This window comes from Nonomuraea sp. LPB2021202275-12-8, assembly GCF_037044575.1.
GTDB lineage: Bacteria > Actinomycetota > Actinomycetes > Streptosporangiales > Streptosporangiaceae > Nonomuraea.
In genome coordinates, this window is the sequence record NZ_JBAHWD010000026.1 from 57672 (window position 1) to 115342 (window position 57671).

The following is a 57671-nucleotide window of genomic DNA, read 5'->3' on the forward strand; positions in this document are numbered from 1 at the left end:
GGCGGACGCAGATGCCGTCGGAGGTGCGGCCCGAACGGCCCTTGCGCTGGTTGGCGCTGGCCTGGGAGACGGCCTCGATGGGCAGGCGCTGCACCTTGGTGCGGTGGCTGTAGCGGGAGATGCGGGCGTAGCCGGGGTCGACGACGTACTTGATGCCGGGGACGGTCAGCGACGTCTCGGCCACGTTGGTGGCCAGCACGACGCGGCGGCCGGTGTGGCGCTGGAAGACGCGGTGCTGCTCGGCGGCGCTCAGCCGGGCGTACAGCGGGAGGATCTCGGTGTTGCGGAACTCGGCCTTGGCCAGCGCGTCGGCGGCGTCGCGGATCTCCCGCTCGCCGCTGAGGAAGACCAGGATGTCGCCGGGACCCTCGCTGATGAGCTCGCGGCAGGCGTCGATGATGCCCTGGGTCTGGTCGTCCTCGTCGTCGAGCGGCCGGTAGCGGACCTCGACGGGGTAGGTGCGGCCGGAGACCTCGATGATCGGGGCGTCGTCGAAGTGGCGGGAGAACCGCTCCGGGTCGATGGTGGCGCTGGTGATGACGACCTTGAGGTCGGGGCGCTTGGGCAGGAGCTGCTTGAGATAGCCGAGGATGAAGTCGATGTTGAGGCTGCGCTCGTGCGCCTCGTCGATGATCAGCGTGTCGTACTGCTCCAGCATCCGGTCGTTCTGCAGCTCGGCCAGCAGGATGCCGTCGGTCATCAGCTTGACCAGGGTGCGGTCGCTCGCCTGGTCGTTGAAGCGCACCTTGTAGCCGACGGCGTGGCCGAGCTCGGTGCCGAGCTCCTCGGCGATGCGCTCGGCGACGGTGCGGGCGGCGATGCGGCGGGGCTGGGTGTGGCCGATCAGGCCCCGGACGCCTCGGCCGAGCTCCAGGCAGATCTTGGGGATCTGGGTGGTCTTGCCGGACCCGGTCTCACCGGCGATGATCACGACCTGGTTGTCGCGGATCGCCTCCAGGATGTCGTCCCGGCGCTGGGAGACGGGCAGGTTCTCCGGATAGGTCACCGCGGGCATGGCTTCGCGGCGGCGGGCCAGCCGCCGCTCGGCACGCTCCACGTCGGCGAGGATCTCCGCGGTGATCTTCTCGCGCGCCTCGCGCGAGCGCACCCGGCGCACGCCGTCGAGCCTGCGCCGCAGCCGGCGCTCGTCGCGCGGCATCAGGTCGGGCAGGCGGGCTTGGAGGTCGGAGAGTGGAGAGGACAACGCAGGAGTTCCCATACTGCTTTCAGGATATTTCAGTCCCGCGTGCCGGGAACCAACGATCCATCGTGCCCGACGCCTCCGGCCTCGCGCATCCCAATATCCCACGCGACGGATGACCGTGGCCGCTCACGACGGGCCCACTCTCCCCAGAGTTGCGTCGTGGGCGGCCACGGTCACCTAATGAGACTCCTCACGGCGTCTCCGGGTTGCGTCCGATCCAGCGCATTTTTGATCACGTTTGGGCGGCCGCCTGGGCGGCGCCGACGATGCCCGCCTGGTTCTCCAGCCCGGCCGGGATGACCGGGGTCTCCAGGTGGACGTGCGGCAGGAACTTGTCGGCCTTCTTGCTCACCCCGCCGCCGATGATGATCAGTGACGGCGAGAAGAGCATCTCGACGTGCTTGAGGTACTCCTCCACCCGCTCGGCCCACTTCTCCCAGCTCAGCTCGTGCTCCTCGCGGGCCCGGTCGGAGGCGCGGTGCTCGGCGTCCTTGCCGTGCAGTTGCAGGTGCCCCAGCTCGGTGTTGGGCACCAGGGTGCCGTCGACGAACAGCGCGCTGCCGATCCCGGTGCCGAACGTCAGCATGAGCACGGTCCCGCGCTCGCCCCGCCCCTTGCCGAAGGTCATCTCCGCCGTGCCGGCGGCGTCGGCGTCGTTGAGCACGGTGGCGCCGCCGAACAGCTTGGCGGCATCGACGCCCTCCCAGGAGTCGTGCAGGTTGACGGCGGTCCGCACCACGCCGCCCACCACGACGCCGGGGAAGGTGACCCCGACGGGCCCCTTCCAGGCGAAGTGCTCGACGATCTGCGCCACCACCTCGGCCACCGGGTCGGGCTTGGCCGGTTGCGGCGTGACGATGCGCAGCCGGTCCTGCGTGAACTCACCGGTCTTGACATTCACCGGAGCGCCCTTGATCCCGGATCCGCCGATGTCGATGCCCAGAACTTCCATGTTTTCCCACTCCCCCGCCTGCGACAAAGAAACGCGTTTTCCGGACCTTACTGAACCGGCGTCACGGCTCTCGCGTATCTCGCGTCACAAGCGCTAACAAGGAGGCACGGATGCGGTTACGCATCATCACACTCTGCGCTGTCGCGGTCGTCATGGGAGCCCCTCTCACTGCCCCCGCACAGGCCACCACCAACACCAGGACCCGGTTCGACGTCGTCAACCTCGTGTCGGACGTCAGCGGAAAGGCAGCGGCCACCGATCCGAAACTGGTCAACCCCTGGGGGCTGGCCATGGGCAAGACCCTCTGGGTCTCCAACGCGGGCACGGGCAGCGCCACGGTCTACTCGGGCGAAGGCAAGAAGCAGCAGACGGAGGTCTGGATCCCCGGCGGCGCCCCCACCGGCCAGGTGTTCAACTCCGGCGACGGCTTCACGGTCAAGGGCAAGCCCGCCACGTTCCTGTTCGCCAGCCCGAGCGGCGCGATCACCGGCTGGAACGCCGAGGTGGACCCGAAGAACGCGATCATCGGCGCGTTCACCCGCGGCGCCGACTACAAGGGCCTGGCGCTCGCCGAGACCGACGACGGCGCCTTCCTGCTCGCCGCCGACTTCGCCGGCCGCCGCGTCCACGCTTTCGACGAGGACTTCAGGCGGGTACGGCTGTCGCGCTGGGCCTTCAGGGACCGGGCCGTTCCTAACACCTACTCGCCGTTCAACGTGGAGGTGCTGAACGGCAGCGTCTACGTCGCCTACGCCCTGCGTGACGCCCAGACCGGCAAGTCCGTGGCGGGCGCCGGCAAGGGCTTCGTCAGCCGCTTCAACCTGGAGGGCCGCCTGACCGGCCGCATCTCCCGCGTCGGGCTCAACGCTCCGTGGGCGATCGTCAAGGCTCCGCGCGGCCTCGGCCAGTACGCGGGCGCGCTGCTGGTCGGCAACTTCGGCGACGGCACCATCCACGCCTACCGCAACAACCGTCACCTCGGCGCGCTGACCGCCGCGAACGGACGCCCGATCGCGCTGGGCGGGCTGTGGGACCTGGAGCCGGGCACCGCCGAGAACGGCGGCGAGAACTCCCTGTGGTTCTCCGCCGGCCTTGAGGGCGGCACGCACGGAATGCTGGGCGTGATCCGGCCCGCGGGCTCGAAGGGCTCGTCGACGCCGTCGACCCACTCGCCCACCCACTCCGGCAAGCCCAGCAGCAAGCCCACCAAGTCCAGCCAGTCGCCGTACGGCGGTTACTGAGGCAGGGCCTGACGTTTCCGGCACGGCCGGCGCGAGCCGTGCCGGGAGCAGGGCCGGGCCCCGCAGCGGGGGCCGAGGGCCCTACAGTCGGGCATCGTGAGCGAGCAGAGATTCAGCGATTGGCTGCGAGAGCAGTGTGAGCCCGGGTGGACCGCGGTGGTGACGCACCCGTTCGCCACGGCGATCACCACGGGCGAGGCCGCCGACGACGACATGCGGCGCTATCTGGAGCAGGACTTCCAGTTCGTCGACTCCTTCACCGCCCTGCTCGGGGCGGCCGTGGCGAGCGCCGACAGCTTCGAGGCGCGGGTCCCGTACGGCCGCTTCCTCGGGCAGGTCGCGACCACCGAGGAGAAGACGTACTTCCACCGGGCGCTGGAGGCGCTCGGCGGGAGGACGGACGCGCCGCTCGAGCCGGTGACGGCGTCGTTCAGGCAGCTCATGGACCAGGCGCGCGTCTCCCAGGACTACCCGCTGATCGTCGCCGTGCTGTGCGTGGCCGAGTGGACCTATCTGGGCTGGGCGTCCAGGGCCGCCGAGCCGCTGCCGGAGCGTTTCGTGCACCGGGAGTGGATCGAGCTGCACGAGGGCCCGGAGTTCCGCGCCTGGGTCGGCTTCCTGAGAGGCGAGCTGGACCGGCTGGGCGCGGCGCTGGACGGCGAGGGCAGGCGGCGGGTGCTGGAGACGTTCGGCCAGGCCGTGGAGCTGGAGCGGCGCTTCTTCGACATGGCGCTCGGCTAGCTAACCGAGCGCCGCCGCCAGGTCCTCGACGCCTCGGTAGTGCACGCCGGTCATGCCGAGTTCTCTGGCGGCCGTGACGTTCTCCAGACGGTCGTCGACGAACAGGCAGCGCTCGGGAGCGGCACCGGCCAGCTCGGCGGCGATCTCGTAGATCCGCCTGTCGGGCTTGGCCACGCCCACCCGGGCGCTGCTGACCACGGCGTCGGCGAAGTAGGTGAGCCCGAGCTGGTCGAGGTGCCCTTCGAGGGTGTCCATGGCGTTGGTGACCAGCACCAGCGGCATCCGCTCCTGCGCCTTGGCCAGCAGGTCCCTGACCTCCTCGTCCACCCGGAAGGGCACCGCGGCGAACTCCGCGGCCGCGGCCCCGGCCCGCTCGTCGCCGCCCAGGGCCGCCACGATCGACTCCACCCACTGCGTCTCGGTGATGTGGCCGAGGGTGGCGGGCAGGATCAGGGCGGGGTCGAAGGCGATCTGCCTGAGGGGAAGGCCGTAGCGGGCCTCGATGTCGGCCTGGAGCGTGTGGTCGAAGTGGCGCAGCACGCCGTCGAGGTCGCAAAGGATCGCGTCGAAGGGGGTCACAGCCAACCATTGTGCCGGGCCAGCTGTGCGGCCTCGATCCGGTTGCGGGTGTGGGTCTTGCCGATGGCCGACGACAGGTGGTTGCGCACGGTGCTCTCCGACAGGTGCAGCCGGCCGGCCACGTCGGCGATCGTGGCGCCGTCGAGCGCGGCGGCCAGCACGTCGCGCTCGCGGTCGGTCAGCGGGCTCGGCCCCGCGTGCAGCGCGGCGGCGGCCAGCGCCGGGTCGATGATCCGCTCTCCGGCGACGGCCCTTCGCACGGCCGCCGCCAGCTCCTCCACCGGCCCGTCCTTGACCAGGAACCCGGCGGCCCCGGCCTCCATGGCCCGGCGCAGGTAGCCGGGCCTGGCGAACGTGGTCAGGATCAGCACCGCGCATCCCGGCAGCGCCTCGCGCAGCTCGGGCAGCACGTCGAGACCGGTGCGGCCGGGCAGCTCGATGTCGAGCAGCGCCACGTCGGGACGGTGGGCGGTCGCGGCGGCCATGATCTGGTCGCCGGAGGGCACCTGGGCGACGATCTCCAGGTCGTCCTCCAGCGCGAGGAGGAGGGCCAGGGCGTCGCGCATCATGCCCTGGTCCTCGGCGATCATGACCCTGATCACGGCGTCTCCGTCACTTCCAGAACCCGAGCCGGTGCCTGGCAGCGTAGTCGATGGTCCGCACGGCACCGGGCTCCAGAGCCAGGGTGCCGGAGGAGACCTGCGGCCAGGCCGGCAGGCCGCGCCCGTTCGGGTCGCCGCTGCGGGCGAAGTTCGTCCAGTAGTCGATCATCTGGCCGGACAGCTTCCGCTGTGCCGCCGACAGGGAGACCTCCTTCTCCTCGAAGACGTACGCCAGATCGGCGGCGTGGTAGGCGCCCCACGCGAAGTCGGTCTCCAGCGGCAGGAACATCGGCGCCTTCCGGTCGGCGAACTCGTAGCCGTACACGGGGACGTGCTCGGCCAGCAGCGTGTTCTGCTCGTGGGTGGCGCGGGCCCACATCCGATCGGTCAGTACGGCAGACCACGCCATACTTGGCGACTTATACCGACTTACCGGATATTTCCGGAGAATCTGGGGTGCTTTCGCGCCGAATGCTTCCCGTACCAGCTTGGGGTAGTCCGGGGTCTTGCCCTGCATGTCGTAGTTCATCGCGACGAACAGGCTCTGCTCGTCCCTGGTCGCCCCCGCCAGCACCGGGACCCGGTGGAACCGCCCCTCACGGATGGCCGTGGCGGGCGAGTCCGGCAGCACGCCGTTGCCGTAGGCGTAGACCTGGAAGGCGTTCATGATCTGCGGCACTTCGAGGATCTTCTTCACCGGCAACCGGCGCAGGCACTCGAGGTCCGGGCAGCCCAGCTGCTCGGCGAAGTGCTCACCCATGGCGATCACCTCCGCCTCCGGCCGCCACGCGAACGACGGGTAGGCGGGCAGGCCCGGCACCATGCTGCCGGCGGGCATGTCCATCATGGTCTCGCCGCTCTGCATGATCGCCCGGTCGAACAGCCCCTTCGCGGCCGGCGCGGTGAGCAGGCCGCCGATCGCCAGCGCGCCGTAGGAGACGCCGAAGACCGTCACGTTGCCCGCGTTTCCGCCGAAGGCCGCCGCGTTGCGCCGCACCCAGCGCAGCGCCTCCATCTGGTCCTGCAGCCCGTAGGTGCCGGAGTCGCGCAACCCCGGATGGCCGAAGCCGCTGAAGACGCCGAGCCGGTAGTTGATCGTGACGACCACCACGCCGCGTTCGGCGAGCTTGCGCGCGTCGGAGAAGTGCCCGGCGCCCAGCGCGCCGTCGCCGTGCAGCCACACCATCACCGGCCGCCCGGTTCCGGCCTTCGCCGGCGTGGTCACGTTCAGGAACAGGCAGTCCTCGGTGTCACTGCTGATGGGGGCATAGGCGGACCCGACCTGCGGGCACATGCCGCCCGGTTTGGTGGCGTCCTTGACGCCCCGCCAGGCCGGCGCGGGCCTGGGCGCGGCCCAGCGCTCCGCGGTGGCGTAGCGGATGCCCTGGAACAGGCGGTGCTCGCCGCTGATGGTGCCACGCACCGCCCCGGTGTCCGTCTTGACGACCGCGGGATCGGGCCGCGGGGCCGTCGCGGCGCCGGTGGTGGAGCACGCTGTGAGCAGTACGGCCATCGCCAGGAGTGTTCTCATACGTCAACCGTCCCCGATGCCCACAGGGGACCGGAAGGTTCATGTGTCCGGGATCGCCCAGGACAAAAGTCCTGAAGCCAGTGGCGGCATTACCATCTCCGAGACAGGATTCGGTATCGGAACGGTAGGGCATGAACGATCACCAGCTGCCGCGCGAGCTGTGCCAGCTGTTCGCCGACGGCGGCAAGGGGCGGTCCCTGTCGGTCGGCGTGCCCGAGGGCGAGGTGGTCTGGCCCGATCCCGGCTATACGGGGCACGACCAGCCACCGCGGCCGGCGTTCTGGATGAGCGACGAGCCCGTGAGCGTCGACGACTGGCGGCGCTTCCGTGCCGAGCATCGCCACAGCGGGCTCTGGCCGGTCCTGCTGGACGAGTCGGCCCAGCCGTGGTCGGTGGGGCAGGTGGTGCCCGACGAGCCGCTGCTGATCGACCACTTCACCGCCGAGGGGTTCATGACCGAGGTGTGGCAGGAGTGGGTGTCGCAGATGCCGCAGGAGGCGCTGGACGAGCTGGACCCCTTCGGCGCGCTCTGCCCGGGGCTCGCGCCGGCCGGCGTGCCGGTGGCGGATCCGGACGCCGTCGCCGACTGGTACGCCGGCGAGCTCGCGGCCCGGGGGATGCCGCTCGGGCTGGTCGCCGCCCCCAGGAGCGCCGACGCGCTGGCCGTGATGGGCTGGCAGGGGGCGCTGCACCACAACGAGTGGATGGTGCCGCTGGCGGCCGTGGTGCGCAGCTGGGAGGACCGGTTCGGGGTGCGGGTGGTGGGCGTCGGCTTCAACACCCTGGAGCTGAGTGTGGCGGCCCCGCCCGTCGAGCCGGAGCACGCGCTGCATGTCGCGGCCGAGCACTGGACGTTCTGTCCCGACAACGTGGTGCAGGGGCCGGGCGACCTGGAGGGTTACGCCGAGCAGATCCTCGGCGCGCACGCCTGGTCCTTCTGGTGGGACTGACGCCGCTCCACCTCCCGCCTTCGCGAGGTGGGCGGCTCAGGGCAGGCGGGCCACCGCCGCGTAGTTGCCCGAGGCGCCGGGCTGATCGGCGCATTCGCCGCCGGGAGCGTCGGGCCGCCACTCCGGGACCCACACCAGTCCGGGCTCCAGCAGCTCCAGGCCGTCGAGCAGGGCCTCCACCTCCGCGCGGGCGCGCACCGCGTGCCCGGGCAGCGTCATGGCCAGCAGGTCGTTGATCGCGGGCAGCAGCTCGGACGGGATGCCGTCGAACGTGGTCTGCAGGATGGCCAGGTAGCTCCCGGCGGGAACACTCTGGCGCAGGCGCTTGATGACGTGCCGGGCCTGCTCGTCGTCGCCGAGGCTGTGGGTGGAGACCAGCACCCACGCCATCGGCCTGCTCCAGTCCACGAACGTCCGCACGATGCGGTCCTCGAGAATCTCGTCGAACTCCCGCACGTCCCCCTCGACCACGCGCACCAGGTCGGTGATGGGCTCGATGGTGGCCTGCGCGTTGGCCAGCACCATCGGATCGCTCTCGATGTAGACGACCCGCGCGCAGGACTCGCTGGGCCGCTCGCGGGCGATGTCGTGCAACTGGCCCCCTGGCGGCAGGCCGGTCGGCACCCCACTGCCCACGATGAGGAACTGGTCGACGCCCTCCAGGGCCAGATGCCGTACGGCCCGCGACAGGTAGCCCTGGACGGCCCGCGCGGCGGCGGTGGTGACGGCGGCGGACACGTCGTAGCGGTGCACAGCGTCCCTGTCGGCGCGGAAATTGTTCTTGCCTCCGGTGGCGGCGTCGAGTATTCGCGTCACCCTCGCATGTGCCGTGTCGAGATTGGCCAGATTACGGATGGCACGTTGACGCATTGAGTCTCGCCCCTTTCCCCTCGCCACTTTCACGGGAAAGTTCCGGTCTCTGACCCCACTCGGACGACCAAAGTCAATAATGATCCATAAATCCCTATATTCAACTACATATGCCGAAGGGATTTGGGGAAATATGACTTTCCGACATTAGTGCCCGCGAATGATCTCATTCGCCGGCCTGCGCGAGAGCCGCTCGCGGTGGGAGTAGAGCAGGTCAAGGGTCTCGTCGCGGGTGGTCGTGGTCACCGACAGCTTGGCGAAAGCCTGGTGGTAGGCCTCCACGATGACCGCGTCGGTGATCAGCTCGTCCGCTTCGAGGGCGTGCGAGCAGGCGATGTCGGGCTCGAACGCCTCGGGGAAGCGCCACAGGGTGAACGGCCCGGTGCGGGGCACGTACGCCGGATCGTCCATGGGCACGATGTGCAGCGAGATGTTCGGCCGCTTGGCGTAGTCGATCAGCATGTCGAGCTGGTCGAGCAGCACCTGGGGGGTGGCGATCGAGCGGAGCAGGACGCCCTCGTCCATGACCGCCCACACGACCGGGCCGCCCTGGCTCGCGATCAGCCGCTGGCGGGCCACCAGGATGTCCACCGCGCCGTCGGCCGTGGTGTGCCGGAAGGACCCCATGTCCATCGCCGCGATCGCCGCCAGGGCGTACGCCTCGGTCTGCAGCAGCGGCGGGACGAAGTGGGTGTGGTAGGTGCGGATGACCGAGGCCCGGCGGTCGATGGCGCACGTCGTGGCCAGCCACACGGGGACCGAGCTCGCGTCGTACCATTCCAGCTCGCGTTCGCCGCGGGCCAGCGACAGCACGTACTCGCGGGCGGGCATCGCGGTGACGCCGTAGAGGGTGAGCAGGCGCTCTACCGTGGCGGGGGCGGGGGCGAGCCTGCCCTGCTCGATCGCCTCGACCGCCACCGAGCCCTTGCCGAGCGCGGCCTCCACCTTCTCCGGTGAAAGCTGCGCGGCCGAGCGCAGGGAGTGCAGCCGCTCGCCGAGCGCCTGGCGCATCGCCTCCTCGAGCGGCGCGGCCGCGTCCGGGATCTCCATCGCGGGCTCGGGGTGCTCGGGCAGGCCCTCGGCCTTGCGCGCGAGCTCGATCACCTCGCGCAGCACCGTCAGCGAGCTCTCGGAGAGCCCGGAAGCGGACAGCCCGATGCCGGCCGCGCGGAGCTGGAGGTCGTCGACCGTGCCGGACTCCACATAATCCTCACCGACCAGCCAGCCCACACTCACCTGAAGGCAGGCGGCCAGCGCCCTGAGCACCTGGAGCGTCGGGTTGGTCTGCTTGCCGGTGCGCAGCTGGCTGACGTACGCGCGGGTGATGGGGATGCCGGCCTCGGTGAGCGCGGCGGCGACTTGAGCGCCTGTGAACCCTCGCTTGTTCAGCGCGAGATCGAGCCGCTCGGCGAACTTCGCCACGCGTACCTCCTGCTACCCATGAACGCTCTTCAGCGTAGACCTGGTAAGGCGCGCCGTCGGCTGCCCGCAGAGGTCACTCTTGCCGTACCTGAAGCCTCACGCTATCCGAAAACTGAGAGTTGACACCACATCCCGCGTTTGGCCAGTATCGTACGACACGTGGAAACTGTTACCTGACAGCCGGACCCTCTTCGGGACTCCGGCAGGGAGGTGGCCAGACGTGACCGTTGATCACCAGGTCAGTCCCTGGTTCACCAGAAATACGGCTTCACCGGTGCACGAGCGGGTGGTCGAGCGCATCTGCGCCCGGGCCGCGCCCGACGGGACGCCGGTTCACGTCACGGATCTGCCGCTGGGCGGCGTCCAGATCTGGATCGACGGTGACGGGGACAGGTGGAGCCTGTACCACCGCATGGCGCACGAGCTCAGGCTCGTCGGCTGGCACACCGAGACGGGCACCGACCGCCTGCTCGTGCTCGGCTGGAGCGCCGACTGCCTGACGCACCGCGTCGTCGTGCTGCACGCCGCCCTGGCCGGGCGGCTGGCCGACTTCGACCTGACGTCCTTCACGGCGGTCACCATCGCCACCCGGCTGCGCCAGGAAGGGCTGCCGGCCGCGCGGATCGTCCCCGAGGTGGAAGCCCGCATCCGCGAGGAGCTGCGCTGGCCCGGCCGGCTGGCGGACCTCGACGGCCTGCAGCGCATCGCCACCCTGGAACCGCTGCGGCTCAGGCTGGCGCAGGTCGCCGGCCTGGAGGCCACGGTGCGGCGCCGCTGCGGCGAGCACCTGTCGCTGGCGGGCCGCGTCGCCACCACGGTCGCCGGAGGCAGGGTGCCACCGAAGATCTACTTCGCCCGGCTGACCACGGGCCTGTCGGAGCGGATGGTCGCGGCCAGCGTCCCCAACCGCCCCATGGACCTGCCCCTGGAACCCCTACCCGTCATCCCCGCGGACAGCTACGCCGCGTCGGCGTGACGACCGCCCGCTCCCTCCCGGCCACCCCACCGGTCCGGCCCGCACGGCGAACCGGCACTGACAGGAGTGATCATGCTCACCGACGAGGTCCGCGGCCCGCACCGGCAGCCTCACGAGGTCCCGGTGCGCGGAACCCGCCCGGCCGGACCCGGCCGGGCGGCCGAGCGCGAGCAGACGGCGGCGGGCGGTCCCGCACCGGCGGCCCACCGGCTGCGGCAGGCGTCCGACGAGCTGTACGCCCGGTCACCCGGGAGGCCGGGATGAGCCGGGGCAGAGTGGGGGTGATGGTGCCGCCGGGCAACCCCTCGGCGGAGCCCGAGCTGACCCGTCTGCTCGGTTCCCGCGCCGACATGCACGCGAGCCGCTTCCCCGTACGGCCCGGCCTGGCGCTGGCCGAGCGGCTGGAGAGCTACAACGAGGCGCTGCCCGCCATGGCCTGCTCCTTCGGTGACCTGCCGCTCGACGCGCTGGTCATGGCCTGCGACAGCCCCCGCTACCTGCTCGACCCGGACGAGGACCGCGACGGCTGCCTGCGGCTGACGCAGGAGTGCGGGGTGCCGTTCGCCTCGGCGACGGTGGCCGTGCTGGAGGCGATCGAGCATCTCGGGCTGGAGGAGATCCACCTGATCTCACCGTACCAGCCGTGGCTCACCGAGCTGGCGGAGCGGTTCTGGAAGGCGGCGGGGCTGCGGATCGCGGGCGTGCTGCCGGTGCGGGCACAGGGCGGCTACGCGCCGTACGCGGTGACCCCCACGGAGCTGGTGGACCAGGTCAAGCAGGCGGACCTGCCGTCGGACGCGGTGCTGCTGTTCACCGGCAGCGGCATGGCCACGCTCCCCGCGTTGGGCACCCTCGGCGCCGGCAACGACCGGGTCCTGCTGACGTCCAACCTGTGCAGTGCGTGGTGGGCGCTGTCGCGGGCGACCGGCAAGCCGGTCACCCTGAACCGGACGCCGCACCGCCTGCCCGTACACGGCAGGGCCGCCTCGTGAACGGCCGGCACCGGCCGCCCGGCCCGCGCCCCGAGACGGGGGTCGTGATGCGCGTCCGATCCAGGGAGCATCCTGCTCACCGACGGCTCCTGCCCACCGCCACCACCGCGGAGCCCGTCTAGCGGGCCGCACCCTCAGAGCAGGCCAGGGCGAGGCCGGGCGCGGTTGCCGCGCTGACGTGAGGAGTTGTCGATCAGATGTGGCGGACGCTGTCGGACCAGGCGCGCGAGGCCATCGGCGAGCTCTGCGACGAGCACGGGAAACACCTCTACGACTACTGCCGCACGGCCCTGGCCGGCTCCGACGCCGAGCTGGCCGTCGCCGGCGCGCTGCTGTCGGCGCACGCGCACGCGGGCCGGCTGGCGGAGCCCCGGCTGATGCGGCCCTGGCTCTACGCGCTGGCGCGCGCCCACCGCGCCGCCATCGCGGCCACCAGACCGGCGAGCACCGGCTCGTGGTCGCGGCCCGGCGCGGCGCCCGATCTGGTGCCCGAGGGCCTGATGGCCCTCGACGGGCCGCACCGGGAGCTGCTCGATCTGTCGGTACGGCATGGCCTGACGCACGCGGAGATCGCCATGATCTTCGACGCGGAGGCGTTCGAGGTGGAGGCCCTCGTCACCGAGGCGGCCGACACGCTCGAGGAGTGGTTCGCCGCCGTGCGCGCGGCCAGGACCCGCGAGGGGTGCCCGCGGCTGGCCACCCGCGTGACGAACTGGACGAAAGCGCCGGGCAGGCGGAACCGCACCCGGATCGCCCGGCACATCCTGTCCTGCACCGACTGCCGGTCGGCGCCGCGAACGGTGCGCGCCGGCACGCTGCTCGGCCGCCTGCCGCTGGCCACGATGCCCAGCACGCTGCGCGAGCAGCCCGCCTGGGGCCGGCCCCTGCCCGACGACGACGCGGCGTGGCGGCCGGACGGGTTCCCAGCGCAGGCCCGCGGCCTGGTGGAGCCCCCACCAGCACTGATCTCCCTGGTCCCCGGCCCCACGACGGAGACCAGGGAACCCTCCTGGCCGGTGGCGGGCGCGGCCGCCACCGGCCAGGAACCCTCCACCAGCGTCACCGCCCCGGCGAACGGCAACACCCTGCTGGGCACGGCGACCGGCGCCCCGGGAACGGCCCCCGGCGGCACTCCCCCAGGAGCCGGTGACGCGCTGCCGGGGGCGGCGCTCGATCGCCGGACCTCCGACACGCCTCGCGACGGCAGCGCCGTCGGTGTGGTGGATGACGCCCCCCCGGGGGCGGAGCGGAACCGGGATCCGGCCGGCCGGGCGCATCGCGGCAGGGATCCGCTCGCCGCGCCCGGCACGGCCCTGCTGCACGCCGCGCACCAGGCGGGCGAGCGCCACGCGGCCGGCCCGGCGGTGCCGGACCAGAGGCACGACCGGCTGGTCGCCACCGGCCCGGCCAGGACCCTTCCGGAGATCCCGTCCCAGAGGCCCACGCCCACCCGGCAGGCGCCCGGGAGCCACTCGCCTCAGGTGACCTCCGACCTCGGCCGGAGGCTTCTCCAGGCGCCCGCCGCCGAGGCCGGGTCTCCTGCCCTCGGCGCCCCGCGCAGGAGTGCCGAACCAGGGGACAAACTCGTCTTCGCGGGTGCGTACATCCCGCGGGAGCGTCCGGTGCGGGAAGAAGTGCGGGTCAGGGTACGGGAGCCGGAGCTCAACGCCGAGCGGGCGCGGGTGCGAGAGCAGCATGAGTGGGAGCCCTCGCCGGTGCGGGAGGAGACGGACGAGCAGTGGGAGGAGTTCTGGGAGGAGCGTCCCGACGAGGACGACCCGGAGGCGCGGTTCTCCTTGCAGTGGCTCGTCCGGGCCGCGCTGGTCATCGGTCTGGTGATGCTGTTCGGAGGCCTGGCCTGGTCCGGCATCCAGGACCGGAGCCCGGAGGCGGCCACCCCGGCCCCCGTCCCGACGGCTCAGGCCCCCACCGCCCCCGAGCCCGTGCCCACGGCCGAGGCGGCCGTGCCCACGGCTGAGGCGAGCGACCGTACGCCGCCCAGCCCCACCGCCACTCCCGAGCAGGTGAAGAAGACGCTGCCCGCGCCGCCCGCGCCGGTGGCCCGCCTGTCACCGGAGTCGGTGCAGCTCGGCACCCGCCGCACCGGGACGTTCACGCTGTCGTGCACCGGCGTCTGCCAGGTCACCTCGTTCGCCGGCACGAACGGCATCGTGATCTCCGGGAACTCGTTCACCGTCCGGGCTCCCGCCGAGCGGCCGGGCTGTTCGGGCCCGCCCGTCACCGAGTCGGGCGTCATCACCATCGGCTGGTCCGGCGCCGCGACCGGCGACGGCCGCAGCACGGAAGGCACCGCCGCCGGCGACGGCACCCTGACGATGATCGTCTCCTGGACGGTCACCAGCAACAGAGGCGCCTTCATCCCCGACACGAACGGAGGCGGCTATTGGAGCAATTGCCCTAAGAGCGAATGAAACCCAGGCACGATGCACACCTGCCACACAAGAAGGCCTTGGACGCGATCCGCGCCCAAGGCCTTCACAGCGACACCGCTCCTAGAAGAACGAGAACCCCGGCTCCGGCTCCGGCAGGTTCAGCTCCTGCGGACCCAGGAACCTCGCGCCGTCCTTCGGCACGTCCTGGATCGGCGTCCCGAGCACGAACGGCAGGACCACGCTGCTCTTGGACAGGTCCACCGTGACGTTCGCCGCGGTGCCGGCCTCGGAGCTGTAGGTCGCGTCGGTGCCCGCGATCACCAGACCGATCCGGTGGCCCTTCTTGAAGGTGTAGTCATGAGGCAGCGTCTCCCACTTGACCTTGCCGTACCTGCCCACGGGCAGCGGCGAGGGCCTGCTCAGCGAGTCGCGGTTCTGCACGTCGATCCAGCCGCGGGCGACGATCTCCAGCGGCCGGTTCACCACGTTGGTGACGACCTTCCGATAGCAGCCGTCGTCGGCCGCGGTGCTCTCGCCGTGGCAGTCCTCCTCGGCGAGCGTGGTGATGCCCTGGCCGCGCCGCCAGTCGAGGCGGGTGTCGTCGCCGAAGTCGACGAGCAGCGCGGTCAGGTTGGAGGTGGGCTTGTCCAGCTTGACCCGCAGGTCGGCGGTGGGCGTGCCGGACAGGCGCAGGCTCAGCGGGAGCGCGCCCGTGGTGAACGCGACCCGGCCCGGCTTGGCCGTGCCCACGTCGGACACCATGTCGGACTCCGTCATGGCCACATCGGTGAACGTCGCGGTCGCGTTCCTGTCGGGCCGCAACCCGAGGGTGCCGTCGCCGGCCGGGCGCAGCGCCAGCTTGGCTGCGAGCGGGGCCGGCCAGTCACGCTGCGTGATCCACTGCGTGGGGCCGACCTGCACGTCGGCGCGCGGCTGGCGGGTGATGTCGTTGCGCACGCCGTGCAGCCAGTAGTCGAACCACCCGTGCAACTGGTCGACCCAGATGCCTCTGCGGCCCTCGAAGTCGAACGGGTCGACGTGCTGATACTGGCCGACCCAGATCTTGCGCGGCACGTTCCGCTTGGCCAGCGCCTGCCACCAGGTGGAGAAGTTGTCCGGCTTGACGTTCAGGTCGTTGCTGGTGTGCACGACGAAGACGCTCGCCCTGACCTTGGAGACGTCGCCGAGCAGGCCGTCGATGTAGTCGCGCTCGGCCCAGAAGGCGTTGTAGTCGCCGGTGTCGTCACCGTCCTCGGCGTCCATCCGGTCCCGGACCGCCTGGCACTTGGCCTCGGGGTCGGTGTCGACGTAGTTGGCCAGCCAGGAGGCGTAGTCGTAGTTGTAGATCACGCCGTTGGAGCGCTGGTACTTGTACCAGGAGCTGATCGCCGAGATGGGCACGATGGTCTCAAGGCCCCGCACGCCGGTGGCGGCCACCGCGTTGGCCAGGGTGCCGTCGTACGACTTGCCGATCATCGCGGACTTGCCGGTGGTCCAGTCGGCCACCGCGGGGCTGCCGTCCGCCCGGTAGGCCTTGGCCCGGCCGTTCAGCCAGTCGATGACGGCCTTGCCGCCGAGTACGTCCGCCTTGCCGCCGATGTCGGGGCAGCCGTCGGAGCGCGTGGTGCCGAGCATGTCGACGTTCAGTACGGCGTAGCCGCGCGGCACGAAGTAGTTGTCGTAGTACAGGGGGAACTTCGTGACATTGTCAGCGGCGTCGTAGACCTTCCGCTCCCCCTCGTTGCCGCGCCCCGAGTTGTCGTAGTAGGGGCTCTCGTCGATGACCACCGGCACCCTGAGGTCCGGACCGGACTCCTTGGGCCTGATGATGTCGACGCGCACCCGGTCGAGCCGGCCGTCGGCGTCGCTGTCGACGCTCGACTCGACGTACACGTGCTCGCGGACGGCGTCCGCGTAGGAGAAGACCGGCTGCGTACGGCCGTTCTCGACGGTGATCGCGGGTCCGGCTTCCGCGACAGCGGGAGTCGCCGTGCCCAGGATGAGGGCGGCGGCGATGAGGGCCGGGCGTAATTGTGGCACGCGTGACCTCCGTGACAGTGGCAGAGTACGAGCAATCTCTCAGAACCCCGGAACCCTGACAAGATCTGTACACGGTGGCCGGGGGCGGCGTCCCGAGGTGGACGGCGACTCGAAGGAGGCACATGCGGAACGTGGCGCGGACCTCCCTCGTGGACGCCGCCATCCAGCAGCTACGCGACCAGATCACCAGTGGTGCGTGGCCGGTGGGCACCAAGTTGCCGTCAGAGGTCAAGCTGGCGCAGACGCTGGGCATGAGCAGGCTGTCGGTGCGCGAGGCGCTGCGCGTGCTGGCGCACGTCGGGCTGCTGAGCACCCGGCAGGGCGACGGCACCTACGTGACGGCCACCGAGGAGTCACAGGTCGCCTGGCGCAGGCGGCTCGACACGGCGGCGGCCATGGACATCATCGACGTGCGGCGCGGGCTCGACCTGGTCGCCGCCCGGCTGGCCGCCGCCAGGCGCCGCGCCGACGACCTGGCCGGGATGCGCGCGGCGCTGGAGCTCAGGGACGCAGCCGCGCGGGCCGGCGACCTGGACGGCTTCGCGGACGCCGACGTGGCCTTCCACCTGAAGGTGGCGGACGCCGCCCACAACCCGCTGCTCAGCGACCTCTACCGGAGCATGGGCGAGGCGCTGCGCGACAGCGTGCGCAGCATGGAGCAGGCCGCGCTGGAGCCGGACAGCTCACACCACGACCTGCTCCAGGCGATCGAGGACGGAGACGCCGCCGGCGCGGTGGCGGTGTCGGTCGGCATCCTGGACAAGCACGAACGCGATCTCTGAGGGCCTGTCAGCCGTTGATGACGATGGTGTCGGCCTTGCCGTCCCGCGAGCCGTCCGGAGACAGGTCCTCGGGCTCGTCCGCGGGGGGGTCCGGCTCACGCCTGAGACGCGGCAGCCGCACGGCGGCCAGGGCGAGCAGCGCCCCGCCGACGGCGGCGAGCAGCAGCGCGTACATCGGGAACCCGCCCGCCTCCGCGCTCGCGGCCGGCCGCTCGGCGGCCTCCACCGGGGCGAGGGGCGCGGTGGCCGGGGCGGAGACCTCGGCGGAGACCTGGGCGGGCGCCTCGGGCCCGCCCTTGCCCGCGGGGAATCCCGGCGGCCGGATCGCCCCCCAGTAGTCCTTGTTCGCGTCCGCCAAGCGGCCCACCATCTCCGGCGGCACCGGGTTGATCTTGATATCGCCGGGCACGGTGAGCGTGCCCACCTCGTACGGCTGGAACATGCCCTGGACGGCCTCGATCTCGTACGTCCCCTTCGGCAGGTTGACGGCGGTGGCGTAGTGCCCGGCCTCGGGCAACGGGGTGCCGTTGTAGGTCACCTGCGTCCCGTCGGCGCCGGTCAGCGTGAGCCCCGTCCTGCCGAGGTCGCCCTCGAACGGATGGGTCCCGTGCTGGAGCACCCAGAATCCGATCGTGTACGAGGCGCCGGGGGCGAACTTGCCCGGCGCCGGGTCGAGATACGTCACCGCCCATCCGCCGGACGCCGATGCGGGCAGCCCTCCCACGGCGAGCGCGGCGACGGCGGCCAGGATGACCATGAATCTCCTCATGTCACACCTCCAGCCCTGGATACACCGGCCGACCGGCTCAGGTTCCGCACCGCGCCGCCATCCCGGCTGACGCACAATTGGGGGGTAGGCAGGGATCCGGCCAGAGGCGAGGAGGCTCGCGCGGTGTTCGCCACCGGACGCGAATATCTGACCGGGATGCTCGACGTCCTCGTGTACGAGGGCATGCTGCTCGCGTGGCGGCGCGCGCCTCTGGACGGTTACGTGATCATCTCGCACGAGAGCGAGGAGATCACCCTCACCACGGCACAGGCGGAGATGTGGATCCACGGCGCCTTCGCCGCCTACCTGTCACTGGTGGATCAGGGACGCATCTCACCCCGCATGCCCGAGGGCACCTGAGGTCACGCGGGGTTGCGGGCGCGCCCCAGGATGTGGGTGAGCCTGGGGCTGCCGGGCAGGTGGTGGACGAAGCGTTGGTGCTCCTCCACCACCAGCCCGCCGGCCTCGATCGCCGCAGCCGTCTCGCGGTTGGGCCGGCAACCGCCGGCCAGCCGCCGCCACAGCGGCGTGATCAGGTCCTGCAGGAGCCCCCGCACCGGGCTGGGAGAGCGGACGTGCTCGAAGAATCGCAGCTCGCCGCCGGACCGGAGCACCCGCCGCACCTCCGCGAGCGTCACGCGCTGGTCCGGCACCGAGCAGAGCACGAGCGACAGCACGACCGCGTCGAACGAGTCCGCGTCGAACGGCAGCGAGCCGGCGTGTCCCGGCACGACCACGACGGGGACCGGGGCGGTGGCGGCGGCCCGCTCGGCCGCGGCACGCAGCAGGTGCTCCGGCTCGACGGCCACGACCTCGGTCACCCCGGCGGGATAGTGCGGGAAGTTGAGCCCGTTGCCGGCGCCCACCTCCAGGACCCGGCCGCGGAGCCCGGCGAGCAGGCGAATCCGCAGGTCCGTCGTGGCAGGGTCGGCCCGGGCGGTCATCCGCTCGTACATGCGGGCGAAACGGGGATCCTGAAACTGCGACAGATCCTGCATGGGACTCAGACTAGGTCGCGGACGCCAGGACCGCGCCCGGCAGAGGTGCCGGGCGCGGTCGCCGTGCGGTGTCAGGAGGGGCTGTTGCTCATGAAGCGGTCGATCTTCCAGTCACCGTTGTCCTTGGTGAGCAGGAAGAACGCTCTGGTCTGGTCACCGCCCTGCCCGGCCGTGGCGCGGACGAAGGCCGCCTTGCCCATGGTCGTCGTCTCGTCGATGGTGGGCGTCCCCGCGGCCTGGTCCTCCTGGCCCTGGAAGAGGGTCTTCAGCGCCTGCGTGCCCTCCGCGGTCGCCTCACCTTCCACGGCGACCACCGCGTCGGAGGTGAAGGCCTGCACGGCCTGGTCGGCGTTGCCGGCGGCCAGGGCGGTGTAGAACTTCTCGATGACGCCGCGCGGCGATCCCTGGCCGGCGCCGCCGGTGGAGGTGTCGCCAGGTGACGGGCTCGCGGTGTCGGTCGGAGACTCCATGTCGGTCTGCATGTCGGTCTGCATGTCGGTCTCCATGCCCGTTTCCATGTCCGACGTCGGCGAGGCGGGACTGGCCGCCCCCTTCATCGCTTGTCCGTTACCGCCCGCAGCACAGCCGGCGGTGAGTAGGGCCGGAACGATCGCGGCCAGCAGGAAGCCCCTGCGCAGGAAAATCATGCTCATGACCGCTTTGATTCCCGCCCTGATCAAGGGCGAATGCCCTCTTTATCCACTTCGCACAGGGCCTTTACCTGGTCCGGCACGGGGGCGGCTATTACTCACGGTAACAGTTCACTGGATTTGGTGAGATCGTTCAGAGGTCGGATCGTTGCGTCTTCGAGACGCTCTCCCGGCGCGCCGCAGATACCGTCCGTCCAGTGCCGCAAAATGAGGCGATCCTAAGCACGCCCCCCGAACCCCTGCCGCAGCGCGACGACGCAGTGCGCTGCGACACCATCGACTCCGGACGGCGTTGTGTCCTTCCAGCGGCCCACCCCAGCGCTCACGTGTACGCGCCCGTGGAGACGGCCCGCCGTCTCTGAGTTTCTGCCGCTGCCCATGGGGCAGATGGGACGAATGTCACACAAAAGGGATGATCCGGTCACGGTGACGCCTTGCGAGGACGGCCCGCTGCTTCTCAGGGGGCCGTTCGAGCTGCTGACTCAGGACGGGAAGCGGATCGCGCCCGGCCGGGCGACCGTGGCGCTGTGCCGTTGCGGCCGGTCCTCAGCCAAGCCGTTCTGCGACGGCTCGCACAAGGTGGTCGGATTCCGGGCGTCCAGCGAGCCCGACGAGTGACGGCGCAGCCAGCGCGTCGAGTGGGCGGCCCGCCGCACCCGGCGCCCCGCGTACGGCACGCCCCCGGCGCACGCGGCCCCCAGGGCCAGCCAGCTGCAGACCGCCCGCTCCAGGACCCAGACCGGGGCGAACAGTGACCCGGTGGCGGGAAAGACCGCCCGGCCTCCCGCCCTGCGCCGCCCCGCCTCGGCCACGATCACGGTCATGGCCGAGGCCAGCCCCGCGCCCGCCGCCACCGCCCCGTAGCGGCGGCGCAGCAGCGCGCCGGCCACCGCGGGAAGCACCGACAGGAACAGCCCCATCCGGGCCGGCTGCGCCAGGTCGTCGTAGGCCTGCCGGACCCGCTGCGACCAGAACCGGCCCACCTCGCACGGCAGCCGGCGCACGAACAGGCCGGGCGCGCTGACGACCCGCCCGCCGCGAGCCCGCACGGTGCGGATCAGCTCCAGGTTCTCGAACAGCACGTCGCCGTCGTAACCGCCCATCCGCAGGAAGAAGGGCCTGCGGACGCCGAACGTGCCGGGGTAGTCGGCGCCGAGGGCCCGGTTGAGCAGCGTGCGGGCGGTGTCCCAGCGGGCGTGCCAGGGCAGCGGGTCGAAGTAGTTCTGGGGCCGCACCAGGTCGGCCTCGGCCAGCAGCCCGTGCATCCCGGCCAGGCCGCGCTCGTCGTAGCGGACGTCGTCGTCGGCGATCACCACACGGTCCGCGCGGGCCAGCCGGAGGCCGGTGGTGACGCCGGCGACCTTGCCGTTGACCGAGCGCAGATCCCCGTCGGGGCGCGCGTGCGTGACCAGGCCGCGCCAGTGGCGGGCGTGGCGGTCGAACAGCTCGCCGGGACTCCCGTCGACGACGATCACGTGCGCCCGACGGGACAGCCACCGCAGATAGGCGGTCAGCTCCGCGAGCCCCGCGTCGCCGTCCCAGCGCAGCGGCAGCACGTAGTCGAGATCCATCACCGGCCCGCGACCAGGTCCACCGGCTCCGGCTGCGCCAGCGAGGTGGCGTCGCGCTCCCAGCAGTCCATGACGTGCTCGCCCCAGAGCCGCTCCAGCGTCAGCGCGCAGGCCGCGCCGTACAGGATGTCCGCGGTGAGCGACGGGAAGGCGGCCGCGAAGCCGCCGCACAGGTCGTTGGCGGCGACCTGCTCGTGCACGGCGTCGGCCTGCACGTGCTCCTCGAAGAAGCGGGCGGCGGCGTCGCCGCCGCCGAGCCGTCGCAGACCGGCGGCGTAGCGGCGGTTGGGCAGCGATGAGGTCATCTCCAGCGCGGCCAGGTGGCCGACCAGCGCGCCGCGCAGCCGCCTGTGCAGGCCGAACAGCGACATCGCGGTGGAGATCGCCAGCGTGACGCCGGGCACGCGGCCGAGATAGGCGCCATAGGTGTCGTCGAGGCCGAGTCCGCGCATGGTGGTGCGGAACAGCTCGGAGTGCATCCGCTCGCGCCGGCCGCCGCCGTACTCGTCGGCCTGGATCTCCACGAGCGCGGCCTTGGGCCCGCCGTGCAGCCGGGGGATCGCCCACGTGTGCGGGTCGGCCTCCTTCAGGTGATAGACGGACCGGTGCGTGACGAACTCGCGGAACTGCTCCAGACCGGCCGTGCGCTGGAGGAACTGCGACACCGGCGGCCCCTCGTCGGCGACGGCCAGCGCGGTCAGCGCTCGCCGCACATGCTCGGGCGCCACCGGCGCGGGCCGCGGCACCATCTGGGCCAGCGCCCGCTCGACATGGCGCTCCAGCACGGCCCGCGCCCGCAGCAGCGACGGCTCCCACTCCCAGCGGTCGTCGACCTCGTCGAAGCCCTGGTAGTGCAGCTCGTAGCAGGCGAACAGGGCGAGCTGCAGGTCGTCGTCGTCCAGGGACGTGCCGGCGGGGCAGGCGGGCAGCGGGCCGATCTCTCCGGGCGGGCCGGCGAGCCGGGAGAAGAGCTCGGCGGTGATCGGGCCACGGGCGGCGGGCAGGCGCATCAGGCACTCCAGCGGTAGACCGACACGTGTGCGCGGCTGTCGTCGCCGAACGGGCTTCCGGCCCAGTCAGACCAGCGGTGCTCGCGCTCCATCCCGGCCAGTCTGGCCATCAGGTCCAGCTCGGCCGGCCAGGCGTAGCGGTGGTTGGCGGGCAGCATGCGCACCCCTTCGGCGCTCAGCCGCACCCGGGTGGTGTGCATGAGCTGCTCGGCGGGCGACAGCCGGGCCGCCTCCGCGACGACGACCTCCTCGGTCATGGACAGCAGCCGCAGCGCGCTGCCGCGGCTGAAGGCGGCCAGGTCGGGCACCCACGCCTCGACCACGAACCGCCCGCCGGGGCGCAGGTGCGCGGCGGCGTTGCGGAAGCACTCCACCTGGGCGTCCTGCGACGGCAGCGCGTAGATCGTGTTGGTGGACAGCACCACCAGGCCGAATTCGCCCTCGACCCTGGTGGTGGAGAAGTCGCCGATGGTCACCCGGATGTGCTCGCCACCCGGCTTGGCGCGCAGCACCTCGACCATGTCAGCCGAGCCGTCGATCCCCTCCACCCGGAGGCCGCGCGCCGCCAGAGGCAGGGCCAGCCGGCCCGTGCCGATCCCGAGCTCCAGCACCGGGCCGCCCTCGGCCAGCTCGTACAGCCGTGCGACGGTCTGCTCCGTCGGCAGGTCCCGGACAGTCGTGTCGTAGATGTCAGCGATGCCACGCCCGTAGGCGGAGGCGTCGAACGCAGGCACCATGCACCTCCCCCGTACCCCCCGGTTTCAGCAGGTGAATGCCCGGGGGCGGGTCGGCTAAACGCGCACCGCTACCTGCACGAGATCGCCGTCCAGGCGGACCGGATAGACCGGCACGGCGACCTCCGGCTCGTCCAGGCAGTGCCCGGTGACCAGCGAGAACACCTGCTTGTGCAGGGGCGAGGCGACGGTCGGCTCGCCCTTCCTGCTGCCGACGATGCCGCGCGACAGCACGTAGGCCCCGCTGAACGGGTCGAGGTTGCCCAGCGCGTGCACCGCGCCGTCATGGGTGCGGAACAGCGCCACCTGCCGGCCGTCGACGAGGGCGCACACGCCCCGCTCGGGCTCCAGAGCCTGATAGCCGCAGACGTCCACCCAGCTCATCGCAGCACCACCGGCTTGATCTGGTCCCGCTCGGTCGCGAAGACGATCGACGGGTCGGGCACGCCCGGCGCGTTGACGAAGCTGACGAACCTGCCGAGCTTGTCCGGATCCTCCAGAGTTGCTCGCCATTCGTCGACGTAGGTGGCGACGTGCCGGTCCATGTGCGCGTCCAGGTCGGCGCAGATGCCGAGCGAGTCGTCGATGATCACCGAGCGCAGGTAGTCGAGCCCGCCGTCGAGCGACTCCACCCAGGCGGCGGTGCGTTGCAGCCGGTCGGCCGTGCGGATGTAGAACATCAGGAAGCGGTCGATGGTCCTGATCAGCTCGTCGGTGGTCAGGTCGCCGGCCAGCAGGTCGGCGTGGCGGGGCTTGAAGCCGCCGTTGCCGCCGACGTACAGGTTCCAGCCCTGCTCGGTGGCGATGATGCCGAAGTCCTTCGACCTGGCCTCGGCGCACTCGCGGGCGCAGCCCGACACGGCCGACTTGAGCTTGTGCGGCGAGCGCAGCCCCCGGTAGCGCAGCTCCAGCTCGATCGCCAGGCCCACGGAGTCCTGGACGCCGTACCGGCACCAGGTGGAGCCGACGCACGACTTCACGGTGCGCAGCGCCTTGCCGTAGGCGTGGCCGGACTCGAACCCGGCCTCCACGAGCCGCCGCCAGATCTCCGGGAGCTGCTCGACCCGGGCGCCGAACAGGTCGATCCGCTGCCCGCCTGTGATCTTGGTGTAGAGGCCGAAGTCGCGGGCCACCTCGCCGATGACGATGAGCTTGTCCGGCGTGATCTCGCCGCCGGGGATGCGCGGGACGACGGAGTACGTGCCGTTCTTCTGGATGTTGGCCAGGAAGCGGTCGTTGGTGTCCTGCAGCGCGGCCCGCTCGCCCTCCAGCACGTGGCCGTTGTGCAGGGAGGCGAGGATGGAGGCGACGGCGGGCTTGCAGATGTCGCAGCCCCTGCCCTGGCCGTGCTCCGTGATGAGCTCGGAGAACGTGGCGATGCCGCGCACCCGGACGATGTCGAACAGCTCGGCCCTGGAGTGGGCGAAGTGCTCGCACAGGTTCTTGCTGACCTCGACGCCCGACTTCTCAAGCAGCTGCTTGAGCATCGGCACGCAGCTCCCGCAGGTGGTGCCAGCCCGGGTGCACGCCTTGAGGCCGGGCACGTCGGTGCAGCCCTGGTCCGCGATCGCATGGCGCACCGCGCCGGCGCTGACGTTGTTGCAGGAGCACACCTGCGCGTCCTCGGGCAGGTCCAGCTGAGCGCCGCCGCCGGTGAACAGCAGGTCGGACGGGGAAGCGGGCAGCGGCTTGCCGACGAAGGAGCGCAGCGAGGTGTACGGCGAGGCGTCGCCGACGCAGATGCCGCCGAGCAGCGTCTGGGCGTCGTCGCTGATGAACAACCTCTTGTAGACGCCCGCGACCGGGTCCATGTAGGTGACGTCGAGCGCGCCCGACATGGCGCCGAACTGGGCCACCTCGACGCCGAGCAGCTTCAGCTTGGTGGACAGGTCGGCGCCGTCGAAGCCGGCCCCGCCGCCCATGATCCGGTCGGCCGCCACCTCCGCCATGGTGAAGCAGGGCCCGACCAGCCCGTACACCATCCCGCCCGCGAGGGCGCACTCGCCGATGGCGTAGATGTCCGGGTCGGAGGTGCGCATCGCGGAGTCCACCACGATGCCGCCGCGCTCGCCCACGTCCAGCCCGCTCGCCCTGGCCAGCTCGTCGCGCGGCCTGATGCCGGCGGAGAAGACGACGACCTGGGCGTCGATGAGCGTGCCGTCGGGCTTGCGCAGTCCGGCGACCCGGCCCCTGGTGTCGGTGACGATCTCCTGGACGCCCGCGCCGGCGTGCACGCTGAGGCCGAGCTGCTCGATGTGGGCCTTCAGCACGGACCCGCCGCCCTCGTCCACCTGGCGGGGCATCAGCCACGGGCTCATCTCGACGATGTGGGTGCGCAGGCCGAGCGCGCGCAGCGCGTCGGCCGCCTCCAGGCCGAGCAGCCCGCCGCCGACGACGACGCCGTCGGTCGCCTCCTTGGCGGCCATCCTGATCGCGTCGAGGTCGTCGATGGTGCGGTAGACGTAGGCGTGCTCGGCGCCCGGCACCGGCGGCACGAACGGCGCCGACCCGGTGGCCAGCACCAGCACGTCATACGGCTCGGCCGCCCCGCCTTCGACGGTGACGTGGCGGGCCCGCCTGTCGATGCCGGTGACGCGGCTGTTCAGCCTGATCACCGCCTGGTCCGGCGCCGGGTAGGAGAGGTCCTCCGCGCTGACGCCGGACAGGTAGGAGGTCAGTGCCACCCGGTCGTAGGCCGGGCGGGGCTCCTCCCCGATGACCGTGATCCGGCCGTCGAAGCCCCGCTGCCGCAGGGCCTCCACGAGCCGGTGAGCGGCGGGGCCGTACCCGGCCACGACGATCTTCTTCATGCCGAGATCCCTTCCTGTTCGCACAACCAGCCGACGATCCCCTCCACGGCGTCGCGGCAGGTGCCGCAGCCGGTCGTGGCCCTGGTGGCGGCGGCCACCCCGGCCACGTCCCTGGCGCCCGCCTCCCAGCAGGCGCGGATCTGACCCTTGGTCACGTTGTTGCACTGGCAGACCTTGGCCGCGTCCGGCATCAGCACGGGGCTCTCGGCGACCGGCGCCGCCGACACGCCGGGGAACAGCAGCCCGGCCCGGTCCCCCGGCACCGGGCCGCCGCGGTCGAAGAGCTGGGTGAGCGTGCCGACGGCGTCGCTGTCGCCCAGCAGGATCGCGCCGACCAGGCGGCCGTCGCGGATGACGAGCTTGCGGTAGGTGCCCCTGGCGCGGTGGCTGAAGCGCACCACCTCGGCGTGCTCTTCGGTGAGCTGGGTCTCGCCCATCGCGGCCAGCTCGACGCTGCTGGCCTTGAGCCTGGTCACCAGCCGCGAGCCGCGGTAGCGGGCCTTGCCTCCGGTGATCACGTCGGCGGCCACGGCGGCCTGTTCCCAGGCGGGGGCGACCAGGCCGTAGACGTTGCCGTCGTGCTCGGCGCACTCGCCGATGGCGAAGATCGACGGGTCGTCGGTGCGCAACTCGTCGTCGACGACGACGCCGCGCCGTACCTCCAGACCCGCTTCGGCGGCCAGGCCGGTCAGCGGGCGGACGCCGCAGGCGAGCACGACCAGGTCGCCCTCGACCAGCTCGCCGCCGGCCAGCCGCACGCCCTCCTCCTCGACCGCCTCGGCGACCACTCCGGTGCGGATGTCCACGCCCAGCCCGGTGAGGGTCTCGCCCAGCACCAGCCCGGCCTCCGGGTCGAGCTGGCGCTCCATCAGGTGGTCGGCCAGGTGCAGCAGCGTGACCGGCAGGCCGCGGCCGGCCAGCCCGCGGGCGGCCTCGATGCCGAGCAGCCCGCCGCCGACGACCACCGCCCGGCGGCTGTGCGCGGCGGCCTTGAGGATGCGGTCGCAGTCGTCGAGCGTGCGGAACGGGATGGCCCGCTCGACGCCGGGGAGGCGGGGCACGATCGCCTCGCTGCCGGTGGCCAGGACGAGCAGGTCGTACGGCTCGCGCCGGCCGTCGGCGGTGTGCACGGCGCGGGACTCCCTGTCGATCCAGGCGACAGCGCTGCCCAGCGCCGCCTCCACCCGGTGGGTGCCGTACCAGGACAGCTCGTGCAGCCGCAGCTGTTCGGGTCTGGCCTTGCCGGCGAGCACGTTCGACAGCAGCACCCGGTTGTACGGGTGGCCCTCCTCGGCGCCGAACACGGTGATCGTGATGCGCGGGTCACGCGCCCGGACCTCGCTGACCAGCCGTGACCCGGCCATCCCGTTGCCCACGACGACGAGCCTCATGCGACCCGCTCCACTCTGACGGCGCAGACCTTGAACTCGGGCATCCGGGAGGTGGGGTCGAGCGCCGGGTTGGTGAGGCGGTTCGCCCCCTCCCAGTGAAAGGGCATGAACACGGTGTCGCTCCTGATCGCGTCGCTGATCCTGGCCACGCCCCGGCCCTCGCCGCGCCTGCTCGTCACCAGCACCTGGTCTCCCGCCTCGATCTCCAGCCGCTCGGCCAGATCGGGGTGGAGCTCCACGTACGGTTCCGGCGCGGCACTGGTGAGGGAGGCGATCCTGCGGGTCTGCGCGCCGCTCTGGTAGTGCGCCAGCACGCGGCCCGTCGTCAGGTAGACGGGGTAGTCCTCGTCGATGTCCTCCGCCGGGGGCCGGTGCTCGACGGGCACGAACCTGGCGCGGCCGTCGGGGGTGGCGAAGGAGTCGAGGAACGGCCGCGGCGTGCCGGGGTGCTCAGGCTCGGGGCAGGGCCAGAACACGCCGGTCTCGCCGGCGATCCGCTCGTAGGTGATGCCCGAGTAGTCGGCCGGGCCGCCCGCGCTGGCCCGGCGCAGCTCCTCGAACACCTTGCCGGGTTCGTCGGCGAAGTCGTGGCCGAACCGGCGCGCCAGCTCGGCGATCACCTCCAGGTCGCTCCTGACGCCGGGCGGCGGTTCGACGGCCTGGCGGCGCAGCAGGACGCGGCCTTCGAGGTTCGTCATCGTGCCGGTCTCCTCGGCCCACTGCGTGACCGGGAGCACCACGTCGGCCAGCGCCGCCGTCTCCGACAGCACCACGTCGCAGACCACCAGCAGGTCCAGCGCCCGGATCCGGTCGGCGACGTGGGCCGATCTGGGCGCGGACACGACCGGGTTGGAGCCGAACACCAGCATGGCGCGCGGCCCGTCCGGCGTGCCGAGCGCGTCGAGCAGCTCGTAGGCCGAGCGGCCGGGCCCCGGGAGGTCCTCGGGGAGCACGCCCCAGACGGCCGCGACGTGCTCCCGCGCCGCCGGGTCGTCGATCTTGCGGTAGCCGGGGAGCTGGTCGGCCTTCTGACCGTGCTCCCTGCCGCCCTGGCCGTTGCCCTGCCCGGTGAGACAGCCGTAGCCGGAGCCCTGCCTGCCGGGCAGGCCCAGCGCCAGGGCCAGGTTGACGAACGCGGTCACGGTGTCGGTGCCCTTGGCGTGCTGCTCGGCCCCCCTGCCGGTCAGGACGTACGCGCTGCGGGCCGCGGCGAGGGCGCGCACGGCCTCGCGCATGCGCTGCACCGGCACGCCGGTGATCCGCTCGACCCGCTCGGGCCACCAGGAGGCGAGCGAGGTGCGCACGGCGTCGAAGCCGGTGGTCCGCTCCTCGACGTAGGGCTCGTCCACCAGCTCTTCGGCGATGGCCAGGTGCAGCAGGCCGAGCGCGAGCGCCAGGTCGGTGCCCGGCGTGGGCCGCAGGTGCAGCCAGGCCAGCTTGGCCGTCGGGGTGCGGCGCGGGTCGATGACGATCAGCCGGGCGCCGTCCAGGTGGCGGACGAACGGCGGCATCGTCTCGGCGGGGTTCCCGCCCGCCAGCAGGACCACGTCGGCCCCGGCCAGATCGGTGATCGGGAACGGCATGCCGCGGTCCATGCCGAACGCCCGGATCGACGCGGCGGCGGCCGAGGACATGCAGAAGCGCCCGTTGTAGTCGATCTGGCTGGTGCGCAGGGCGACCCTGGCGAGCTTGCCGAGCAGGTAGGCCTTCTCGTTGGTGAGCCCGCCCCCGCCGAACACGGCCACGGCGTCGGGGCCGTGTTCGTCCCTGATGCCGCCGAGCCGCGACGCCACGTAGTCGAGCGCCACCTCCCAGGACACGGGTTCCCCATGCAGGAGCGGGCTGGTCAGTCGCGCGCCGTTGGTCAGCAGCTCGCCCGCCGTCCAGCCCTTCTGGCAGAGCGCGCCCGCCGAGTTGGCCGGGATGTCGGTCCGCGGGGTGATCGTCACCTCGACCCCGTCGGAGCCGATCGCCATCCCGCACTGCAGCGCGCAGTAGGGGCAGTGTGTCTTGACCGGTGAGTTCACGAGATCAGACCCGGGCGTAGGCGAGGCTGGCCACGCGCGAGACGCCGACGGTGCGCGTGTAGCACCACCAGGTGGCCACGAAGCAGGTCGCGTAGAAGGCGCCGAAGGTGGCGAAGGCGATGCTGGGGCTGCCGAACGCCGCGAACGACATGCCGAACGCCCGGTTGATGAGGAACCCGCCCAGCGCGCCGACCGCGGAGATGATCCCGATGGCCGCCGACGCCTGCCGCTTGCCGTACATCAGGGCCTCCTCGTCGCTGCCGCGCTCGGCGACCGCCTTGGCCTGGAAGATCGCCGGGATCATGCGGTACGTGGACCCGTTGCCGATGCCCGCGGTGAGGAACAGCACCTGGAAGGCCAGGAAGAACAGCCAGAAGTTGCCCGAGACGGAGCCGAGCCAGACGAGCAGCACCCCGCCGCCCATGGCCGCGAAGTTCCACAGGGTGACCGGCGCGCCGCCGAGCCGGTCGGCCAGCCAGCCGCCGACCGGCCTGATCAGCGATCCGACCAGCGGCCCGGCGAACGCGACCACCGCCCACGGCGAGCCGGGGAACAGGCTCTTGCTCAGCAGCGGGAAGGCCGTCGAGTAGCCGATGAACGAGCCGAACGTGCCCACGTAGAGGAACGACATGATCCACGTCTGCGCCTTGCCCGCCACCGCGAGCTGCTCGCGCGGGCTGGCCTTGGCGCTGGTCAGGTTGTCCATGAAGAACCAGGCGCAGGCTGCGGCGACGACGATGAACGGCAGCCAGAACCAGCCCGCCGCGGCGAGCCCGAACGCGCCGATCACCAGCGGCATGACGAACTGCACCGAGCTGACGCCGATGTTGCCGCCTGCCGCGTTCAGGCCGAGCGCCACGCCCTGCTTGTCGCGGGGGTAGAAGTAGGTGATGTTGGCCATGCTGGAGGCGAAGTTGCCGCCGCCGACCCCGGCCAGGGCCGCGATCACCAGGAACGTCCAGTACGGCGTGCCGGGGTCGCTCACCGCGACCCCGAGCAGGACCGCCGGGATGATCAGGAGGAGCGCGCTGACCACGGTGAAGTTGCGCCCGCCGAACCTGGCTGGGCCGAAGGTATACGGCACCCGCAGCACCGACCCGATCAGGTTGGGCAGTGCGACCAGCCAGAAGAGCTGGTCGGTGGAGAAGTCGTAGGCGCCCATCTGGGCGGCCACGATGCTCCACAGCGTCCAGACGGTGAATCCGAGATGCTCGGCCATGATCGAAAAGATCAGGTTGCGCCGCGCGACCTTCCGGCCCGTGCTCTGCCAGAAGGCCGCGTCGTCGGGATGCCACTCGGCGATCCAGCGCGCCATCGTTCCTCCTACGCTCGGTGGCGAGGACTCGAACGTAGGAAGCCGGCGTTACGCACACTGACGATCCGTCGCTGTGCGTTCGTTACATGTAACTCACCCGCGCAACACGCAATACACATGCGTCACGGCGGAAACACGATGTTAATGAAAGCCGCCGAAGAACGAGCGGACGTCGGCGACGAGCAGCTCGGGCTGCTCCATGGCGGGGAAGTGGCCGCCGGAGGCGAACTCCGACCAGTGAACCACCTTGTTGGCGCGCTCGGCGAGCCCCCGGACCGGCTGGACGTAGTCGTGGGCGAACACGGCCACCCCCATCGGCGTGGGTGAGCGCTCGGGCATGCTCCAGGCGTGGGAGAACTCCCAGTAGAGCTGCGCGGCCGAGTCGGCCGTGTTCGTCAGCCAGTAGAGCGAGACGTTGGTGAGCAGGCGGTCGCGGTCGACGCCGTCCTCGGTCCACTCGGTGAACTTCTCCGCGATCCAGGCGAGCTGCCCCGCCGGCGAGTCCGCCAGCCCGAACGCCAGCGTGTGCGGGCGCGTCGACTGGATGGCCATGTATCCGCCCAGCTCGCCGGTGAACCGCTCCAGCCCTTCGAGCCTGGCCCGGTCGGAGTCGCTCAGCCCGTCGAGCTCGCCCGGCTGTCCCGAGGGGAAGGTCATCAGGTAGTTCACGTGCACGCCGATCACGTGCTCGGCGTCGACGAGGCCCAGCTCTATGGACACGCCGGAGCCCCAGTCGCCGCCCTGCGCGCCGTAGCGCTCGTAGCCGAGCCTGGCCATCAGCGTGGCCCAGGCCTGGGCGACGCGGCGCAGCGTCCAGCCGGTGCTCGCGAGCGGGGCGGAGAACCCGTAGCCGGGCAGTGACGGGATGACCAGGTGGAAGGCGTCGGCCGGGTCGCCGCCGTGTGCCCGCGGGTCGGTGAGCGGGCCGATCACGTCGAGGAACTCCACGACGGATCCGGGCCAGCCGTGCGTGAGGATCAGCGGGGTGGCGCCGGGCTCGGGCGAGCGCACGTGCAGGAAGTGGATGTCCTGGCCGTCGATCGTGGTGACGTACTGCGGATGGGCGTTGAGCCGCGCCTCGTGCTCGCGCCAGTCGTAGCCGGTGGCCCAGTGGTCGACGAGCTCGCGCAGCTGCTCGGCCGGCACGCCGCGCTCGACGCCCGCGCCCGGCGTCTGGACGGGCAGGCGGGTCCGGGCCAGCCGTTCGCGCAGGTCGTCGAGGTCGGCCTGGGGGATGTCGACACGGAAGGTCCTGATCTCTTCGTTCATGGGAGAACCGTCTCAGCGATAGTGGCAAGCTATTTGCCTAGATCGCCAGGACAATGAGGAGATGCTGGAAACCTCCGCACGGTTGCTGCGCCTGCTGTCACTGCTGCAGACACGGCCCGGCTGGACGGGCGCCGAACTGGCCGACCGCCTTGCCGTGAGCCCGCGCACCGTCCGCTACGACATCGACAAGCTGCGCAACCTCGGCTATCCGGTGCACGCCGTGCCGGGCGTCGCGGGCGGCTACCGGCTGGGCTCGGGAGCCGAGTTGCCGCCGCTGCTGCTCGACGACGACGAGGCCGTGGCGGTCGCCGTCGGCCTGCGCACCGCGGCCGGCGGCACGGTCGACGGCATCGAGGAGGCCTCACTGCGCGCCCTGGCCAAGCTCGAACAGGTGCTGCCCGCCCGGCTGCGCCACCGGGTGCGGGCGCTGCACGGCCACACCGTGTCCCTCTCCCCCGGCGGGCCGTCGGTCTCCGCCGACACGCTCACCCTGATCGCCGCCGCCTGCCGCGACCACACCCGGCTGCGCTTCGACTACCGCACGCACGACGGCACCGCCGCGGCCCGGGACGCCGAGCCGTACCGGCTGGTGCACACCGGACGCCGCTGGTATCTCGTCGCCTGGGACGTCGACCGCGCCGGCTGGCGCACCTTCCGCGTCGACCGGATCACCCCGCGAGTGCCGCAGGGGCCCCGCTTCACCCCTCGCGAGAGCCCGCCGGACGACGTGGTGCCCAGGGGGGTCGACACCGCGCTGGCCCAGCATCGCGCCACGGCGACCGTGCACGCCCCCGCCGCCGTCATCGCCGGCCGCCTGCCCGCCTCCGTCCTCGTCGAGCCCGTGGACGACGACACCTGCCTGGTGCACGCGGGTGGCGACACGCCCATGCGGCTGGCTCTGCACCTCCTCATGCTGGACGCGGACTTCGACGTGGACGGCCCGCCCGAGCTGCTCGACGCGCTGCGCACGCTCGCCGCCCGAGCCGGGGGTTACCGGCCACAGCCTGGGGTAACTGCATCACATCAAGGGGGGAAATCATGATCAAATCGCTCCACAAGATGGGCATTAAGTCAAACCACATGTACGTGGCCGGAATCTGCTCGATCGGTCTGTCCTTCGCCACCTGGTTCGCCTCGAAGAACCGCGAATCCGCGGGCATCGACCGGGCCGACCGGTGGGGCATCTTCATCGGCCAGTGGGCCCCCACGTTCTTCGGCATGGGGGTAGCGCTCCGCATCGAGGAGACCCACCGCGGCGAGGAGGACCTGCAGGACGAGCTCCGGGGCGAGTCCAAGCACCGGTCGGATCGGATCCGCGCCGGCGTTTGACAGCTGTGCAGGCCGCGGGCCACGTCAGGGGGACGTGGCCCGCGGCCTGCGCCGTCATCGGACGACCGGGGCGCCTCCCACCCGCGCGTGCGCGTGCAGCGCGGTCAGCCCCGCCCCCACGAGGCCGGCCCGCTCCCCGAGGGCGGCGGCCCGGATCGGGATGCCGCGCGGCCCCGGAAGCGCCTCGGCGCGGAAGGCCCGCCGTGCCGGGCCCAGCAGCAGCGAGCCGAGCCTGGACACGCCGCCCGCGATCACGATCACGTCCGGGTCCAGCAGGTTGGCCGCACCCCCGAGGACCTGTCCCAGCAGAGTCGCCGCGCCGGTGATCACCTGGCAGGCCCGCGGATCTCCTGATCTGGCCAGCGATGCGATCCGCCTCAGCCCGAGCGCCTGCCCGGTCAGCTCCTGGTACGAGCGCTCGATCGCCGGCCCCGACGCGTGCGCCTCGACGTGGCCGGCCGCCCCGCAGGAGCACCTCCGCCCGGCGACGCCCGGGGCGGGCACGTGCCCGATGGCGCCCGCCGTTCCCGAACGGCCCGTCACTGTCACCCCGCCGGACACGAGCGCGCCGCCGATCCCGGTGCCGACGGCCACCACGAGCGCCGTCCGGGCACCTCGCGCCGCGCCTGTCCGGGCCTCGGCCGTGCCTGCCGCGTGGCAGTCGTTGACGACCACCGCCGGCAGCCCGAGCCCCTGCTCGGCGGCGCCTTTCACATCCGTGCCCGCCCAGCCGCTCAGCAGGTCGGTGGCGCTGGCGATGCGGCCGGCCGCGTCGACCACGCCCGCCGTCGCGACGCCGCACGCCAGTACCCGGTCGCCACCGAGGTCGAGGAGCGGGCGGGCACAGTCGAGCACGGCCGCCATGATCGCCTGACCGCCTTCGGCTGCGGGGGTCGCCGTCCGACGCTGCTCGTGCAGCCGCCCCTGAGCGTCCACCAGGCCGACCGCGATCTTGGTCCCGCCGATGTCGACGGCCACGGCGAGCGGAGTCCGGCTCATCTCCGCGTCCCGGGCGGCCCGGAAATGCTCACCGGAGCCGTCATCGGGAGCCTCGCGGCGCCGCCGGGTTCGGCGCGCTCGGCGAGCCCGGCGATGACCCCGGAGTCCCGCGGCGGATGCTCCTCGGGCGCCTGGCAGGAGACGACGAGCCCGCCACCGATCCGGTCCAGCACGGACGGGGCTGGCTGAGCGCCCGTATATGTCATGCCCAATCTCACCAACCTTGTCCAATTTATCCCCAAAAAGGGGAAGATATGCTGCAATTGGTATAGCCCAATTTCGGCGAAGGGGTCAAGGGGAGGTCTCATGCCCGGCGAAGCGGCGCGGCGCCCGGCCAAGTCCGCGCAGCTGCGCGAGCACCTGCATGCACTCCTGCGGGAGCGGCTCGCCCCGCACGACCGGCTGCCCACCGAGCGCAGCCTGGCCGAGGAGTTCGCGCTCAGCCGGCTCACGGTCAGGCGCGTGCTGGACCAGCTGGAGCTGGAAGGGCAGGTCTACCGCGTGCAGGGCTCGGGCACGTTCGCGAGCGAGCCGCGCATCGCCAAGTCCGTCGAGCTGACCTCGTTCAGCGAGGACATGCGCGCCCGCGGGCTGCTCCCGGGCTCGCTCGCCGTCGCCGCCGAGCGCGTGCCCGCCGGGGCGGAGATCGGCTACGCGTTGCGGATCAGCCCGTCGGCCGAGGTGCTGCACGTCCGCCGCGTCCGCACCGCCGACGGCGAGCCGATCTGCCTGGAGAACACCTACCTGCCCTCCGGCCTGGTGCCCGGCGAGCTGCTCGAGGCGCTGCACGGCTCCCTGTACGAGGAGTTGAACAACCGGTACGGCCTCGTGCCGCACCGGGCGGAGCAGACGATCAGCGCGACGGTGCTCGACCAGGACGCCGCACAGGCCCTGCGGGTGCCGCCGTTCTCGCCGGCGTTCCTGGTGCGGCGCACGACCTTCGACGCCCGGGGGCGAGCCATCGAGCGGGCGGAGTCGCACTACAGAGGGGACCGGTACGCCTACCGGCTCACGATCTATCGGGGCTGACCGGCGAACTGCTGGAGCGCCTCCCCGCTCAGCCTGTAGCGGATCCAGTCGTCACACGGCTCCGCGCCCATGGACTTGTAGAAGTTGATCGCCGGCTCGTTCCAGTCGAGCACCGACCACTCGAACCGCGCATACCCGCGCTCGACGCAGATCCGGCCCAGCTCGGCCAGCAGCGCCTTGCCGTGCCCGCCTCCGCGGCGGGTGGGACGCACGTACAGATCTTCCAGGTAGATCCCCTGCGTCCCGGTCCAGGTGGAGAAGCTGAGGAACCACAGCGCGAAGCCGACGACCTCGCCGTCGCTCTCGGCGACATGGGCGAAGACGGACGGGGACTCACCGAACAGGACCTCCCGCAGCTGCTCCTCGGTGAGCTTCACCTCATGCAGGGCCTTCTCGTATTCGGCCAGCTCGCGGACCAGCTCGTTGATCACGGGGACGTCGTCAGGGGTGGCACGGCGAATCATGCGCCACAGGGTAGTCACCCCGGACAGATGCCGGTCACAGGGGACGGCTCACGTCAGCGCGGCCAGGCGCGCGAACCGGCCGCCGGGCCTGGCGAGGAGCTCTGTACGGGGTCCGTGCTCGACGACCCGGCCACCGTCCAGGACGACGACCGTGTCGAAGGAGCGGGCCACGTCCAGCCGATGGCTGATCATCACGGTCGTCATCCCCCGGCGCGCCCGCAGGACGGCGCGGATCACCTCCAGCTCGGTCGGCGAATCGAGTGCGGAGGTCGCCTCGTCCAGGACGAGCACCGGCGCACCGCTCAGCAGCCCCCTGGCCAGGGCGATGCGCTGGCGTTCCCCGCCCGACAGCAGGGCGCCGCGTTCGCCGACCACGGAGTCGTAGCCGTCGGGCAGCTCGGTGACGCGCCGGTGGACGCGGGTGATCTCGCAGGCCCGGACGAGGTCGGCCGGCGAGGCGTCCGGGGCGGCGTACCGGAGGTTGTCGGCGATCGAGCCGTGGAAGAGGAAGGGCTCCTGCGGGACCAGGCAGACCCGGCCGCCCGCAAGCACCGCTCCTTCGGACGGCGGATACAGCGCCGCGAGGAGCCTGCCCAGGGTGGTCTTCCCCGAGCCGCTCGGTCCGGCGATCAGCGTGGCGGAGCCGGCGGGCAGGTCGATGGTGACCTCCCGCAGAGCCCAGTGGGAGGGGCCGTGCGCGACGCCCGCGCCCAGGACCGACACCCTGCCCCGCTCCGATCCGCCGGGCACGGTCGCGGCCCGGGCGGCGGGCAGGTCGAGGTAGTGGAAGACGCGTTCGAACGCCGCCCGCGCCGTCTGGAAGCCGGTGACGAAGTGCAGGATCTGCCAGAGCGGCTGGTAGACCCTGGCCTGCAGCACGGCGAAGGCGACGAGCGCGCCGGGAGTGACGCTCTCGGTCAGCCCGGCCGCGACGTACACCACGTACGGGGTCAGCACGACGAGGAGCTGCCCCGCGCTGAGCACCGACTGGGCCACCAGGCCCGACCGCACGCCGAGGCCCGCCAGCCGGCGGCTCTCGGCGGCGAAGCTCGCGGCGTCGTCGCCGGCCCTGTCGTGCACCCTGGCCAGGGTGACGCCGCCGAGCGAGAGCCGCTCGGCGCTGATGGAGGCCAGCTCGGCGCGGACGTGCTGGCCGGTGGACGCGAGCTCCCGCATGGCCCGGCCGGAGCGGGCGGCGATCCAGAAGGCGACGGGCATCAGCCCGAGCGCGACCGCCGCCAGCGGCGGAGACAGGGTGATCATGGCGCCCAGCGCGAACAGGAGCATCAGCAGGCTCGCGAGCGCGGTCGGGACACCGTCCTTGACGGTCTCCTCGATCCGGTCGGTGTCGTTGACCAGGCGCGACTGGATCTCGCCGCCCCGGGAGGCGGCGAAGAAGCCGAGCGGCATCCGCTGCAGGTGGCGGAACAGGTCGCTGCGCAGCGTGTGGACGATCCGCTCGGCGACCCTGGTGGCCAGCCAGGACTGGGCGAGGTCGACCGCGGCCGCGGCGGCGGCGATGACCGCCGCGAGGAGGGCGACCTGGGCGAGCAGCCGCAGGTCGGTGCCGCCGGCGCCGAACAGGGCGTGGTCGAAGACGAGCCGGGCGAGTAGGGGGAGGGCGACGTGCAGCCCGGAGAAGACCGCGACCAGCAGCACGACCAGGCATGCGACCGGGCGATGCGGCGCGAGCAGGCGGGCGATCCTGCGCCCGGTGCGCGGGACCGGTTCGTTCACGGCTCTCCCCTCACGGTGAGGCCGCGCATGCCGGGCGGTCCCGGCATGCGCGGCGCTGTGCGGCATCAGGCGGCGGCGTAGCCCGCGAGATCGCTGCATCCGACATGCTTGAAACAGTGCGAGATCCTGGCCGCCGCGGCGACCGGCTCGCGCTCGTTGAGACCCTGCAGGTCACGAACGTCGAACGACATGGTGTCCACCTCCTCTCCCCCGTCGAAGTCCTTATCGATCACCACGGTCAGCGGACCGCGGCGAGCTCTGTGGTGGCCGACCGGCCCAGCTCGACGACGTCGTCCAGCATCCAGATCCGGTCGTGGCCGTGGCGCAGGCGCAGCAGGAAGGCGAGCACGCCCGCCGTCCCGCCGAGGTAGCCCGGGACGAACGCGTCGAACGGGTCGGGCACCAGCAGCCGGCCCGACTTCCTGACAGCCCTGGCCGCCAGGCAGCCGGCCAGGTCCCCGGCCCACCGCCGGTAACGTTCCTCGCCGGTGAAGGCGGCCATGTCGAGCAGGAACTCGCCCTCGCCCGGCAGGCCGTGGCAGGCCGCCGCCCCGTGCTTCCACCGGGATCGGTGGACGGCGACGGCCGCCTGCTCGGCGAGCGACAGGGCGGCGGCGTCGCCGGTGACCCGCCAGTAGCGCACCAGGAAGGCGCCGATGCCCGACGAGCCGCTGCACCAGTGCGGGCGGCGCGGCCATGCGGTCGACGGGTCGCCGCGCAGGGTCGGCCACCAGGCGGCGCCGCCGTCGAGGTCGGCGTGCTCGCCCAGCAGGGCGGCCACCTCGTGGACGGCGGGCATCCAGTCGGGCCGGTCCAGCGCCTGGCTCGCGTACAGCAGCGCGGTGGCGATGCCGGCGACGCCGTGCGCGAAGCCGAGATGCTCGGCGAGGTCGGAGTCGGGCGAGGCCCACCTCAGCCCGTCGCCGGTGCGGGAGCCGGCGGCGTAGAGGTTGCCGAACGTGGTCTCCGCCTGCTCGCGCAGGACGGGGTCGCCCGACAGCAGCGCCAGGCGCAGCACCGCCATCCCGCAGCCGGCCAGGCCGTGCGTGATGTCGGGGCTGGGGTGGGCGGTGGGCAGCTCGCGGGCCGCGCGCAGGGCGAACTCGCGCTCGCCGCTCTCGTACAGCGCCCAGAGGGCTCCCGACCTGCCCATGTAGAGCCCGGGAGGCCAGACGGCCTCTGCCGCCAGACGCCGGCGCAGCCATCGCGCGGCGATGGTGGCCTCGGCTCCGGACCGTGGCAGCACCGCCAGGATGCCGGCCGCCCCGTTGCCGGCCGAGCACGGATCCGCGTCGAGGCCCTGGATCCGGTCGTTCCAGGGCGACTGCGCGTCCCGGCCGGGGTCCATCGTCTCGGCGAGCCAGGCGAGGCCGTCGCCGATGAGCTCGTCGAGCCGGTCCGGACCGGCGGGCGGGGGGACGTGCCCCGCCTCGGGCGGCCGGTCGAGGAATCGGGCGCACCTGTCGAGCGGCCACCGCTCGTCCGGCTCGGCCAGCAGGCCCTCGATGAGGGGGCGCAGCAGGGCCAGGGTCGGATTGGCCCGGCACACGGCGCGGACGTGCTCGGCGACGCGTGCCGGGGCTGCGCCCTCCATCAGCCCCGGGCTGGAGCCGGTCGCGAGGAAGTAGAGCATCGCGCCGAGACCGTAGAGGTCGGCGGAGCGCGGCGGGGCCGCACGCAGCGTTCCGCGGTGCGGCACCAGCTCGGGCGCCATGAACCCGGGCGTCCCGCCGATCATCGCGGTGTCGCCAGGCAGCGCGGCGAACTCCAGGTCGATCAGCCGGAGATCGCCGCCGGGCAGGACCATCACGTTGTCCGGCGACATGTCGACCAGCACCAGGCCGCGGTCGTGCACGGTCATGAGCTTGCGCACCAGCCGGCGGGCGACGGGCAGCACGTCGGCCGCCGCGCCGCCGAACCCGTCCCCGCCCAGCGGCGCGGCGACGGACTCCGACCACCTCCGCAGGGTGGTGCCGGGCACCAGCTCCTGGACCAGGAAGGCGTGCCCGCCCTGCTCGAACAGGCCCACCACGGCCGGCACCGAGTCGGTGCCGGCCAGCGACTCCAGCCGGTGGTGCTCGGCGGCGAGCTTGACGCGGGCGTCGGCGCCGCTCAGGTCGGAGCAGGCGTGCGGGCGGCCTTCCTTGACGATGACCTCCCGGGCGGAGACGGTGTCCAGGGCCAGGTAGACGCCGCCGCGGTTGCCGTGCCGGATGGCCTCGCGGACCACGTACCGGTCGTCCAGCAGGACGGCCTGCGGCCGCGACGCGGCAGGGGGTTCGGGCGGCGGGTCGAAGGGAGAGGCGGCGAAGGGCGGCGGCGCGTATCTCGGCGGCCGCTCGTCGCGGACCGGCTCCCCTTCGGGGGTGCGCAGCCCGATGTCGTAGAACCCCTCCTCGCCCAGCGTCCGGACCCCGGTGAACGCGCCGTACCGGTAGTGGACGACGCCGCCGGGCCGGTAGGCGCGGTCGGACAGCACGGCGGGGCCGGGCAGCCCCCGCGTGGCCTCGTCGAGCAGGGCCGCCAGCCGCACGGACTCGGCGTCGCCCGTCGGGTAGGCGGCGATGAACTTGCCCGCCTGGGCGCGGTCGCTGTGCGGGCTGAGCAGTTCCCAGTAGTCGTCGAGCGTCGCCGGGTACTTGAAGGCGCAGCCCTGCCGGACCAGCACCCGGGCCACCCTGGACAGCACGAGGGGAGCCGACAGCATGGTCGCCGAGACGTGCAGCTTCCAGCCCTGCACCGGCATCGGATAGCCGTCGGGCACGGCCAGCCGCCAGAAGCCGCGGTCCTCTACCCGCCAGCCGCGAGCGAGCTCGGCGGCCACGATGGCGGACAGGATCGTGGGATCCCGGTCGGTCATGGCGTTCCCCTCGTCTGGTCGGCGCTTGTTCGCCATGCCCATGAAAGCGACCGGCCGTGGCCCCCGGCCAGCGCCACTTCCACCGCTGAATTCCGGTGGAGTGGCCTCCCATCACCACTGAATCGGCATAAATACACATTCCTCTGGGCGCTGTCCCGTGTAACGATGCGCAGGCGTGGGCGCGCTGGGGGCGGGGCTGGCAAGGGGATGCACACACGGGGATCAGCCGCCGTGCCGAAAACGTTTCCAGCCGAAGGGTGGGGCAGTGGTGGGCGTGGCACAGGAGTTGGGGGCGCGCCCGGCTCCGAGCGAGGACGTCAGGTTCGCGCTCGTGGCGGGCGAGCGGGCGCTGTTCGCGGACGGCGACCTGAGAGCCGCCAGAAGGTGGTTCGAGACGGCCTACCGGCAGGCGGAGCCCAGCGGCGACGCCGAAGCGCTGGCGCGGGCGGCGCTGGGCCTGAGCGGCATCTGGGTGCACGAGCATCGCACCAGCGCGAAGTGGACGATGGTGCGCGAGCGGCAGCGCAGGGCGCTCGGCCCGCTGGATCCGCGCTCACCGCTGGCGTTCCGGCTGCGCGCCAGGCTGGCCGGCGAGGAGGACTACCGCGCCGGCGAGCACGGCCGGATCCTGGTCGTGCTCGGGCAGGCCAGGGCCGCCGGTGATCCGGTCGCGCTGGCGGAGGCGCTCAGCCTGGCCCATCACTGCCTGCTGGGCCCGGAGCACGCCGAGCTGCGGCTGCCGCTGGCCGAGGAGCTGATCGGCGTGGCGGCTCTCACGGGCCGCCGCAGCGATCTGCTGATGGGGCTGATGTGGCGTGCCGTCGACCTGTTCAAGGCCGCCGACCCGCACGCCGAGCGCAGCTTCGAGGAGCTGCAGGGACTCCTGGCGGAGGACCACCTGGCGGTCGGGTTCGTGGCGGGCGCCATCGAGGTCATGCTGAGCACCCGCGCCGGCCGGTTCGAGGAGGCGGAGGCGCTGGCGGGGGCCTGCGCGCAGCGCGGCACCGTGGCGGGCGACGTCGACGCCACAGGCTGGTACGGCGGGCAGCTGGGCGCCATCCGCTGGTATCAGGGGCGCATCGCCGAGCTGCGGCCGTCGCTGGTGGAGCTGGCCTCCTCCCCCACGCTCAGCGCCGTGGACAACTCCCAGCTCGCGGGCCTGGCCGTGGCCTCCGCCACCGCGGGCGACCACCGCGCGGCGGCGGGCCTGCTGGCCCGGTTGCGCGGCCGGGACCTGGCGCACCTGCCGCGCTCCAGCAGCTGGCTGGCCACGATGTACGGCATCGTGGAGGCGGCCTATCTGCTGCGCGACGCCGGCACCGCGGCTCGCGCGCACGCGCTGCTCGCCCCGTTCGCCGGGTTGCCGGTGGTCGCGGGGCTCGGCGTCACCTGCTTCGGCTCCGTGCGGCACTCGCTGGGCACGGCCATGCTCGCCGTCGGCGACCTGGACCGGGCCGTCGAGCATCTGCGGGGGGCGGTGCACGACAACCTCGCCCTGGGCCACTGGCCGGCCGCGGTGCTGTCGCGGCACCGGCTCGCGCGGGCGCTGGCGCTGCGCGACGGCCCGCGCGACGAGGCGGCGCGCGAGGAAGCGGCCGCCGCGGCGCGGGAGGCGAAGGAGCTCGGCATGACGCTGCCCGCCGAGGCGGGCGCGGCGGACCGGGCCGGCGGCGCGCCCGCGCGGCTCCTCCGGCACGGCAAGCAGTGGCTGCTGGAGTGGGGCGGGCGCAGCGTGCTCGTCGCTGACAGCGTGGGGACGCGTCACCTGGCCGTCCTGATCGCCAACCCGGGCCGCGAGATCCCGGCCACCGACCTGGCCGCCGGCACCCGGGCGCCGGAGTCCGCGACCGCCTCGCCGCAGCCGCTGCTGGACGCCGCCGCCAGGGACGCCTACAAGCAGCGGCTGACGCACCTGCAGGCGGAGATCGACGAGCTGGAGTCGATGAACGACATGGCGCGAGCCGCCGCGCTGCGCCTGGAGCACGAATGGCTGGTGGCCGAGCTGGCCTCCGCCACCGGCATCAACGGCCGGACACGAGCGTTCACCGGCAGCCAGGAGCGCGCCAGGATCGCCGTGGGCAAGGCCATCAGGCGGGCCGTGTCGCGGGTCGCCGAGGCCGATCCGGCGATCGGCGAGGAGCTGCGCGTCACCGTGCACACCGGCCTGCGCTGCAGCTACCTCCCCCGCTGACCGGTGGAACCGGGTGGAACGCGGTGGAACGGGATGTCACGCCTTACAAGGGGGGCTCACCCGAGTTTGCAGGGGAGATGTATGCGCAACCCGCGAAGGCTCAGCGTCCCGATCCATCTGGAAAGGGACCTGCCCGAACCGTTGCACCACCAGCTCGCCGCCCAGTTGAGGCAGGCGATCGTCACCGGCCGGCTCGCCGCCGGCACCCGCATGCCGTCGACCAGGACCCTGGCCGAGGTGCTGCGGATCTCCCGCGGGGTCGCGCTCGCGGCGTACGAGATCCTCCTGGGTGAGGGTCACGTGGTGGGCCGGCACGGCTCGGGCACCTACGTGGCGCGGCGGGAGGAGAACCGCGCCCGGCGCCGGCCTCCCGCCGAGGCCGGTCTCACTACCGTCGACCTGACGCCGGACCGCCCGAACCCGCAGGCGTTCCCGCTCATCGCGTGGCGCTCGGCCTGGCGGCGGGCCAGCCACCACGCGCCTCCGGACGACGAGCTGCCTCCGCTCGGCCTGCCGGAGCTGCGACGCGAGATCACCGCGTACCTGCGGGAGTCACGCGGCCTCGTCCTCGACGACCACGAGGTCGTCATCACGGCCGGCCACGAGCACGCGCTCGGGCTGCTGCTGCGGGCGACGGGCGAGCCGTCCCCGCTGGTCGCCCTGGAGGACCCCGCGCTCCCGCGCCTGCGCACCGCGCTGAGCAGGCACGCCAGGGTGCTCCCGGTGCCGGTCGACGGCGACGGCGCCCGCGCCGGCCTCGTTCCGGGCGGCTGCGACGCCGTCGTGGTCACGCCGGAGCGGAACAACCCGCTGGGGGCCCGCATGTCGCCGGACCGCCGCCGGGCGCTCGCCGCCTGGGCGTCCGCGACCGGCGGCCTGGTCGTCGAGCCCGCCTTCGACGGCGTCTTCGACACCGCCGCCAACCCGCTCCCCAGCATCCTGTCCCTGAGCGACCCCCGCCGCGCCGCCATGGCGGGCTCGTTCCGCGACATCCTGACGCCCAACCTGCGGGTGGCCTTCGCCGTGGTCCCGCGCCACCTGGCCGAGGCCGTCGAGGCGGGTGTCCCCGCCGCGTCCGGCCAGCCGTCCTTCACCTGCCAGCGGGCGGTGACGGAACTGCTCGCCTCGGGCAGCGTCGCCCGCCACGTCGAGCGGCTGTCGGCCCTGTACGCGACCCGGAGGAAGCTGGTGCGGCAGGCGCTCGGCGGCTACGCGCGCACCCGCCTGCTCGGCACGGACAGCGGCTCGGCGGCGGCGCTCCTCCTGCCGGACCCGGCCGTGGCGGACGCGGTCACGCGGACCCTGCGAGCCAGGCGGATCCAGGTCGCCGACCTCGCGACCTACCATCAGGGCATCCCCCGGCACGGCATCGTGCTCGGCTACGGCCATCTGGACGAGATGACGCTCCGCAGGGCGCTGCACGTGATCGCCCGCACCCTCGACACCCACGGCCTGCCCCGCAGCGCGGCCGCCTGAGCCCGGACATGCGAAACGCCCTCCGAGTGGATCCCTCGGAGGGCGTTTCGTCTGGTAGCGGGGGAAGGATTTGAACCTACGACCTTCGGGTTATGAGCCCGACGAGCTACCGAACTGCTCTACCCCGCGTCGACTCCTTAACCATAGCGCACTCTCGGACTCCCCCGCCCCGCGAACGGCGCGGCCCGGCTAGACCTGCCGGACGACGTGCAGCAGATACTCCTTGCGGTTGAGCGGGTTGTGGTCCGTCCGCGGCCGGACCGGCGCCTGGCCGCGGACCTCCTGGTAGTGGTCGAAGGCGCTCTCCAGCAGGCCCTCGCCGCGGGTCAGCGACGGCAGCCGCTGCTCCAGCTCGTGCACCCTGGCCGCCGGGATGATCCCTTCCACCAGGAACGACGACTCGCCCGGCGCCGAGGTCCGGGGGACGGCGCCCAGCCGTGCCAGCGCGGGCAGCACCCCGGCGAACACGTCCTCGGGCAGCTCCAGGCGGAAGCGGTGCATCGGCTCGTACACCCTGGTGCCCGCCTGCTTGAGGGCGTCCATCAGCACCAGCGGCGTCAGGTTGCGGAAGTCCCCGGCGGTGCTCGACATGCTCTTGTCGAACACCGCGTGGGCGTGGCTCTGCCGCGGCCAGTAGCCGGTGTGCGTCAGGATGACCGTGCAGTCGGTGACCCGCCATCCGGAGAGCCCCTGGAGCAGGGTCTCCCGCACGGTGTCCTCGACGGCTCTGATGAACGTGTACGGCATCGAACCGAGCTCGACCTCCAGCCTGAAGTCGACGCCGGAGCCGATCGGGGCCGGCTCGACGCGCAGCCCGACCGTGCCGAGGAACGGGTTGGGGTTCTTGGCGATGAACTCGACGGCGGCGCCGGTGCCGATGGGCCGTTCGACGCAGATGGTGGTCGTCTCGCGGAAGGTGACGTCGAGGCCGAACTCGTCGGCCAGCGTCGCCTGGATGACCTCCTTCTGCACCTCTCCGTAGAGGGAGACGGAGGTCTCCTGCCGGATGTCGTCCTGGCGCAGGTCGATCAGCGGGTCCTGCTCGGCGAGTTGGGAGAGCGCGACGTGCAGCGCGCCCCTGTCGGCGGGCCTGGCCGGCACGACGACGGTCTCGAGCGTCGGCGGGGCGAAGTGGCGCCCGGCGGTCCCGGTGCGCGGCAGGCCGAGCTCGTCGCCGATCCGGACGCCGCCGAGCCCCCAGAGCTTGCCGATCCGCCCCGCGGCGACCGAGGAACTGCGCACCGCACCGCCCCGGTCGAAGACGCGGATGGCGGTGATCTTCCCTTCCTCGCCCTCGCGGAACGGCACCAGGTCGCGGACCCCGACCGTGCCGGAGAACATCCGGACGTAGGCGATCTTCTCCCCGGCGGGACCGCGCTCGACCTTGAAGACCGTGCCGGAAGGCGGGGCGCCGGCGTCGCCCGCCGTGGCGGGCAGCAGCTCCCTGATCCCGGCGATCAGCTCGCCGACCCCCGCGCCGGTGATCGCCGAGCCGAAGAAGACCGGGTGCACCAGGGCCCGCCGTGACTGCGCCGCGAGCTCCTCGCGCAGCCTCCGGTAGGAGATGGGCTCCGTGCCGTCCACGTACGCGGCGAGGAGGGTGTCGTCGTGGTCGGCGAGCACGCTCAGCAGGTCGTCGTCCCCGGCGGAGAAGGGCACGTAACGGGCACCGCGGGTGCCGAGGCCGGTGACCGACCCCATCGCGACACCGGCCGGGACGAGCCTGCCGGAGATGCTCCGCAGGACCTGCGCGTACTGCGCGCCACCGCGGTCGATCTTGTTCACGAAGACGAGGGTGGGGATGCGCAGCCGGCGCAGCGCCCGCATGAGCACGCGGGTCTGCGGCTGCACGCCCTCCACGGCGGAGACGACGAGAACGGCGCCGTCGAGCACGTTCAGCACCCGCTCGACCTCGGCGATGAAGTCCGGATGGCCAGGCGTGTCGATCAGGTTGACCGTCACGTCGTCGATGGGGAAGGAGACGACGGCGGACTTGATCGTGATGCCGCGGCGGCGTTCGAGCTCCATGGAGTCGGTCTGGGTGTTGCCCTCGTCGACGCTGCCGATCTCGTCGATGACCCCGGCGGCGTGCAGCAGCCGCTCGGTCAGACTCGTCTTACCGGCGTCGACATGCGCCAGAATTCCCAGGTTGAGCGATTTCACTAAGCGTCATGTCCTCTGAGTGGGTGGTCATTCTCAGCTGGTAAGACATGAACGCTGCTCGCATCGCTACTCCTCGCTCGATCGGTCGTGCTCCGGTAGTGCAGCAGACGGACTCCCGCCGGGACAACCGGTTTTCCGGCGTCGACGGCCAAGGGCGCCACCCCTTGGCCGTCGTCCGGTCACCTCAGGGCGTAGGCGCGGGTGACGGTCTGGGTGACGGAGCCGCCGGCCCTGTCGGACGCGGTGACCCGCAACGACACGTACCCGTTGGTCGCGTCCAGCGGCGGGTGCGTCACCGTGGCCCGGAAGCGATCGCCGGCGCGCCCGCTGACCCGCGCGTCCTGCCAGGTGGTCCCGTCGTCGACGGAGTACTCGACGCGGACCTTGTGCACATCCGGCGCCCGCCGGATCGAGGAGTGGGCGCCGGCCCGGACCTCGAAGCCGAACGGCCGCCCGGCCGGGGCCCGGTTCAGCAGGTCGAGCGGCACGTCGTAGGCGAGCAGGATGGCCGGCTGGACGGCGCACGACGGCCCGTAGGAGCAGGCGTGATCGCGGGGTGTGCCCGACGGCGGCGAGGAGGCGAACCGCGAGCTGGTGGTCACCTTGGCGGACAGCTTCCGCCCGCTGGTGTCCACGGCCTCCAGGCGGTATCCGCCCGCCTCGGCGGGGACCGTGAAGGAGCGCGGGTAGCGCCCCTTCACCGGGATCTCCACCTCGCCCGCGAACAGCCTGGGCGCCGACGTGACGGGACTCGGCTCGCTGTGGTGGCGCGGATCGGAGTCCAGCCACTGTTCGGCCGGCACGAACCGGTCTCCGTCCCGGCACATCGAGCACGGCACCACGACCGGATAGCCGTCCGGCACGTCGGCTGCGCCGGAAACCAGGGGCGCCTTGAACCACTGCTCGCTCTGCCGCCGGTCGCGGCCGGTGAAGCGGTCGTAGGAGCTCAGCAGGAGGCTCTCGTTGGTGATCTGGCGCGTCCAGGTCACCCGGTCGTCGAACGGGCCGAAGTATTCGGTGCGGGCGACCGGCATGCGCAGGGCCGAACCGTACGTGATCCGCCCCGGCTCCTCACCGCTCGTGGACTCGCCGTACTCCCAGCCGAAGGTGTCCGGCTGGTCGGCGTGGTAGCCGGAGTCGATCCTGGCGAGGTCCCCGGTGTCGACCTTCGCGGCCTTGGCGGGCACCCGGCCGCGCTCGTCGTAGCGCAGCCGGTAGACGACCTCGGGGCCGGCGTACGGCTCCATCCGGAGCGAGACGGGCCCGCCGCCGAGCGCGGCGAGCAGGTCGCGCCCCTCGTCCGCGCTGAGGCCCAGCGACTGGAAGGACGCGGAGCCGCCCAGCGGCACGCGCGCCTTCCCGCCGTCGACGTCGAGATAGCCGACGAAGCCCGCGGCCCCGCGCCGGGCCGCGGTCCTGGCCGCCTCCTCCATCAGCAGGCTCGCCGTGACGTACGGGGACTCGCCGCCCGCGACGGGCACCGCGGCCAGCGCCAGCTTGCCTGTGACGTCGGTGCCGTCGAAGTCCTGCGGCCTGCCCTGTCCCACGGAGATCACGGGAAGGGTTCTGGGCTGCGTCATGGCGGTGCGCATGGCGTCGACGTCGTAGACGGGGTGGAGGCTGAGCCCGCCCGCCGTGGCCGAGGCCAGCGCGGCGCGCCGGAGGTCCCAGCCGTGCGACAGCCGCAGCTTGCCTGTCTTGACCTTGGCGACCGGGGTGACGTAGAAGTCCTGGCCGACCGCGCCGCCGTACAGGGAGACGGGGTTGTTGCGGTCGGTGAAGGTCCGCACGTACCAGGCGTGGCCGGTGCCCTCGGTGGCCTCGCGGGTGATCGGTTTGATCGGCACGGTCTCGCGGGCGTCCAGGGTGACCGTCCGCTCCCCGTCCAGCCTCACCTGCTCGATCACCCAGCTGTTGCGGTTGCTGATGCGGCTCTCGTTGGCCACGCCGATGATCTCGTAGTCGCCCGCGGGCAGCCACATCTCACCGTCGCCGGAGAAGTCGAGCCGGACGGCGTAGTAGCCGTAGGGGTTGAAGGGATCCTCCGGGCTGTTCGCCCGCTTGAGGGGGATCGCGTAGACCAGCGGCTCGGTGCCCTCCCGGCCGGGGAGGAACTCCTTGGTCCCGTACGAGTTGATCAGCGAGATGCCCAGGCGATGGGTGGCCGGGCCGGTGTAGTAGCTGAACGGCGTGACGAGCCGGAGATCTCCGGCGGCGGCGGTCACCCAGCCGCCGTAGGCGCCGATCGGGCCGGCGGCCGGGTCGACGGTGATATCAACGGTGGCGGCGCCCCTGGCGGGGATCGTGACGCTCCGCGCAGACAGGCTGATCGCCCCGTCGGGCGCGGGCTTGCCGCTCCAGCCGCGGGTGACGAGCTCGACGGCCAGCGTGACGGCCTCGTCGCCGGTGTTGCGGTAGGTGACCTGGCGGGTGGCCCGGTCCTTGCCGAGCACGCGGAAGTCGACGGCGGAACTCGCGATCACCTGCTGGGTGACCGCGCGGGTCACGTTCACCCGGCCGCCGCCCTGCTCGAACCAGTTGTGCTCGGCGTGCCGCTCCGCGGTCGAGACCAGAGCGTCGCGCAGCTCGTCGGCGTCCCAGTCCGGGTGCTGCTGGGCGAGGATGGCCGCGGCTCCGGCCACGTGCGGGGTCGCCATGGAGGTGCCGCTGTTGGCCGTGTAGCGGTCGTTGCCGGGGATCGGCCGGGCGGTGGAGTCCGCCGAGCGCGCGGCGACGATGTCGACGCCGGGGGCGACGATGTTCGGCTTGACGGCCGCGTCGTCGAGCCGCGGTCCCCTGCTGGAGAAGTCGGCCAGTGTGGTCCCGGTGGTCTTGTCCACCGCGCCGACGGCCAGGGCCTGCTCGGCAGCCGCGGGGATGCTCACGGTGAGGGCGTCGCCGGCGTTGCCTGCGGCGGTGACGAACAGCGTGCCGTGCTTCTTCGTGAGCTCGTCGAGCGCCTGGCTCATCGGGTCGGTGCCGTTGCCGCAGCAGCTGCCCAGGCTCATGTTCACCACGTCGGCGCCCTGCTCGGCGGCCCACTCCATGCCGGCGATGGCCCAGGACCAGTCCCCGTTGCCGTTGTCGGCGAGCACCTTGCCGACCAGGAGCGAGGCGCCGGGTGCCACGCCCTTGTAGGCCCCTCCCGACGCGCTGCCGGAGCCCGCGATCGTGGAGGCGACGTGGGTGCCGTGCCCCTGCCGGTCGGTGATGCCCGGTGAGCTGGAGAAGTTCTCGCTGGCGACGATCTTGCCGGCGAAGTCCGGATGCGCGGCGTCGATGCCGGTGTCGAGGACGGCGACCTTGGTCCCCTTGCCGTCGAAGCCGCGCTCCCAGGCGGCGGGCGCCCCGACCAGCGGGACGCTGCTGTCGAGCGACACCTCGATCCGGCGGTCGAGCCAGACCTTGCCGATGCCGCTCGCCGACCTGCCGGCGGCCGGCCTGTCCGCACGCAGCGCGGCCCAGAACTCGCCCGCCTGCCCGGCCTTCACCGTCATGGCGGCGCCGTCGATGCTGTCGAGGGGGCGGACGTTCTCGCTGGCGGGCAGGGCGTCGGCCGCCTTGGTGAGAGCGGAGGCGGTGGGCTCGCCGGTGTAGGTGACGAGCAGCGGGATGGTCTCGGTGCGTTCCTCCCGCGCCAGGGTCTCGACGTCGAACAGCTTCTCGTCGAGGGTGCCGGCGGACACCATGCCCGCCGCGTCCGACGGCAGGACCAGCCATCCGCCGTCCCTGCCGGGAAGCGTGGCGAAGGTGACGGGCGTGCCGTCGGGTCTCGGCGCCTCCTGGATGCCGATGGAGGGGACGCCGTCCTTGGACGGGCGGTACCTGATCACGTCACCGGTGATCAGGGTGATGTTCGTGTCTGCCGACGGCCGGCCGTCGGCCGGGGCGGAGGTCTCCTGGTCGAGCGGGGTGGCGGAGCCCGGGGCGGCGGCCGCGGCCAGCGCGAGGGCGGTGCCGGATAAGACCGCGAGTAGGCGGGAGTGCAGGCGGGGCAAGGTTTCCCTCTCCATCCAGGCGGGAGCCGGCGCTTGTGGCGGGAGCGCTCCCACAGACAAGATCGATTCTTCGGGATCACTTATAGCCTCGATCTACCGGGATCGCCCGCATTTTCCCCACATTGGGGCCGACCAGATCGGTGCTCCTGGCATGGCCGATTCACGGTGGCTGTCCGCTCCCCGCACGCGAACAGCCACGGAACCGTCGCTCAGTCGCCGTTGAGCACCGGCATGATCCACTCCAGGGTGCCGGTCCGCAGGGCCTCCTCGGCCAGGCGCTTACCCGTGGGGGTCTTGAGCGCGGCCAGGGAGCTGTCGATCCACGGCTGCACGTTCTGGTGCCCCTGCTCGCGGTACTCCACCGCCTGGATCAGGCACTCCAGCTTGTCGGCGTCCCGCGCGCACACGGCCTCCAGGCTGGCCTTCTCCTCGTACTCGCCGACGGCACCGCTCACCATCTCCGCCACCGGCTCCGGCAGGCCCCGCATCTGGTCCGCGGTGACCTCCTCGTTCGGCGCCGCCTTGAGGTAGCGCTTGCCGATGTACGGGATGTCGGTGATGCGGGTCTCCTGGGTGTCGTGGAACAGGCTCATGAACGCCGCCCGCTCCGCGTTGCCGCCCTCCAGCTTGGCGATGACGCTGGCGATGACCGCCGTACGGAACGAGTGATCGGCGATGCTCTCCGGATCTCGTACCCCCGCCACCAGCCAGCCGGTGCGCTTGTACCGCTTGAGCAGCCCGAACTCGTACAGCACGCCCGCCACTCCCGCGAACTCGTCCGTCACGAAGATCCCCCCTCAACCTCGTTACACCATTTCGCCGAGCGTAAACGACACCTCCCTGCCTGGCCGGGTACCGAACGCTCATGTCATCGTCCCTTCCCCGTAGCGGGCCGATCCGGACGTCGGCGCGCCTGGTCAGGCCGCCGACCTCGTCCGGGCCTGCGGACAACTTCACAGGCCCGGACGAACGATCACGCGGAACGCCACTCGGCACGGCTCATCGGGGAGTCACCGAGCCGGGATGCCCCACTTGACATCGCCCGCCTGAAGGGCGGCGGCGACGTACGGCGCGATCCGCGCGCCGAACTCCGCCGTGTCGGCGCCCGTCACCACGGCCCCCAGCAGCACCGCGGCCGCGCCCGCCTCCCTGAGGAGCGCGAGGTCGTCCGGGAGCAGCGCGTGCTGGCTCGGCACGATGACGGGGATGTCGACCGCCGACGCCACCGCCTCCAGCTTCGCCAGGGTCGCCAGTGTCAGCGGCGTGCCGTACCTCTCGGGTTCGAGCGTGGAGAGTTCGAGCGCCCGGCTCCCCCGCCGCGCCAGGGCCCGCGCCTGGGATGGGCCGTCGCCCGGCCCCAGGGCCACCATGGGCGTCACCGGCCCGCACGCCTCAACGTAGCCCGCGGGCGCGTCGGCGGCGTAGACGTCGAAGTAGTCGAACCCCATCTCCCGTGCCGCGACCATCTCCGCGATCGACACTGATCCGGCCGCGCCGACGACGAGGCCCGTCGGGACGCCGAGCGCGAGGATGCCGCGCAGCCGCTCACGCTCGGCGTCCAGCGGCCCGAAGGCCGTCCCCGAGGCCCGGTGCCGCACGTTCGTGTGCACCTTCAGGCCGTCGGCTCCCGCACGCGACGCCGCCTCCGCGAGAGCTGTCTCGTTGCGCGGCAGGCTGACCAGGACAGCCAGCCGCGATTCGGGCAAACGCATTCGGGAACCCCGTCTCAGTAGTGGGTGACATTCGGCCAGCCCAGTTCCATGCCCTGGCCGGTCATCGCTTCCTGGACCTCGGCCAGCAGGCCCGGCGTCGCGGTGACCTGGTGCGGCTCGGTGTCTCGGGCCACGCAGAACGACGCCAGGTGACCAGCCGCCTCGCCCACGGTCCACTCGACCGGGTGGACCCGGTAACACCCGTTGGTGATGTGCGTGGTGCTGATGTTCTTGCCCGCGGCGATCACGTTCCGCACGCGCTCGGGAACCAGCGCGCGCATCGGGACCTGGAACGGCCAGGCCGGTACGTCGATGTAGTTGTCCCCGCCGGTCGAGGGGTGCAGGTCGATCCGGTACGAGCCGACCCCGACGCTGTCGTGGTAGGAGACGGCCCCCTCGGGGCGTACGGCCACCGCGAGGTCCTGCTCCACGATCCGGTACTGCCCGCGGATCCGCCGCGACTCCCTGATGTACGGGCGCATCGCCAGGCCGTCGGCGGTTCCCGTGACGTCGGGACGCAGCCGCAGGCCGGCCCAGCCGGAGCCGCCGTCGGGCCGGGGCGCCTCAGACTGCAGCCAGTAGAGGAAGCTCAGGCTCTGCGCCCGTGCCGCGGCGGTGTGGGCCGCGTTCTGCTCGGCCGTGCCGCCGATGACCGGCCCGCCCAGGTAGTCGATCATCGGCCAGTTCACGATGGAGATGTCGCTGTCGAACGCGCCCGGCCGGAAGTGGTTGCGGGCCAGGATCCGCCGGAACGTCCACAGCTCGTCCGACCCCGGATCCTTGCTCTGGTCGGCGATGATGCCCGTGGGGTCGTCGTCCGGGTTCGGGGTGAAGACGTAGCGCCGGGGTTCCAGCGTGTGCGGGTGCGGGGCGACCCAGCCGAGCTGGGGGCCGTGCCACCACTCGGGAGCCAGCGCTCGCCAGACGGCGTAGTCGTCCGGTTTGTCGATCGTGTGGTTCTCCCCTGCGTGGTACGAGAGCGCGAAGCACACCGACACCGCCTGCATGTTGTCCGGCTGCGCGGTCGCCGCGGCGTGCGGCTCGCCCGTGTCGGCCCGCGACTCGGCGCCGGTCGCGAACTCGGTGCCGGTGAGCGGCAGCACCTCCCCGGTCTCCGTGGCGTCCAGGACGAACCTGGCCGTGACGGTGACGTCGCCGCCCGTCTCCAGGTCGTGGAACCCCATCGCCGTCACGTGGTCGCCGTCGACCTGCGCGGTCGCCGGGACGTGCCGGCGCAGCACGGTGATCTTCCCGGCCGCCTGCCACGGAGCGAGCATGGCCTCGATCACCGCCAGGGCCACCCGCGGCTCGTGGCACAGCGGGCCGACCCGGCCCGCGCCGGGGTTCAGGTGCGCCAGCGACCTGGACGCGGACCGCAGCGGGTACCCGCTCCGGTAGTACTCACGGATGCCGTCGCGTAGCCGCCGGTAGCTCGCGGTGCTTCCGAAGGCCTCGATCCAGGGATGTTCGTCGGGCGGGACGAGCTGCGTCGTGAGCTGCCCGCCCAGCCAGGCCGTCTCCTCGGTGAGCACCACCTGCGCGCCGTTCCTGGCCGCGGCCAGCGCGGCTGCGACACCGCCTAACCCCCCACCGACCACCAGTACGTCTGCGCGGAACTCGGTCACTCATGATTCCTTTCGATTCGGGCCGCTGGTCTGTCCAGCGACGAAGGCGCATGACAGCGCGACGGCCTGCGGCTCGACCTCTTCCTCCGACTCGAGCTGCTGGACCAGCAGCTCGACCGCGCGCATCCCCATTTCCCGCCCCGGTATCCGGAAGCAGGTGAGCTCCGGACCCGGTACGTCGTCCGGCGGGTCGCTGAGCGCGGCCACCGAGCACGCGCCGGGCACGTCGACGCCCATCCCGCCGAGGAGGTCGAGCAGCCGGAGCGCGACCACCGACTCGTGGGCGATGAACGCGGTGGCCCCGGCCTCCAGCAGCCGCCGTACCTCCTCCGCCGACGGTCCCTCCTCCTTGCGGACCGACAGGACGAGCCCGCCGGTGTCGAGCCCGTGCCGGCTCTGGGCGGCCCGGAACCCGGCGTCACGGTCGGCGGACGGTTCGCTCGGATCCGCCGCCGTCAGGTAGGCGATGCGCTCGTGCCCGAGGCCCACCAGGTGGTCGACGACCTCCCCGGTCGCGGTCGCGTAGTCCGCGGTGACGTAGGTGATGGGACCGGGCACGTCACGACGGCCGATCAGCGCGAACCTGAACCCCTCGTCCCGCAGCCGGACGATGTCGTCCCGGTTGGTCTCCTTGCCGAGCAGCACGCACCCGTCGGCGAGCCCCAGCCGGTTGACGCCGTCGCGGTAGATCGACCTGCTGCCGTCCGAGCCGGTGGCGCTGGTGAACATCAGCATGTCGTAGCCGAGCGCCTCGGCCCCGGCCTCGATCCCCACCAGGAACGGGTAGTAGAAGTTGTGATGGTCCATCGGGAACATCGACTCGAACGTGTAGACACCGATCAGGCGGTTCATCCCGCCGGCCAGGCTGCGCGCCACCGGATCGACGACGTAGCCCAGGGATCGGGCCACCTCGAAGACGTGCTGCCTGGTCTCCGGGGGGATCCGAATGGTGTCCGACTCCCTGCCGTTGATCACAATGGAGACCGTGGTCTGCGAGACGCCGGCCACCTTGGCGATGTCGGACTGGCGCGGCCTGCGGCGGGGTGCATCCTTCACCGGCGATCGTTCCCTTCCTCAAGGTGCTCCAACTCAAAGGAGATCTCGAACGGACGATCCCACGGGAAGCACACGCTGCCGGGCACAATGCGAAACATGTCGGCCGGCGGGCCGAGAGCGGCGAGCAGCTCGCCCAGGTCCCGCTCCACCAGGTCCGGCCGGACGGCCGTCCCGGCGGCGAGAACCCGGCGCCGCGCGGCGGTCTGGTACCCCCAGTCGTCGAGCAGACGATGGGTGAGGGTGCGGGCGTGCTCGGCCAGTCGCCGGTCGCCGGCGGCCAGCAGGCGGCTGCACCCCTGGGCCAGCGCGCTGCCGATCGTGTTGCCCGCGGTGTTCCACGCCGCGTACCCGGCGAGGCGCCGGAGCAGGCCGGCCTCGCGCAACGCCATGACCAGCGCGGGATCGGCGCCGTTCGCGTCGGCGACGTCCGCCACCGCGACCGGGCGCCCCGCGTCGAGCAGGTCGCGCGCCCGTCCGGCGAGGCGCGCCGCGTCGTCGCCCGGCCGCTCCGGCTGGTCCGGCCCGGAGCACCAGTCGCGCGGGGGCAGGCCCGGCGGGTGCACCGCGAGCACCAGGTCGGCCTGGGCGGCGTCCTCGACCAGGATCGCGCCGATGGTGGCGACCTGGTCGACGATCGTGTCGCGGACGGGCACGTCCTCGTACGCCGCGATCCGTCCGAGGGCGTCCGGGTCGAGGCAGGCGACGGCCACCTTCGGGCGCAGGCAGGCGTGCTCCAGCGCGGCCCGCGTGGTCAGCACGGCGCCGGCCTCGTCGGCGCCCGGGAGGCAGCTGATCCGGTCGCCCAGGCCGAGGCGGCCGATCCAGGCCTCCAGCCACTCCCGCTCGCTCGTGGACACGCTCTCGACCGTGCTGTCCTCCACCAGGATCGACAGCGTGTCGACGACTCCCTCCGCCACCAGCTCGACGCAGGCCAGCTGCATGGCGTGCAGGCGCATCCGCCGGGTGAAGAAGTCCGCGACGAGCGGCTCGGGGATCTCCGCCCTGGCGTGCGCCGCCGCGTCCGGGCGTCCGTGTTCGGCCCGGTAGAGCTCCTCGGACAGGGCGAAGAACCGCCGGCCGTGCCGGTCCCAGTACTCCGGCTCGGCCCCGGCGCCGTCGGACTTCCTGGTCCGCATCAGTGTCACGAAGGCGTGGACGGGAAGTTCCGGCCGGCCCGCCCGGATCCGGCGCAGCACGTCCAAGCGGGCCAGCGTCCGGGCCAGGGGCTCGGTGGTGCGCCGCGAGGCGACGAATCCGCCGTGGGCGAGCTGGTTGACGCTGACCACGACGGCGTCGCTGTCGCCGGCGGCATCCTCCAGCCACCGGGCTGTGCCGTCCATGTCCGCGGGTACGCCACGTGCCGGCAGGAGCCCGGCCGGTGGGAGCCGCAGCCGGGTTCCGGCGGTGCCGGCCAGCCCGGCGACGTGGCCGGTGTTCACCGGCCGGTCGTCGAGCGGGAGCAGCGTCACGACCGGTCCGCTGTGACTCATCCCTTCACCCCTCCCGCTCCCAGCCCCTGCACGAAGTGCCGCTGACCCGCGACGAAGATCACCAGGACGGGGACGATCGCGAGGAACGTACCGGCCATCAGCGGGCCGTACTGGGTCACGCCGCTGCCCGCGAACGAGCTGAGCGCCAGCGGCAGCGTCTGCATCTGCGGCGACGACACCGCCACCAGCGGCCACAGGAAGTCCTCCCAGGCGCCGGTGAAGGAGAGGATGGCGATGGTGGCGACGATCGGCCGGGCCAGCGGCATGTAGATCTGCCAGAAGATGCGCAGTTCTCCGGCGCCGTCCAGCCGGCCCGCCTCCGCCAGCTCGCCCGGCATGTCGAGGAAGTACTGCCGGGCGAGGTAGATGTTCAGCGGCTGCACCAGCATCGGCAGCACGAGCCCGAGGTGCGAGTCCAGCAGCCCGGTGCCGCCCTGGCCGAACAGGTCGTTGCCGCCGGCCAGCGGGAAGCCCTTGACGATGAGGAACAGCGGGATCAGCTGCACGATGGACGGCACCATGGCGCTGCCCAGCACCGTGGTGAACAGCAGGCGCGACCCGCGGAAGTCGATCCGCGCCAGGGCGTAGCCCGCCGCGGTCGCCGCGACGCAGTTCCCCGCGACCGTGAGCGTCGCCACGATCAGGCTGTTGGCCATCGCCCCGGGAATGTTCGTGGAGTTCCAGACGTACGCGAAGTTGTCCAGCGTCGGCTGGTCGGGCAGCAGCTTCGGCGGATAGCTGAACACCTCGGTCTTCGACTTGAAGGCCAGCGACACCATCCAGACGAACGGCATCGCCACCAGCAGGGTGACCACCCCGGCGAGGAGCGACCTGCGCCGGCCGGTCCCGCCGGTACCCGGTCGTGCCGTTCGGGCCGTTCGCACGTTCACCGCCGGCCTCCTCTCGCCATCGTGCGGATGCTGAAGTAGGCGAGGCCGAAGATCAGGCAGAACAGCAGGAACGCCATGGCGCTCGCGTTACCGAGCCGGTAGTGCTCGAAGGCCTCGTTGTAGATCAACATGTTCAGGACGGTCGTGGAGGACAGCGGACCTCCGGAGGTCAGGACGTAGATCTCGGAGAAGGACTGGGCCAGGTAGATGAGGTCGACCACGACCACGTACGTCGTGATCGGCACGAGCAGCGGCAGGATCACGTGCCGCAGCGTCCGCCAGCGCCCGCAGCCGTCGACGGACGCGGCCTCCAGCAGCGAGACCGGGACCGCCTGGAGCCCCGCCAGGAAAATGATCATGCTGCCTCCGAGCGCCTTCCAGGCCCGCATCCCGATCAGCGACACCAGGGCGGTGTCCTCGTCGGTGAGGAAGTCCACCGGTGGCAGCCCGACCAGATCCAGCAGGTAGTTGAACAGCCCGTCGTGGGAGTACAGCCACAGCCAGATCATGCTCACCGCCACCAGCGGCACCACGCGCGGCAGGTAGAGCACCGCACGGAACAGGGCCACACCCGGAAACCGTCCGTTGACCAGGAGCGCCAGGGCGAGGGCCGCCGGCACGGCCAGGATCAGCGTGCCGAAGGAGTACTGGACGGTGATCCAGATGGCGTGCCAGAACTCGCCGGACTGGAGCACGGCGAGGTAGCCGTCCAGGCCGTGAAACCTGGGCCCGCCGCGTTCGACGGGGTTGTACGAGGTCAGGCTCAGGTAGAAGCCGTACCCGATCGGGACGATCGTGACCAGCGACAGCGCGAGGGCGGCGGGCAGGACCAG

At 72.2% G+C, this 57671-nt stretch carries 49 protein-coding genes, 1 tRNA gene and 1 pseudogene (2 of these 51 cut by a window edge); 15 read left to right on the top strand and 36 right to left on the bottom strand.

From position 1 onward, the window contains the following. Both hrpA and ppgK read right to left on the bottom strand, forming a co-directional pair. Positions 1-1219: the start of an ATP-dependent RNA helicase HrpA gene (hrpA, locus tag V5E28_RS34835; RefSeq protein WP_336213382.1), read on the bottom strand. Its footprint begins 2654 nt before the window's first position; only the first 1219 of its 3873 coding nucleotides appear in the window; its start codon is at positions 1217-1219; the stop codon falls past the left edge of the window. A 217-nt stretch (positions 1220-1436) separates the two neighbouring features. Next, positions 1437-2156, bottom strand: coding sequence for a polyphosphate--glucose phosphotransferase (gene ppgK, locus V5E28_RS34840; protein WP_336213384.1), 720 nt, complete (start codon positions 2154-2156; stop codon positions 1437-1439). Between the two features lie 110 nt (positions 2157-2266). Between ppgK and V5E28_RS34845 the strand changes: the two genes are divergently transcribed. Together V5E28_RS34845 and V5E28_RS34850 are read left to right on the top strand one after the other, a co-directional pair. Continuing rightward, positions 2267-3397, top strand: a complete 1131-nt coding sequence (locus V5E28_RS34845; RefSeq protein WP_336213386.1) for a TIGR03118 family protein — start codon at positions 2267-2269, stop codon at positions 3395-3397. Between the two features lie 96 nt (positions 3398-3493). Next, a complete protein-coding gene (locus V5E28_RS34850) occupies positions 3494-4138 on the top strand; it encodes a TenA family protein (protein WP_336213387.1) in 645 nt (214 codons plus the stop codon). Here V5E28_RS34850 and V5E28_RS34855 read toward each other — a convergent pair whose 3' ends face one another. Genes V5E28_RS34855 through V5E28_RS34865 form a run of 3 tightly spaced genes read right to left on the bottom strand, consistent with a single transcriptional unit; the run spans position 4139 to position 6850 of the window. Next, on the bottom strand, positions 4139-4717 hold the full coding sequence (locus V5E28_RS34855) for an HAD family hydrolase (protein WP_336213389.1): 579 nt from the start codon (positions 4715-4717) through the stop codon (positions 4139-4141). Next, positions 4714-5319: a response regulator transcription factor gene (locus V5E28_RS34860; protein ID WP_336213391.1), complete on the bottom strand. Its 606-nt coding sequence runs from the start codon at positions 5317-5319 to the stop codon at positions 4714-4716. Before V5E28_RS34860 ends, V5E28_RS34855 begins: the two co-directional genes overlap by 4 nt. A 10-nt stretch (positions 5320-5329) precedes the next feature. Beyond that, positions 5330-6850: a carboxylesterase/lipase family protein gene (locus V5E28_RS34865; protein ID WP_336213393.1), complete on the bottom strand. Its 1521-nt coding sequence runs from the start codon at positions 6848-6850 to the stop codon at positions 5330-5332. A 131-nt stretch (positions 6851-6981) separates the two neighbouring features. Here V5E28_RS34865 and V5E28_RS34870 point away from each other — a divergent pair, with 131 nt between their 5' ends. Then, on the top strand, positions 6982-7800 hold the full coding sequence (locus V5E28_RS34870; protein ID WP_336213394.1) for a DUF4253 domain-containing protein: 819 nt from the start codon (positions 6982-6984) through the stop codon (positions 7798-7800). A 36-nt stretch (positions 7801-7836) separates the two neighbouring features. Here the strand turns inward: V5E28_RS34870 and V5E28_RS34875 are convergent, their stop codons facing one another. Continuing rightward, positions 7837-8670, bottom strand: coding sequence for an SAM-dependent methyltransferase (locus tag V5E28_RS34875; protein ID WP_336213396.1), 834 nt, complete (start codon positions 8668-8670; stop codon positions 7837-7839). A 147-nt stretch (positions 8671-8817) separates the two neighbouring features. Beyond that, on the bottom strand, positions 8818-10092 hold the full coding sequence (locus tag V5E28_RS34880; RefSeq protein WP_336213397.1) for a helix-turn-helix domain-containing protein: 1275 nt from the start codon (positions 10090-10092) through the stop codon (positions 8818-8820). A gap of 220 nt (positions 10093-10312) precedes the next feature. Here V5E28_RS34880 and V5E28_RS34885 point away from each other — a divergent pair, with 220 nt between their 5' ends. The 4 genes from V5E28_RS34885 to V5E28_RS34900 all read left to right on the top strand — a co-directional run bounded on the left by V5E28_RS34885 (position 10313) and on the right by V5E28_RS34900 (position 14492). After that, positions 10313-11068: a hypothetical protein gene (locus V5E28_RS34885; protein ID WP_336213399.1), complete on the top strand. Its 756-nt coding sequence runs from the start codon at positions 10313-10315 to the stop codon at positions 11066-11068. Between the two features lie 72 nt (positions 11069-11140). Next, positions 11141-11332, top strand: coding sequence for a hypothetical protein (locus V5E28_RS34890; protein ID WP_336213401.1), 192 nt, complete (start codon positions 11141-11143; stop codon positions 11330-11332). Continuing rightward, positions 11329-12060 (top strand): maleate cis-trans isomerase family protein, encoded by a 732-nt coding sequence (locus V5E28_RS34895; protein ID WP_336213402.1) that lies wholly within the window; start codon positions 11329-11331, stop codon positions 12058-12060. Before V5E28_RS34890 ends, V5E28_RS34895 begins: the two co-directional genes overlap by 4 nt. Before the next feature lie 197 nt (positions 12061-12257). Continuing rightward, positions 12258-14492, top strand: coding sequence for a hypothetical protein (locus V5E28_RS34900; protein WP_336213404.1), 2235 nt, complete (start codon positions 12258-12260; stop codon positions 14490-14492). Positions 14493-14573: 81 nt separating this feature from the next. On the opposite strand, the gene V5E28_RS34905 is transcribed toward V5E28_RS34900, so the two are convergent. Next, on the bottom strand, positions 14574-16493 hold the full coding sequence (locus tag V5E28_RS34905) for a Xaa-Pro dipeptidyl-peptidase (RefSeq protein ID WP_336213406.1): 1920 nt from the start codon (positions 16491-16493) through the stop codon (positions 14574-14576). 122 nt (positions 16494-16615) lie between these two features. Here V5E28_RS34905 and V5E28_RS34910 point away from each other — a divergent pair, with 122 nt between their 5' ends. Next, complete coding sequence (locus V5E28_RS34910; protein ID WP_336213408.1) at positions 16616-17275, top strand: FadR/GntR family transcriptional regulator; 660 nt, start codon at positions 16616-16618, stop codon at positions 17273-17275. Positions 17276-17282: 7 nt separating this feature from the next. On the opposite strand, the gene V5E28_RS34915 is transcribed toward V5E28_RS34910, so the two are convergent. Beyond that, positions 17283-18044, bottom strand: coding sequence for a hypothetical protein (locus V5E28_RS34915; RefSeq protein WP_336213409.1), 762 nt, complete (start codon positions 18042-18044; stop codon positions 17283-17285). A 123-nt stretch (positions 18045-18167) separates the two neighbouring features. Here V5E28_RS34915 and V5E28_RS34920 point away from each other — a divergent pair, with 123 nt between their 5' ends. Continuing rightward, positions 18168-18404, top strand: a complete 237-nt coding sequence (locus V5E28_RS34920; protein WP_336213410.1) for a hypothetical protein — start codon at positions 18168-18170, stop codon at positions 18402-18404. 2 nt (positions 18405-18406) lie between these two features. Here V5E28_RS34920 and V5E28_RS34925 read toward each other — a convergent pair whose 3' ends face one another. Next, positions 18407-19042, bottom strand: a complete 636-nt coding sequence (locus V5E28_RS34925; RefSeq protein ID WP_336213411.1) for a class I SAM-dependent methyltransferase — start codon at positions 19040-19042, stop codon at positions 18407-18409. A gap of 71 nt (positions 19043-19113) precedes the next feature. Further along, positions 19114-19695, bottom strand: a complete 582-nt coding sequence (locus V5E28_RS34930; protein ID WP_336213413.1) for a nuclear transport factor 2 family protein — start codon at positions 19693-19695, stop codon at positions 19114-19116. Between the two features lie 393 nt (positions 19696-20088). Between V5E28_RS34930 and V5E28_RS34935 the strand changes: the two are divergent. Further along, a pseudogene (locus V5E28_RS34935) lies at positions 20089-20211 on the top strand (hypothetical protein); the annotation flags it as partial. Here the strand turns inward: V5E28_RS34935 and V5E28_RS34940 are convergent. The 9 genes from V5E28_RS34940 to V5E28_RS34980 all read right to left on the bottom strand — a co-directional run bounded on the left by V5E28_RS34940 (position 20175) and on the right by V5E28_RS34980 (position 31819). Next, the gene (locus V5E28_RS34940; RefSeq protein ID WP_336213414.1) at positions 20175-21263 is read right to left on the bottom strand and encodes a glycosyltransferase; all 1089 of its coding nucleotides are present in this window, start codon (positions 21261-21263) and stop codon (positions 20175-20177) included. The pseudogene V5E28_RS34935 and the gene V5E28_RS34940 sit on opposite strands and share 37 nt — an antisense overlap. Then, positions 21263-22273: an iron-containing redox enzyme family protein gene (locus V5E28_RS34945; RefSeq protein ID WP_336213416.1), complete on the bottom strand. Its 1011-nt coding sequence runs from the start codon at positions 22271-22273 to the stop codon at positions 21263-21265. The genes V5E28_RS34940 and V5E28_RS34945 overlap by 1 nt, the downstream gene beginning before the upstream one ends. Continuing rightward, complete coding sequence (locus V5E28_RS34950) at positions 22273-23010, bottom strand: class I SAM-dependent DNA methyltransferase (RefSeq protein WP_336213417.1); 738 nt, start codon at positions 23008-23010, stop codon at positions 22273-22275. Before V5E28_RS34950 ends, V5E28_RS34945 begins: the two co-directional genes overlap by 1 nt. A 54-nt stretch (positions 23011-23064) precedes the next feature. After that, on the bottom strand, positions 23065-23391 hold the full coding sequence (gene nirD, locus V5E28_RS34955; RefSeq protein WP_336213419.1) for a nitrite reductase small subunit NirD: 327 nt from the start codon (positions 23389-23391) through the stop codon (positions 23065-23067). Then, positions 23388-25817 (bottom strand): nitrite reductase large subunit NirB, encoded by a 2430-nt coding sequence (nirB, locus tag V5E28_RS34960; RefSeq protein WP_336213421.1) that lies wholly within the window; start codon positions 25815-25817, stop codon positions 23388-23390. The genes nirD and nirB overlap by 4 nt, the downstream gene beginning before the upstream one ends. After that, a complete protein-coding gene (locus tag V5E28_RS34965) occupies positions 25814-27208 on the bottom strand; it encodes an FAD-dependent oxidoreductase (RefSeq protein ID WP_336213423.1) in 1395 nt (464 codons plus the stop codon). The genes nirB and V5E28_RS34965 overlap by 4 nt, the downstream gene beginning before the upstream one ends. Then, positions 27205-29235 carry a molybdopterin oxidoreductase family protein gene (locus tag V5E28_RS34970; RefSeq protein ID WP_336213424.1) on the bottom strand — a complete coding sequence of 677 codons (2031 nt, stop codon included), beginning with the start codon at positions 29233-29235 and terminating at the stop codon, positions 27205-27207. Before V5E28_RS34970 ends, V5E28_RS34965 begins: the two co-directional genes overlap by 4 nt. A 4-nt stretch (positions 29236-29239) precedes the next feature. Further along, positions 29240-30550, bottom strand: coding sequence for an MFS transporter (locus tag V5E28_RS34975; RefSeq protein WP_336213426.1), 1311 nt, complete (start codon positions 30548-30550; stop codon positions 29240-29242). Between the two features lie 141 nt (positions 30551-30691). After that, the gene (locus tag V5E28_RS34980; protein ID WP_336213427.1) at positions 30692-31819 is read right to left on the bottom strand and encodes an epoxide hydrolase family protein; all 1128 of its coding nucleotides are present in this window, start codon (positions 31817-31819) and stop codon (positions 30692-30694) included. 61 nt (positions 31820-31880) lie between these two features. Between V5E28_RS34980 and V5E28_RS34985 the strand changes: the two genes are divergently transcribed. Continuing rightward, entirely contained in the window at positions 31881-32861 is a 981-nt protein-coding gene (locus V5E28_RS34985) for a helix-turn-helix transcriptional regulator (RefSeq protein ID WP_336213428.1), read from the top strand. Then, complete coding sequence (locus tag V5E28_RS34990; RefSeq protein ID WP_336213429.1) at positions 32858-33148, top strand: hypothetical protein; 291 nt, start codon at positions 32858-32860, stop codon at positions 33146-33148. The genes V5E28_RS34985 and V5E28_RS34990 overlap by 4 nt, the downstream gene beginning before the upstream one ends. Positions 33149-33202: 54 nt before the next feature. On the opposite strand, the gene V5E28_RS34995 is transcribed toward V5E28_RS34990, so the two are convergent. Next, a complete protein-coding gene (locus V5E28_RS34995; protein WP_336213431.1) occupies positions 33203-34147 on the bottom strand; it encodes an ROK family protein in 945 nt (314 codons plus the stop codon). Beyond that, entirely contained in the window at positions 34144-34353 is a 210-nt protein-coding gene (locus V5E28_RS35000) for a hypothetical protein (RefSeq protein WP_336213432.1), read from the bottom strand. Before V5E28_RS35000 ends, V5E28_RS34995 begins: the two co-directional genes overlap by 4 nt. Positions 34354-34453: 100 nt before the next feature. Here V5E28_RS35000 and V5E28_RS35005 point away from each other — a divergent pair, with 100 nt between their 5' ends. After that, on the top strand, positions 34454-35176 hold the full coding sequence (locus V5E28_RS35005) for a GntR family transcriptional regulator (protein WP_336213434.1): 723 nt from the start codon (positions 34454-34456) through the stop codon (positions 35174-35176). Here V5E28_RS35005 and V5E28_RS35010 read toward each other — a convergent pair. The 4 genes from V5E28_RS35010 to lanL all read right to left on the bottom strand — a co-directional run bounded on the left by V5E28_RS35010 (position 35164) and on the right by lanL (position 40237). After that, positions 35164-35640, bottom strand: coding sequence for a GNAT family N-acetyltransferase (locus V5E28_RS35010; protein ID WP_336213435.1), 477 nt, complete (start codon positions 35638-35640; stop codon positions 35164-35166). The genes V5E28_RS35005 and V5E28_RS35010 overlap by 13 nt on opposite strands. A gap of 48 nt (positions 35641-35688) precedes the next feature. After that, entirely contained in the window at positions 35689-37377 is a 1689-nt protein-coding gene (locus V5E28_RS35015) for an ABC transporter ATP-binding protein (RefSeq protein ID WP_336213437.1), read from the bottom strand. Positions 37378-37442: 65 nt separating this feature from the next. Next, complete coding sequence (locus V5E28_RS35020; protein ID WP_336213439.1) at positions 37443-37610, bottom strand: hypothetical protein; 168 nt, start codon at positions 37608-37610, stop codon at positions 37443-37445. A 5-nt stretch (positions 37611-37615) separates the two neighbouring features. Continuing rightward, a complete protein-coding gene (lanL, locus tag V5E28_RS35025; RefSeq protein WP_336213440.1) occupies positions 37616-40237 on the bottom strand; it encodes a class IV lanthionine synthetase LanL in 2622 nt (873 codons plus the stop codon). A gap of 265 nt (positions 40238-40502) precedes the next feature. Here lanL and V5E28_RS35030 point away from each other — a divergent pair, with 265 nt between their 5' ends. Then, on the top strand, positions 40503-42428 hold the full coding sequence (locus tag V5E28_RS35030; protein ID WP_336213442.1) for a hypothetical protein: 1926 nt from the start codon (positions 40503-40505) through the stop codon (positions 42426-42428). Between the two features lie 81 nt (positions 42429-42509). After that, a complete protein-coding gene (locus V5E28_RS35035; RefSeq protein ID WP_336213444.1) occupies positions 42510-43904 on the top strand; it encodes an aminotransferase-like domain-containing protein in 1395 nt (464 codons plus the stop codon). 52 nt (positions 43905-43956) lie between these two features. Here the strand turns inward: V5E28_RS35035 and V5E28_RS35040 are convergent. The 10 genes from V5E28_RS35040 to V5E28_RS35085 form a co-directional block, all read right to left on the bottom strand. Beyond that, positions 43957-44033: transfer RNA gene (locus tag V5E28_RS35040), tRNA-Met, on the bottom strand. Between the two features lie 60 nt (positions 44034-44093). Beyond that, a complete protein-coding gene (locus tag V5E28_RS35045) occupies positions 44094-46067 on the bottom strand; it encodes a translation factor GTPase family protein (RefSeq protein WP_336213446.1) in 1974 nt (657 codons plus the stop codon). Between the two features lie 179 nt (positions 46068-46246). Further along, complete coding sequence (locus V5E28_RS35050) at positions 46247-50065, bottom strand: S8 family serine peptidase (protein ID WP_336213448.1); 3819 nt, start codon at positions 50063-50065, stop codon at positions 46247-46249. Between the two features lie 209 nt (positions 50066-50274). Further along, entirely contained in the window at positions 50275-50850 is a 576-nt protein-coding gene (locus V5E28_RS35055; protein ID WP_336213450.1) for an HD domain-containing protein, read from the bottom strand. A gap of 225 nt (positions 50851-51075) precedes the next feature. Continuing rightward, on the bottom strand, positions 51076-51777 hold the full coding sequence (locus V5E28_RS35060) for a hypothetical protein (protein WP_336213452.1): 702 nt from the start codon (positions 51775-51777) through the stop codon (positions 51076-51078). Positions 51778-51791: 14 nt separating this feature from the next. Beyond that, positions 51792-53402, bottom strand: coding sequence for an FAD-dependent oxidoreductase (locus V5E28_RS35065; RefSeq protein WP_336213453.1), 1611 nt, complete (start codon positions 53400-53402; stop codon positions 51792-51794). Further along, a complete protein-coding gene (locus V5E28_RS35070) occupies positions 53403-54458 on the bottom strand; it encodes a LacI family DNA-binding transcriptional regulator (RefSeq protein WP_336213455.1) in 1056 nt (351 codons plus the stop codon). Then, entirely contained in the window at positions 54455-55948 is a 1494-nt protein-coding gene (locus V5E28_RS35075) for a DUF4127 family protein (RefSeq protein WP_336213457.1), read from the bottom strand. Before V5E28_RS35075 ends, V5E28_RS35070 begins: the two co-directional genes overlap by 4 nt. Then, positions 55945-56838: a carbohydrate ABC transporter permease gene (locus V5E28_RS35080; protein WP_336213458.1), complete on the bottom strand. Its 894-nt coding sequence runs from the start codon at positions 56836-56838 to the stop codon at positions 55945-55947. The genes V5E28_RS35075 and V5E28_RS35080 overlap by 4 nt, the downstream gene beginning before the upstream one ends. Beyond that, a protein-coding gene (locus V5E28_RS35085) for a carbohydrate ABC transporter permease (protein WP_336213460.1) crosses the window boundary here: on the bottom strand, positions 56835-57671 show its 3' portion. The gene runs 111 nt beyond the window's last position; 837 of the gene's 948 nt are visible here — the last part of the coding sequence; its start codon lies off the right edge, out of view; the stop codon is at positions 56835-56837. Before V5E28_RS35085 ends, V5E28_RS35080 begins: the two co-directional genes overlap by 4 nt.

What these genes read in the sequence shown, in the direction of transcription:
- ppgK (WP_336213384.1), bottom strand. Translation starts at nt 2,156, where the DNA reads ATGGAAGTTCTGGGCATCGACATCGGCGGATCCGGGATCAAGGGCGCT.
- V5E28_RS34845 (WP_336213386.1), top strand. Translation starts at nt 2,267, where the DNA reads ATGCGGTTACGCATCATCACACTCTGCGCTGTCGCGGTCGTCATGGGA.
- V5E28_RS34865 (WP_336213393.1), bottom strand. Translation starts at nt 6,850, where the DNA reads ATGAGAACACTCCTGGCGATGGCCGTACTGCTCACAGCGTGCTCCACC.
- V5E28_RS34870 (WP_336213394.1), top strand. Translation starts at nt 6,982, where the DNA reads ATGAACGATCACCAGCTGCCGCGCGAGCTGTGCCAGCTGTTCGCCGAC.
- V5E28_RS34875 (WP_336213396.1), bottom strand. Translation starts at nt 8,670, where the DNA reads ATGCGTCAACGTGCCATCCGTAATCTGGCCAATCTCGACACGGCACAT.
- V5E28_RS34890 (WP_336213401.1), top strand. Translation starts at nt 11,141, where the DNA reads ATGCTCACCGACGAGGTCCGCGGCCCGCACCGGCAGCCTCACGAGGTC.
- V5E28_RS34895 (WP_336213402.1), top strand. Translation starts at nt 11,329, where the DNA reads ATGAGCCGGGGCAGAGTGGGGGTGATGGTGCCGCCGGGCAACCCCTCG.
- V5E28_RS34900 (WP_336213404.1), top strand. Translation starts at nt 12,258, where the DNA reads ATGTGGCGGACGCTGTCGGACCAGGCGCGCGAGGCCATCGGCGAGCTC.
- V5E28_RS34910 (WP_336213408.1), top strand. Translation starts at nt 16,616, where the DNA reads ATGCGGAACGTGGCGCGGACCTCCCTCGTGGACGCCGCCATCCAGCAG.
- V5E28_RS34915 (WP_336213409.1), bottom strand. Translation starts at nt 18,044, where the DNA reads ATGAGGAGATTCATGGTCATCCTGGCCGCCGTCGCCGCGCTCGCCGTG.
- V5E28_RS34925 (WP_336213411.1), bottom strand. Translation starts at nt 19,042, where the DNA reads ATGCAGGATCTGTCGCAGTTTCAGGATCCCCGTTTCGCCCGCATGTAC.
- V5E28_RS34930 (WP_336213413.1), bottom strand. Translation starts at nt 19,695, where the DNA reads ATGAGCATGATTTTCCTGCGCAGGGGCTTCCTGCTGGCCGCGATCGTT.
- V5E28_RS34940 (WP_336213414.1), bottom strand. Translation starts at nt 21,263, where the DNA reads ATGGATCTCGACTACGTGCTGCCGCTGCGCTGGGACGGCGACGCGGGG.
- V5E28_RS34945 (WP_336213416.1), bottom strand. Translation starts at nt 22,273, where the DNA reads ATGCGCCTGCCCGCCGCCCGTGGCCCGATCACCGCCGAGCTCTTCTCC.
- V5E28_RS34950 (WP_336213417.1), bottom strand. Translation starts at nt 23,010, where the DNA reads ATGGTGCCTGCGTTCGACGCCTCCGCCTACGGGCGTGGCATCGCTGAC.
- nirD (WP_336213419.1), bottom strand. Translation starts at nt 23,391, where the DNA reads ATGAGCTGGGTGGACGTCTGCGGCTATCAGGCTCTGGAGCCCGAGCGG.
- nirB (WP_336213421.1), bottom strand. Translation starts at nt 25,817, where the DNA reads ATGAAGAAGATCGTCGTGGCCGGGTACGGCCCCGCCGCTCACCGGCTC.
- V5E28_RS34965 (WP_336213423.1), bottom strand. Translation starts at nt 27,208, where the DNA reads ATGAGGCTCGTCGTCGTGGGCAACGGGATGGCCGGGTCACGGCTGGTC.
- V5E28_RS34975 (WP_336213426.1), bottom strand. Translation starts at nt 30,550, where the DNA reads ATGGCGCGCTGGATCGCCGAGTGGCATCCCGACGACGCGGCCTTCTGG.
- V5E28_RS34980 (WP_336213427.1), bottom strand. Translation starts at nt 31,819, where the DNA reads ATGAACGAAGAGATCAGGACCTTCCGTGTCGACATCCCCCAGGCCGAC.
- V5E28_RS34985 (WP_336213428.1), top strand. Translation starts at nt 31,881, where the DNA reads ATGCTGGAAACCTCCGCACGGTTGCTGCGCCTGCTGTCACTGCTGCAG.
- V5E28_RS34990 (WP_336213429.1), top strand. Translation starts at nt 32,858, where the DNA reads ATGATCAAATCGCTCCACAAGATGGGCATTAAGTCAAACCACATGTAC.
- V5E28_RS34995 (WP_336213431.1), bottom strand. Translation starts at nt 34,147, where the DNA reads ATGAGCCGGACTCCGCTCGCCGTGGCCGTCGACATCGGCGGGACCAAG.
- V5E28_RS35000 (WP_336213432.1), bottom strand. Translation starts at nt 34,353, where the DNA reads ATGACATATACGGGCGCTCAGCCAGCCCCGTCCGTGCTGGACCGGATC.
- V5E28_RS35005 (WP_336213434.1), top strand. Translation starts at nt 34,454, where the DNA reads ATGCCCGGCGAAGCGGCGCGGCGCCCGGCCAAGTCCGCGCAGCTGCGC.
- V5E28_RS35010 (WP_336213435.1), bottom strand. Translation starts at nt 35,640, where the DNA reads ATGATTCGCCGTGCCACCCCTGACGACGTCCCCGTGATCAACGAGCTG.
- lanL (WP_336213440.1), bottom strand. Translation starts at nt 40,237, where the DNA reads ATGACCGACCGGGATCCCACGATCCTGTCCGCCATCGTGGCCGCCGAG.
- V5E28_RS35035 (WP_336213444.1), top strand. Translation starts at nt 42,510, where the DNA reads ATGCGCAACCCGCGAAGGCTCAGCGTCCCGATCCATCTGGAAAGGGAC.
- V5E28_RS35060 (WP_336213452.1), bottom strand. Translation starts at nt 51,777, where the DNA reads ATGCGTTTGCCCGAATCGCGGCTGGCTGTCCTGGTCAGCCTGCCGCGC.
- V5E28_RS35075 (WP_336213457.1), bottom strand. Translation starts at nt 55,948, where the DNA reads ATGAGTCACAGCGGACCGGTCGTGACGCTGCTCCCGCTCGACGACCGG.